Here is a 41,716-nt window from a genome sequence, read left to right on the forward strand (position 1 = left end):
TGTCTTTGACAATCTTGGGAAATGAATTTATAATCATGATCAAATCAATATTTTGATATAGCTTGCTCAAATTTTAATATATTTTGGGCTATTTTTATCACAGATTTCTTAACATTCAACACTTCTGATAATAAGGTTATGACTTTGGTTTAGAAAAGAGTAAATTTTTAAGATTTGTTAAGTATACTATACCAATACCTAAAAATCAGATTAATGGTATATAATGGGATCTGAGATAGTTAAAATGATTGCCTTAATATTTCATGAGGGTATAACTATGAATGCTTTAACTGTCAATTTTAAATCAGTAATAGAAATGACTGATGAGCAGTTTTTTGAGCTATGTCAAAACAACCGCGACTTGAGATTTGAAAGAAATGCAAATGGAGATTTAATTATTATGCCACCAACTGGAGGAGAAACGGGAAATCGTAATGGTAGGGTAAATCAACAGTTATTTAATTGGACTGATGTTGATGGTACTGGGATAGCTTTTGATTCTTCTACCTGTTTTAAATTGCCTAATGGTGCGGATCGTTCTCCTGATGCTTCTTGGATAAAGTTAGAAAGATGGGATGCTTTAAGTGATGAAGAAAAACAAAAGTTTCCTCCTATTTGTCCTGATTTTGTGATTGAGTTACTTTCTCCTAGTGATAGTTTGAAGACTACACAAGAAAAGATGAGGGAATATATAGATAATGGTGTGCGTTTGGGTATATTAATTAATCGTAAATCTCGTCAGGTGGAAATTTATAGACCAGGTCAGGAGGTTGAGGTTTTAGATTCTCCTGCTACGGTTTCGGGGGAAGATGTGTTAAAGGGTTTTGTTTTGAACTTGGGGATGATTTGGTAATATGGAAGAAGAACAATATACTCCAATTAAACTAATCAACACCAGCTTAGAAGATTCTGAACAACATCTTTACTCTTTTATTGCTGTAGTAGTTAAAAAAAACTGGCTTGGTTATTCAGCTACTGGAGGGAGTTATACTATTCATTTAACAAATAAGAGATTAATAGTAGAGAGTGATGTAAATGCCGAGTTTCTAGAAAACTTTTATAGCTTAATACAGTTTATCCCTTTAGAGGGAACATATTACGCAAAAGGTAAAGCAAAAGAGGCAAAAAAGAAAATGGATTATTTAAAATACACTTCTATCTCTATAAACTATAATGATATTGAAAAGTTTGAATTTCTAACCGGAAATTTCAAACTTAGTTTTGTTCATATTGTATTGAAAGTAAATTTAGATAATAGAAATATAGAATTTTTTAATGATTTAGGGTTAGAGTATTTTAAGCCTTCTCCTGTAAAAGAACTGGATTTTAATAGCCTGTGGGAAAAATTAGGTCAAACTGACTTCAAAAATCTAGGAATACAGTGGTCTGAACATATCAAGAAAATGAAATCTATAGATTCAACTTCTGACTTTATAGATAGGGCTAATAATTTATTACACACATGGATGTAAAAGTAAATATTGCTAAAATTTTTTAATAACTTTCAGCATTCTGAACCACAACAGATGATTTCACTAAATGTATAATTACGGAGATTTAATCAAATTATGTATAATCAAATCAGTCTTTGGGATTATTTACCAGATACCAATAATCTGACTTTAGAAAATCAGATTCACAAAAAAACAATTATTTCTAGTGATGGAGAAGTAATATTATATCCGATTTTTTTTAGCAATCAAGAAAGCAATCAGCTTTTTTCAGATTTATATTCTAGTGTGAACTGGAAACAAGAAATAATCCAATTTTTTGGTAAACAAATGCCTATACCAAGATTGACAGCATGGTATGGAGATGAAGGAAAATCTTATACTTATTCTGGTATAGAACAACATCCAGAACCTTGGAACACAACATTAAAATTAATTAAATCCAAGATTGAAGAAATCGCTCAAGTTAATTTTAATAGTGTTCTTCTCAATTTATATCGTGATGGTAAAGACAGTGTTTCGTGGCATAGTGATGATGAACCAGAATTAGGTAAAAATCCCATCATTGCTTCTGTTAGTTTTGGTGCAACTCGTCGTTTTTCTTTACGACATAAGCATTCAAAAAATCACAAAATCTCCAGATTTTTATGCTCCTAATCTTCATCACACATTTGAGAGTTATCTTGCATCTCTACAAGATTCTGCAAAATACCTATGGAAATCCTAGATTTTGATGAATTTTATCGGTTGTATTTTCACAGTGAGGACATTTTCCCTCTTTTTGCTTATTTTCGATTTCTATAACTATTTCATCATCAGTAATAAAATCATAATTAACAACCTTGATATCTTCAAGATTAATAACTTTCGTAATCAAGTGAAGTAAGGGATTAGATGGCATATTTATTAAATCACTAATTTTTATTTCAATCTTTTTGAACTTTCTTAATCTTAATTAATTCCAAGACTCTTTTGTGATAATCACTTCAGACTGTTAATTAGTATAACATTATCGTCCGCTATCCGGTTTATTTATATTATTTTACCATAACCACTCTAGTAGAGCCGAGATTTTATCTAGTATTATTAATGGGAAAAGAAAAACGTTCAGAACAACGTTTAAAAAATTCAAAAGTGCAAATAATAAATGGCTTTTTAGGTACAATGTATACCCTAGCTATAATTAGTTTTATCCTGGGTAGCCTCTACATCATACAGAAAGAATTGAAAATAAATTCTTTTCCATATCACCAAATTGAAAAATTTAGAGAATCTTTAAAATAAAATTCTAAAATTTAGAATACAGCAAATTGGCAGGAAATAGCTCCCAGACTTCTCAAAAAAGTTGCGTATATGGATATGATATGACGTTCTTGAGAGTCTGAGTTGAGAGTCTGAGCAAGACTCCTGTACTAATAAAGCTTACCAAAAGTAACACTTAGTATTTTAATAGACGAATTTAAACAGATATTGGAAAATTTCTCTATCTAATGGAGGAATAAAGATACAAACAATAAATACTAAATAATTAAATATTCCGATCACCTGACGAACTTTAATACAATATTCCCCCGTTGATATCTGATAGCGGGGGCTTTTTTTATCAATTTTTTATCTAATTATACCAACAAATAATTTTATCTAAAAATTTATCTCTCTAAAGGAGGACTTGATAAATAGCGAATAATTATTAAATATTAAATAGCCCGATTACCCTACCGGACTTTAGCTCCAAACCCCCTCTTGTTATTAACCGTTCAAGAGGGGGCTTTATTCAGATATCAATTGATAATTGACAATTGAAAATTGATAATTGTTTGATTGCAGTTTAAAACCTATCCTTTCCATGAAAATGTGGCTGTCTATTTTCAATATTGGAATTTTTGAACATTTATCATTTATCATTTATGAGTTGTGATTAAGGATTACAATATTCACATAATCCCGGATCTGCAAACTGTTTACCATCAGGATATAATTTTTTCTCTATGAAATTACATTTGCAACATTGATAAATTACCGCCATAGTTAATAAAGTTGGTTGATGGCAACTTTCACAAGGTAAACCTTTAATTTTTTGAGTTATACTAAATCCAGGGGTAGAACATTGAGGACAACAACTATTAATTTTATTCAGCAAATCTTGGGTAGCTTTTTCGATATTCTTCATCCGCATTGGATTATAAAGTGCCCGCATATCAGTTTCTATATGTAAATTACCATCGGGGGAATTATTGAAAGCGAAATTCACAGCTTCCTGTAATTTTTCTGTGGTAGTTATACCTTTAATAATTTCAAGATTTTCAGGATTTGATTTTTCAAACCAAACCACTAAACCATGTTCAGGGAAACCGACTTTTTCAGCAAATTCTTCTGCTTCTGCTAAACTGCTAATAACTCGATGATTAAAGTTAGTATCAGTAGAAAAAACTTCCCCAACAATTTCTAATTTTTTTTCTTGATCTAAAAAAACAATAATTTCTCTGTTAGCATAAATATAAGGAAAACTGGGATGAGGTGCAAAACTCCCTTCACTAGCAATAGCTATCTTTTCCCCTGTCATCTCCATAGCTTTTTGTGCTTTTAATTTTGCAGTGGCAATTTGTGTATCTGGGCGTTTTATTTCTCTAGTAAATGTGCCAAAAACATCGGTGTTAAAATCCTGTGGTACAATAACCTTAATTCCTAATTCTTGTTGTAATAATGGGGCAATTACTTTTTCTTTATGGTGCATAGTTGCGATCACAGCCACACGGTTATTAAAGAGATTTTTCAATAATTGCTTTGTCATTACGGTTGAGACTCCCTGATAAATAATATTACAGAAGATTGCAGATCAATCAGGTACAGAATCAAAGGTAAAACCTAGATATAAAGAGAGAGGGCAACCACAGGGGGTTTGCCCCTACTGACTCCTGACTCCTGAATCTTACATTTTTATGGTGGGCAATGCCCACCTCAAAACTTAACTTTGCGCTTGGGGAACTTGATTATTTTGATTAACTTGATTCATTTCTGCCAACATTTTTTCTTTATTGCGTCTGCGAATTTTGGCATACATTTGAATACTAGCAGCCATGAAAATCACTAAACCAAAAATTAACCAAGCAGTGATATCTGTGGGTAGATTATTCTTGAAAATAGCCAACATGACAATGACAACTAATAACAAAGTCGGTGCTTCATTTAAAGCCCTTAATTGTTGTCCACTCCACTTACATTCATCGGCGGCTAACTGTTTCATTAATCTACCACAATAATGATGATAGATTAATAAAATACCCACAAAGCCTAATTTAAAATGTAACCAAGTTTCTTTTAACAAGTCTGGGTTAGTGGAAAGAATACCAATGGCCATCGCTACCGTGACGATCATTCCGGGGATGGTAATAATATGGTAAAGACGTTTTTCCATCAGTTGATACTGGTTTTTGAGTATCGTTTTTGCGGGTTCTGGTTCTTGGTTCGCTTCTGTGTGGTAAATAAATAAACGCACCAGGTAGAATAACCCTGCAAACCAAACTACAAAACCAATAATGTGAAAGGCTTTAAACCATGAATAAGCCATGAATTGTCACCTACCTTAGTCAATTTACAGATGATTGCATTTACTCTTATTATCAGGTTACGGCAATTATTGACAAGGTTGCAGATTATCGCGGTAATTAGTAATTGATAATTGGTAATCAATTATTTCTGTCACCTGTCACCTGTCACCTGTCACCTGTCACCTGCTATGACGACGCACAAAGGGTAACAGGTCTTGTAAAATCACTTCATGATAATGTTCTTGGGGATAATGTCCCACCTTATGTAACTTAATTATGTCTCCATCGGGTACAGATTTCACAAAACTTTCAGCCATATCTAAAGATAACCAAGGGTCAATGATTCCCCATTGTACTAAAATCGGTTTTTGCCATTCTTTAAAACCTGTTTCAATTTCTGACATGGCTTGATCCAGTTGCAAATTTCTAATTGTTGATAGTAAACTGCGACCAGATGCTGAAGTTTTCAAGAACGGTTTTCTATAAACATCTAAATCTTGATCTTCGATGCGATAACGACATCCACCTTCTAAGGTTCTATCCACTAGTAAGGGATCTTGTGTCATCATTTCCCCTGCTAATGGTAAACCCATTTGTTGAATTTTCCAAGGTAGTTTAGCAGATGTAGAAATGGGAGCATTTAAAATAGCAATGTTGGCGATTTTTTCAGGATTTTTCAAGGCATATTGTAAACCAACTGAACCTAAAAATCCCTGCACAACTAAGGAAAAACGTTCTAATTCTATAGCTTGAATAAAGTCATCTAAAGCTTTGATAAATGCGTCGGGAGTGTAAGCAAAATCGCGTTTTTCTGGTTTGGCAGAAAAGCCGTATCCAATCCAATCTGGTGCGATCGCTCTTGTTCCCTGTGCTGCCAAAGCTGGTATAATATTTCTCCAGCTATAACTTTGGGAAACTATGCCGTGTAGTAATACCACTGGTAATAAATCACTTCGTCCAATGGGTTGGGCTTCCCGATAATACCATTCTAAGGAATTTACTGTTATCTTATGTTCTTTTATTGACACTTTATGTTCCGATCCTGAAAATACAATGATATAGATCCCCGACTTCTAACATTAATTTATCATTTATTGTCAAGACTAAAAAACAAGTAGGGTATTATTGACTTTTATTTGACAACCTGATAAAATAAGCAGCTATTGAGAGATATCATAAAACAGTTAAATATTTTTTGTCAGAATAATGAATTAATAAAAATTAATACTTGTTCCTGTTGTGCAGCTGTTAAATTGTCTAGTTTTTCTAAAATAGATTTTTTGTTTTCCAGTGCTGGATTCATCATGAAAATCCTCATCATTTGTAAAAAAAATCTTCTTTAATCATATAGGCATCCGCTTTTATTTGTGAAAATATCCTAATTTTTTAATTGATTCTATCCTGTAAATCCTTTAATCCTGGATATCTTGATTCTGAAAATCTGCGTTTATCCGCGTTTATGTATTTATCCTGCAAACAAAGATTCTAAATCTTGACGACCATTGACAATTCTGAGAATTTCTACATGATCATCAACAAGTTGATAAAGAATGATGTAACCATTAAGAGGTATTCCCCGCATTCCTTTTCTGATGTGTTCGTAACTACGCCCCATTTGGGGAAATTGCAGCAAGTTTTCACACTTTCTCGTAAATTCTTGAAAAATCTTTTCTCCTGTTTCAATATTTCTAGTTAAAAAATATTCGGAAATGCTATCTAAATCTTTTATTGCTTGAGGTGAAATTAAACATTGATTCATTTTTTCGCCTCACGCGCATGGCGAAATTTGGCTTGCATTTGTTCAATGACTGTTTCTAAAGGAACTCCTTCACCTCGTTCTAATTCTGCTGCGGCTTCGTTGACTTTAATTCTCACATCTTCTACCCATTCTTCATATTCTTTTTGTGTTTCTTGTAACAATTGTAATGCTTGATTAATTACTGCTTGAGCATCAGGAAATTTACCTTGTGCTAGTTGGGTTTTAATAAACTGTTCTTGTTCTGGGTTTAGGGTAATATTCATGGTTTGTCTTCTGTGATTGATAATTTTTATTATAAACAATATGTAACTTGGGTTAGTTCCACCACGACAAGCATATTCCCATTCAGCCTCTAGTCTCTAGTTCCCATGCTCTGAGTGAGCAAGTCCTAAGTTGACAATTTCATAGACAAAACTATACTTATATTTATTGACAAAAATCAATATATTTTTAGGAAAAAATCAACTACTTGATATATAATACGGTGATATCAAGTATTGAATTGAGACTATTGCCGACGCGAAAACCAAGCAATGATGGTGGTAGTCTTTTTCAGAAACTTAATTGGAACACAATCGCGTCTGGCTAAGGCGTGAAAGTCTACTGAGGGATAACTGCTCCCATGCTCCCGTTGAAGTAGAAAGTAAAGTCTAGTTTTGTCTAGGTTTTATATAGCAGAACACAGTTAGGGGTTATGCCTCAATGATAACTGGAGGTAGAACCTCCTAGATCGCATTACCAGTCTCTGACTGAGAACGAGAAAACGAGAAACAAAAATAGTTTTACTCCTGACTCCTGTACGGGCGTTCGCGAAGCGTGCTGGAAGCATCAGCATGCGGACGACCAATTATCAATTTTTGTCCAAAACTAAGCTGTTGTGCATTTAATTTGTATAAGTGGAACAGGCATCTTGCCTGTTAAACAAGAGTTCAGAATATTAGGATTATACAATTTAGCTGTGTAACAGCTTATTTTCCGAATGCTTCGCCCCTACGACTCCTGCTGTAAAAGAAGATTGTTCTAGAATTACAATTAACTGTGTTCTCTAATTTAACCGAATCTGTGACTACTACTCCCCTTTCCCCCAACTTCTCACAAACCGCTGCTGTTCCCGATAGCTTAGGACGTTTTGGACGCTTTGGTGGTAAATATGTTCCTGAAACTTTAATGCCGGCTTTAGCTGAACTGGAAACAGCTTATCACCAATACCGTAATGATCCTGATTTTCAAGCAGAATTACAAGGTTTACTGCGAGATTACGTAGGACGCGCTACCCCTTTATACTTTGCTGAAAGACTCACCGCCCATTATGCCCGTCCTGATGGCACAGGAGCGCAAATTTACTTAAAACGCGAAGATTTAAATCATACAGGCGCTCATAAAATTAATAATGCCCTTGGTCAAGTATTATTAGCAAAGCGCATGGGTAAGCAGCGCATTATTGCTGAAACAGGTGCAGGACAACATGGGGTAGCTACAGCTACCGTTTGCGCTCGTTTTGGTTTGCAATGTATTATTTACATGGGTGTTCACGACATGGAACGCCAATCCTTAAATGTGTTTAGAATGCGCTTGATGGGGGCGGAAGTTCGTGGTGTGGCAGCAGGTACGGGAACTCTTAAAGATGCCACTTCTGAAGCCATCCGCGACTGGGTAACGAATGTAGAAACTACTCATTATATCCTGGGTTCTGTAGCTGGTCCCCATCCTTACCCGATGATAGTCCGGGATTTTCACGCGGTTATTGGCCAGGAAACTCGCGCTCAAGCAATGGAAAAATGGGGTGGTTTACCTGATATTCTCATGGCCTGTGTGGGTGGTGGTTCTAATGCAATGGGACTTTTTTATGAGTTTGTTAAAGAACCATCGGTGCGGTTAATAGGTGTGGAAGCTGCTGGTGAAGGTGTGAATACTGGTAAACACGCCGCTACCTTGACAAAAGGACAAGTTGGTGTATTGCATGGGGCAATGAGTTATCTGTTACAAGATAATGATGGACAGGTGATTGAACCCCATTCCATTAGTGCAGGTTTGGATTATCCTGGTGTTGGTCCAGAACACAGCTATATGAAGGATATTGGCAGGGCTGAATATTATAGTGTGACAGATGCTGAAGCTTTAGAGGCATTTCAACGCTTATCCCGGTTAGAGGGAATTATACCTGCTTTGGAAACATCTCATGCGATCGCCTATTTAGAAACTTTATGTCCTCAACTTACAGGCAGTCCCCGGATTGTGATTAACTGCTCTGGTAGAGGTGATAAGGATGTGCAAACAGCTGCTAAATTCTTAATTCAAGGCTGATAATTAATCATGTTGAGAAATACTATTTCAGCTATTGGTGCAGGTTTCTTAGTTTTAGTCAGTGGTGGGATGGCTAGTTCTGCTCCCAGTCCATCTTTTATATCCAATGACAGCTACAAAGTAGCACAAACTAATGTTAATACTGCTGCTATAGAAGCCTCTGTTTTCCAACAAATAAACCAGTACCGATCCTCCCAAAATTTACCCCCATTGACTCGTAATTCTCGTATTGATCAGCAAGCAAAAATTCACAGTCAAAACATGGCTAGTGGTAAAGTTACCTTTAGTCATGATGGATTTCAAGCACGAGTCAGAGCGATTGGTATTCCTTTCAGTAGAGTTGCGGAAAATGTGGCTTACAACAAAGGTTCTACAGATCCTGCAACCACCGCTGTACAAGGCTGGTTAAAGAGTTCAGGACATCTAGCTAACATTAGAGGTAATTATAACCTCACAGGAATTGGTGTGGCGAGTAACAGGAAAGGACAAATTTTTTTCACACAAATTTTCCTCACATCAAGATAAATTTTAGTACCTGATTGGTGATTGGTGATTGGTGATTGGTAATTATTTGGTTTCGTAATCCCAATAATTTCAATTGTCAATTATCAATTATTTTTGCATCTGTCAATGGATACTATTTTTTATATATTTTTTTGACTAAAAATGTAGTGACAATAACACTTTGTGAGGTGAAGCATCTACCATAGGCATATACTGGATACTGGATTTTTTTAAAGTTATGAAATTGGCAGACTTTTAGCAAAATAAAATGTCATTTTCAGGAAAGTGAACTCAAAAATATGAATTATAGAAGGTGACAGGTAATGGGTCATAGGTAATGGGTAATAGGTAATAGGTAAGATTTCTCCTGACTCCTGTACGGGCGAAGCATTCGGAAAATAGGCTTGGACAAAATTTATAATTAGTCGCCCGAATGCTTCGCCCCTACGACTCCTGACACCTACTGTAATTCTTCAGTTCACCAATACTTGACAGTATCCTGGTACTTATTCTGTACATCAGAAGATAGAGTATATGTCTGATAAATCCATACACTACCTAATTCTCTATGTTCCGACAAACTGCTTTTGGCATGGCTTTAAGTACGCTTGTCCTTGCTAGTGGATTGATGACTGATCCTGTTCCCAGCAATAATTCTGCTAAAAAAATCACTCACACTCAGTCATTTAATACTTCTAGTCAGGCGGCTATTTTGAATCTTGGTTCTGAAAATGCTACTTTAGAAAAATTAGTTTTTGAGCAAATTAATCAATATCGTGTTTCTCAAGGATTATCAAAGCTCACCTTAAATGCAAGTATCACTCAGCAAGCAAGAATTCACAGTCAGAACATGGCTAATGGTATAGTGAAATTTAGTCATCATGGATTGGAACAACGAGTTAAAGCCATTCCTCTTAAATATGACAATGCAGCCGAAAATGTGGCTTTCAACGTGGGATATAGTGATCCAGCAAAGCAAGCTGTGATTGGTTGGCTCAACAGTCCTGGACATTTGCATAATATTCAAGGAAATTTTAAATTGACAGGGGTGGGAGTGGCGACTAATGCCAAAGGTGAAGTTTATCTCACACAAATATTTGTCAATACCAAATAGATTGTCTTACTGATTTTTTGCACAATTTGCATAATAATAAATTAGTGTCTGATCCAGTAATTTTTTAACTGATAGACACTATCATTCATTTGGGAACGATTGATGAGATTAGATGATTTTAGGGTTAGTGACGGTGATATAGATGCTGCTACCCTCGCGGAGTATTTAAAATCTGAAGCTCTGGCTGTAGACACGGAAACAATGGGATTATTACCACAACGCGATCGCTTGTGTCTTGTTCAGTTGTGCAACCCAGAAGGAAAAGTCACCGCTATCCGCATCGCTAAAGGACAAACAGAAGCTCCAAATTTAAAACAACTTTTGGAAGCAACCCACATCCTCAAAGTATTTCACTTTGCACGGTTTGATATTGCTACCTTACGCCACAATCTTAATATTCAGGTTCAACCTGTTTTTTGTACTAAAATTGCTAGTAAGTTAGCCCGCACCTACACTAACCGTCATGGTTTGAAAGATGTAGTACAGGAATTAGAACAAGTAGAACTAGACAAAAGCTCTCAAAGTTCTGATTGGGGGAATGCTGCTAATTTATCGGAGGCTCAATTAAGTTACGCTGCTAATGATGTCCGCTACTTATTGAGCATTCAAGAAAAACTAACGCAAATGCTACAACGAGAAGAACGTTGGCAACTAGCGCAAGAGTGCTTTCAAGTTCTACCAACATTGGTTTCTTTGGATTTATTACAATTCAAAGATTTATTTGAACATTAATTGGTAATTGGTAATTGGTAGTTGGTAATTGGAATTATTATTATTATTGATTTTCTTATCTGCCCAATGCCCAATGCCCAATGCCTAATGCCCTATTTACTTCTGTTGATTTTCCATAATCTTTTGGATGCGAGAGACAACATTGTAATCATCTGCACCTGCGGGAGTTCTTGATTCGATAATACCTTCTGTTTGTCCACCAATTGCTTTCCATGCTCCCAAACCACCTTTTAATTCTGATACGTGTACAAATCCCGCAGCACGCAATCTTTGGGCAGCTTGAGCAGTTTGTCCCTCATCAGTGCCGTAAACATAAATATCACGGCTTTTTTGTAAAGAAATTTCTGCACGATCTGTTAGTTCATCTATAGGCATAGGCATTGCGCCCATAATATGACCTTGGTTGTAGGTTGAGCGATCGCGGACATCCAAAATTGTAAATGCTGGTTCGCCCCATTCTAGACGAGATTTAACTACATGAACATCCGATTCTACTTCTATGGGTGGCTGTTGAGGAATAATCCCACCCATCAAATTATTAGTCATAAGTTTTATCCGTTTTAACCTATTCAATTTCAACTTCAATCAACTTAGTCAACAATAAATTAACAAACAAAGTCTAGTTAATTTGTCTGGCTTGAGTATGAAAATATAAAAATTTTCCTGAATAAATCCTGAATAAATCCTGAATAAATCTTGTAAAAATCTATCTTTAGATATATTCGATTCCTCATATCGTCATCAGTAAAATTTCAGTACAGATACTTCGGTATAACACCACAATTGATTTATATTTTATACATTTTTTTTTTCAAAAAATACCAAAATCATACATTACCGATACATTTTATAAGGATTATTATAAAGTTTGCATAAACTTCAGGAAAAATTCAGTGTATACAAGGACTAAAGCATTTTTCCTACTTATTTATTTAGCCAGGAGCTAAGATACTCCTTAAACACAACATCTCAAAGCATCTGTCACCACAGAAAATCGCCAAATCAATCAATAAACTGCATTGGACTATGGATAAGCTTGCCACGAATATTCCCAAGATTATGATTGTAGATGACGATTTCAGTGTGAGAAATCTCGTCTACCGTTTTCTGAGTCGAAAATACCAAATAGAATCGGCCTCAGATGGTAAAAGTGCTATGGCATTATTTGATCAATTCAATCCAGCCTTGGTAATTCTGGATTGGAATTTGCCAGATGCCAATGGCTATAAACTTTGTCAAGAAATGCAAAGTCGCACCAATGTTTTAGTTTTGATACTCACTAGCCGGAATGATGAAGCTGATAAAATTAAAATTCTGGCCGCAGGTGCAGATGATTTCATGACTAAGCCATTTAGCCTAGCAGAAGTGGAAGTCAGAGTTGAAGCACTTTTAAGACGCATTCGTTATATCCATCCTCATCAATCACAACGTCTTGTTTTTCAACAATTAGCAATTAACCCAGAAGGTAGAGAGGTAAAATTGAATGATAAACCTTTAGCTTTAACGGCTTTAGAGTTTAATATTTTACATTTTTTAGCTAGTCATCCAGGACAAGCTTGGAGTCGTCCCCAACTAATTCAGAAAATTTGGGGTTGTGACTATGTAGGAGATGGAAGGGTTGTAGATGTGCATATTGGTCAATTACGTAAAAAAATGGAAGTTGATTCGAGTACACCAGAGTTTATCAAAACGGTACGCGGCTATGGTTATAAGTTTGAACCACCAGAAGGTAACAAAGTTTAACCTCTCCGTAAGTATTCAGCTATCAGTAATCAGCCAATAGCCAGTATTCAGACGTTTTAATTTTAGGAATGTTATCTGCATCTGCTTTTTTTCATTCTTTGTATTTCAATCTTTTAGGTACTGAGGGAAACCGATGACTGAATGCTAAATGCTTACACTCCAGAGCAAAAACAAATCATTAAAATATTGGTGCGTTTATCAATTAACAATCTGGTTGTACATCTGAATTTACCAAGGATTTTTATTGGGGCTTGATCACAGATTTAGCATGAGTTGGAATTATTAAGGCTAAAGTCGGTCAGGGAATTTGTATCTACTCAAGCCTCAGAGCAATTTTAGATTTTGGATTTTGGATTTTGGATTTTAGATTTTGAAGATTTTTAAAATTTCCGCTAATAAGTTATTATAGAACTATAAAATCTAAATTGACTATATACTATATATTCTTATCAATATAGATGCCATTAAAGAAAGTAATGAAAATCACAGTTATGACTTTTAACCTCCGCTGCGACAAACCAGATCCGGGGGTACGTCAGTGGGAAAAGCGTGTAGGTGCGATCGCTGCTGTTATTCAACACTATCAACCAGATGTAGTGGGTACACAGGAAGGTAAACCCCATCAACTGAAGGATTTACAAGCACTTTTACCAGAATATAAATTTGTTGGTGGCGATCGCTCTGGTACAGGAGAAGATGAACACTGTGCAATTTTCTATCAACCTGAACTTTTAAAACTGCAAGAAACTCAAGATTTTTACCTCAGCGATACTCCAGAAATTCCTGGTAGTATTACTTGGGGAACTCGTTTACCACGCATGGCAACTTGGGCTAATTTTCAGGTGGGTGATCCTAGTATTTCTCTAACTATTGTTAATACTCATTTAGATCATGAAATTGCTAAAGCGAGGGAGTTGGGTGCAGGTTTGCTGAGTCTGCGTTTAATGGGTTTTCCTGCTGAAAATTATTTACTGTTAACAGGAGATTTTAACGCTCATTCCAGAACTTTAGAACGAATAATTTTAGCTGATAATTTTAGAATACAAGATACTTTAGCAAATCTGCCGTTAGCAGAACAAAAAACTTTTCATAATTTTACTGGTGAACCCGTGGATGCTAGGGATACAATTTATGGCGATCGCCGTTTTCACATCGAACAAGTAATCATTGACAATAAACAATGGGAAAGTATTTGGCCTTCTGATCATTTTCCGGTGATTGTGAAGTTAAGCATCAGGAATAGGGAATAGTAGTCAAAAATTAAGCAGACTTAACGGATACTGCTAACTGTAACCCTAAAGCATCTAATAAGGTACGTAAACAATAAAATTCAATTTCTCCTTGCTCAGATAATTTCTGGGCTAGGTTCTCATAACATTGCTGTACTGTTTTTGATAGTTTCTCAATTCCACCTTGAGCTTCAATAACATTTTTAAGTGCCTTATTTAACATTTTAGGATCGCCTTCTTCTAGAACAACTTCAATATAAGTAGCTGCTTCCAGTGGATCTTTTAAGTCTTGGATTAGTTTTTCATGGTAGCTAGTGCTTTTAGACATCCTTTTCCTCTCCGCGTCTCTGCGCCTCTGCGTGAGGTAAACTTTGCCTTTGCTTCACTAACTCCACCGCTAATTGTATCGCAGCTTTCATACTGGTTGCATCAGCAATACCTTTTCCGGCAATATCAAAAGCTGTTCCATGATCTGGGGAAGTTCTCACAAACGGTAAACCAATGGTAGTATTTACCGCCCGATCAAAAGCCATTAATTTTACCGGAATTAAACCTTGATCATGATAAAGTGCTAAATAAGCATGAGCAACATTTTTAGAAACATTTTTAAGATCAGAATTACCATACCAAGCTTGACCCGGTTTCACCCACATTGTATCCGGTGGTATGGGTCCTTCTAGTTGTAAATGCGGTCGTTTTTGTCTTTCTGCTTTTAACCAAGGGATTAACCAATCTATTTCTTCTGTTCCTAATTGTCCCATTTCTCCACTGTGGGGATTTAAACCAGCGATCGCAATTTTCCCATTTTTAATCCCAAAATCTCTTTCTAAACATTCTGCTAATAAATCTAATTTTTTTGTTAATAATTCCGGTGTTAAGACTTGAGATACTTGACATAATGGAATATGTGTGGTAGCAAGTAAAGCCCGTAAAGTCCAACCTGTCAAAGGCGATCGCCCGACAAACAACATTCCAAAACGTTCTACACCTGCTTTCTCGGCTAAAAGTTCGGTTTGTCCCGGATAATCAAAACCAGCGGCTTTCCAAGCTGATTTAGCGATAGGTGCTGTGACAATACCATCAAAATCACCTGCTAAAGTTTGAGATATGGCATATTCCATATAAGCAAAACTGGCCGCACCACTAGCAGCATTACCCACCCCAGTAATAATTTCACCTGAGTTTGGTACATCAACATCAATCACATTTAACTCATCAGGATTTGCCAAAGCTAGTAAATCATCAGTATTAGCTGTCAAATTTTTATAAGCTTTACTAAGTAAATTACGGCTACCAACAACGACAAAATAACAGTTTTGGCTAACTTCTGAATCAGCCAAAGCCTTTAAAGTTACCTCTGCTCCAATACCGGCAGGATCTCCTAGTGTGATTGCTAAACGTGGACGTTGATTAGTCATTGGTGATTGGTGATTGGTCATTGGTGATTGGTGACTGGGAAAATAGTTTATAACCTCGTAGCTACCCAGTCCCGATTTCAATTAGCTGCTAAACTATTTTAGAATTATTTAGACAGGTCTAATCCTCAAGACAGTTGAAGACCTGGTTTACCTAAGTTACCAGACTAGCAAAAATGAGATTTGAGCGATCAAGTTAAGTTAAGCAGTCTCATAAACGGTAAACATCTACAAACCATTCAGTTCACAAAGGAGAAACACAGCAAATGGGCGGCGAAATCTTAAATGCAGCTATGCTATCTTTCGGCTTAATCTTCGTAGGTTGGGGTCTCGGCGCTTTATTGCTGAAAATTCAAGGCGCTGAAGAATAAGCAAGGGGCAGGGGGCAGAAGGCAGGAGTTTTTTATTTTGGATTTTGGATTTTGGATTGTTTTTGTGATCTCCAATCTAAAATCTAAAATCTAAAATTTTCTTCCCCAGTCCCCAGCGATGCACTGAGCTTGTCGAAGTGTCCCCAGTCCCCAATCCCCAGCCTCCTTAAAAAAAATGTAAACTTTTATTTCTATAACTAAACTCTGTTAAGATTTTTATCATAAAACATTAAAATATATAACGACCCTCATGACATTATTAATTGTCGGTGCTACTGGCACATTAGGAAGACAAGTAGCTCGTCGTGCTATTGACGAGGGGTACAAAGTACGCTGCTTAGTTCGCAGTACCAAAAAAGCTGCATTTCTCAAAGAGTGGGGTGCAGAACTGGTGAAAGGCGACTTGTGCTATCCCGAAACCCTGGTAGGAGCATTAGAAGGTGTAAACGAAGTCATTGATGCTTCCACATCTCGCGCTACAGATTCATTAACAATTAAACAGGTAGATTGGGAAGGTAAGGTAGCATTAATTCAAGCTGCAAAAGCTGCGGGTGTAGAGCATTTTATCTTTTTCTCTATTCTTGATGCTGATAAATATCCCAATGTACCGCTAATGGAAATCAAGCGATGTACAGAATTATTTTTAGCTGAATCTGGCTTAAATTACACTATTTTAAGATTAGCTGGGTTTATGCAAGGCTTAATTGGTCAATATGGCATACCCATTTTGGAAAATCAGCCGGTGTGGGTGACAGGTTCATCTTCCCCGGTGGCTTATATGGATACTCAAGATATTGCTAAATTTGCGATTCGGGCATTGAGTGTACCAGAAACCCAAAAACAAACTTTCCCTGTGGTGGGTACTCGTGCTTGGAGTGCAGAAGAAATAATAAATATTTGTGAACGTTTATCAGGAAAAGATGCGAGAGTAACACGGATGCCTATTGGCTTGTTGCGTGGTGTTCAAAGCTTACTGCGGTTTTTCCAATGGGGATGGAATGTAGCTGATAGATTGGCTTTTTCCGAAGTTTTAGCCAGTGGTAAACCATTAAATGCGCCAATGGATGAAGTATATACAGTGTTTGGCTTGGAGCAACAACAGACAGCCACAGTAGAAACTTACTTGCAAGAGTATTTCAGCCGGATTATGAAAAAGCTGAAAGAGCTAGACTACGAGAAAACCAAGAGCAAAAAGAAAAAAGATAAAAAAACGCCTTTTAAACAGTCATCAAAAGCTAATAGTCAATAAAATCCCAGATGTTGATTACAATATCCCAAAATATGTAACCATTACTAAAGAAAAAGCATAGCCTACTTGGATATTTGAATGTGCCGAAAGCTGGCATTATCTACAACGACGTTAAACCGATAGCAACTAGAACCGCTATCGAACTCAAAGACCAGTTAACCGCAGCTGGTTGGGATGTGTGTGTGACAACAAGCATCGGTGGTATACTGGGCTACTCTAATCCTGATGGTCCTGTATGCCACACCCCAGTGGAAGCTCTCACACCTCCCGGTTTTGATCCCAGTATGGAGTTTGCAGTGGTATTAGGGGGAGATGGAACTGTTTTAGCAGCTTCCCGTCAAGTTGCCCCCTGTAGGATACCATTGTTAACTGTGAATACTGGTCACATGGGATTTTTGACAGAAGCTTACCTTAACCAGCTTCCCCAAGCTATAGAACAGGTAATGACAGGTAAGTATGAAATCGAAGAACGAACCATGCTCAATGTCAAAGTGCTACGGGGGGAAACTGTCTTATGGGAAGCTTTATGTTTAAATGAAATGGTGTTACATCGAGAACCATTAACTTCGATGTGCCATTTTGAAATTGAAATTGGTCATCATGCAGCAGTGGATATTGCGGCCGATGGTGTAATTGTTTCCACGCCAACGGGTTCAACTGCGTATTCATTAAGTGCTGGCGGACCAGTGATTACTCCTGGTGTGCCAGTGTTACAGTTAGTACCAATTTGTCCCCACTCTCTGGCTTCCAGGGCTTTGGTATTTCCTAACAATGAACCTGTGAACATCTATCCAGTCAATGTACCCCGGATGGTGATGGTGGTAGATGGTAACGGTGGGTGTTATGTATTTCCAGATGATCGGGTATATTTAGAGCGATCGCAACATAAGGCTAGGTTTATTCGCTTACAATCACCAGAGTTTTTCCGCGTTTTACGGGAAAAATTAGGTTGGGGACTACCACATATTGCTAAACCCAATTCTGTAGAATTGCCATAATTATCAGTAGTCAGTTGTCAGTTGTCAATACAGGTTTTCTTCGACAATTGGTAGTTAAGCAATTGTATTGGGTTGTATTGGGAATGAGTAATTAAAATTGCATCTTGGGACGGTCGAGGTTTGATAATGGAACGTGCTAAAACATCTACAATATCATTTTTAGCAACAGGCTATTTTCCGAATGCTTCGCCCCTACTTCGCCCCTACTTCGCCCGTACAGGAGTCAGGAGTAAAACCCTATTGTAGTAGGAGTTTCATGATAAATTGATGTCCTAACTACTCTGTCTACGGAAGCACAGGAAAAAAATACCAACAATGCAACCAAGCTAATATTTCTTTATGGTAATATTCCCAATACATTCAAATCTTTGATTTTGCCGGAATTTTATTTATTGATTTTTGTTTAGTTAAATATAGTTGACAATTTTTTAATTTTATAATGTAGTCATGGTTAATCATCCTAGAGGAACTCTCTGAGCGTGTTAGCTTTTTTTTCTGCCTTGTTGTTTTTACCAGAATCAATAGTTATTAGGGATGTAGAATGAAAAGATTAACTTTTTATATAGTTGTGTTACATAGTTTATTTTTAGGTATGGGAACTGCTTGCGCCCAGTCATTAGAGACAAAGGCAAAGGAAAATCTGGCAACTTCAGATCAAATAACTTTACCAGCATCGCAACTATGGGTAATTAATCAAAATAAACAGGTACAAAAACAACCGTTTATGTGGGTGGTAGAAGATCCAAAAAAAGCCAGACAACAACCATTTTTACAACTTGCGAAAAATGCCAATAAACCAACTAAAAAACCTGGAGATATCACTAAACCATATAAAAATGAGAATTTAGAAGAATTTGATGATGTTGTCAAAGACACTCAAAAATTAGAGGGTATATTTACTCTTTATCGCCAAAAAGAAAATAATAAAATATATTTAGAAATTAAACCAGAACAACTAAATAAAAACTTCTTAGCTACAGCTACTTTGGAATCTGGTATTGGTGAAAAAGGTATTTATAGTGGTTTACCGTTGCAAGATTTTCTATTTTATTTTCAACGCATAGATAATACTTTGCAATTTGTGGTGCGGAATGTGAATTTTCGGACTCGTGAAGGAGATCCACAAGCTCGTTCTTTGCGCCGTTCTTTTAGTGATTCTGTTCTCTATAATTTGCCGATTAAAAGTATTCATCCCCAACGGAAAACAATACTCATTGATTTAGGTGATTTACTCTTAACAGATTTAGCAGGATTATCTGCGAGTTTGGAATTATCAGCAAGTCCAGAACAAGCCTATTTTGGTAATGCTAAAGTTTTTCCCCATAATCTAGAAGTGCAATCAATTTTCAATTTTACAGGCGCTGGCGGAAATCTGAGTGTACTGGCTGATAGTCGTGGCTTTACTCTCAAGCTGCACTATAGTATTTCTCAACTGCCTAATAATAATTATCAACCGCGTTTAGCAGATGAGCGTGTGGGATATTTTATCACTGCATATCAAGATTTATCTAGGGATGATCGTCATGATAATTTTGTCCGTTATATTAATCGCTGGAATTTAGAAAAACAAGACCCCAAAGCGGAAATTTCTCCCCCAAAAAAACCGATAGTTTTCTGGATTGATAACGCTGTTCCTTTGGAATATCGTGATGCGATTAGAGCAGGGGTATTAATGTGGAATCAAGCTTTTTTGCAGGCGGGTTTTAAGGATGCGATTGAAGTTAAACAAATGCCAGATAATGCTACCTGGGATGCGGCTGATATTAGGTATAATACAATTCGCTGGATTAATACGGTAGATGGCTATTTTGCCCTTGGTCCCTCCCGTGTTAATCCTTTGACGGGAGAAATTTTGGATGCTGATATTCTGGTAGATGCTAGTTTTGTGAGGGCTTTAAAAAATGAATATCGGCAAATTATTCTACCCAAGCAAACACAAAAACAAACACAAACGCCAACTACTTTATCTACATTGATGCAAAATCGCCTTCTTTGTGGTAAAAATGATCAAAAAAATAAAGGGTTAATTGGCAATTTATCTAAACTAGCGGGAGAGTATGATTTATGCTATGGGATAGAATCTGCTAATCAATTTGCTTTTGGTGCTTTGGCTATGTCACTATTAGCAAATACTGTTCCTAGTCGGGATCAGATGCAAGATTATATTCATCAATATTTACGTTTAATTATTGCCCATGAAGTAGGCCATACTTTAGGTTTGCGGCATAATTTTCGCGGTAGCAATCTTTTACCTCCAGAGGAGATGAATAATCGAGAAATTACTAGCACTAAGGGTTTAACTGCTTCAGTGATGGATTATATTCCTCCTAATATTGCCCCTCGTGGTACAGTTCAGGGGGATTATTTTCCTGATAAAGTGGGAAGTTATGATATTTGGGCAATACAGTATGGTTATACTCCTTCTGGGGCAAAAAGTACCATTGCAGAAAAATCATTTTTGGCAGAAATAGCGAAATTATCAGAAAACCCAGAGTTGAGTTATTCTCCTGATGAAGATACATCGGAAATTGATCCTACATCTGCACCTTGGGATAATAGCGGTAATGTGCTAGTTTATTCTCGCTGGCAGTTGGATAATTCCCGTGTGATGTGGGATCGTTTAAATCAGGGTTATTTAATGTATGGTGATAGTTACAGCGATTTAACTGATCAGTTTAGTACCATTTTTGGTAATTATTTACAGCAGTTAAGTTACACTATTAAATACATTGGTGGTCAGTCTTTTTACAGAGTTAATCCGGTTGATAATAAAGGCAGATTACCATTTGTGGCGGTTCCTGTGGAAAAACAAAGACAGGCATTAGCAACTTTGCAAGAGTATGTTTTTGATGAAGAGGCGCTGAAATTTTCACCGAAACTACTGAATAAATTAGTACCTTCTCGTTGGTATCACTGGGGAAGTACACCTGTCACGGGGCGTTTAGATTTCCCGGTTCATGATTTGGTGTTGTTTGTACAGAGTGCGGTTTTGAGTGATTTACTTTCAAGCGATCGCCTGACTCGCATTAAGGATATCGAACTTAAAAGCAAACCCGGTGAAGCACTGACTTTACCTGAAGTATTTAATACTTTGCAAATGGGAATTTGGACGGAGGTTTTACAACCAAAAGGAAAATTAGAAATTTCTAGTTTACGACGGGGTTTACAACGGCAATATGTCAACTTTTTGACAGCGATGGTATTACGGAAAGTAGATGTACCAGAAGATGCTCGCACTTTAGCATGGTATAAGCTCAAACAATTAGATCACCAACTCAAACGGGTGAGGTCTGATGATGAGTATACAAAAGCGCATTTACTGGAAACCCGCGATCGCATTGAAAAAGCTTTAAATGCTCCATTGCAGGGGAACTAGGGGACTGGGGACACTTCGACAAGCTCAGTGCATCCCTGGGGACTGGGGACAGAAAGAAGTTTAGCAATAACCAATTACCCATTACCAATTACCTATCACCAGCCTAAACAAATAATATATTTATTTAAACAGACATGATTTCACCCATTAATTTATTTGAGTATGAAGAGTTAGCAAAAACCCATCTACCCAAAATGGCGTTTGATTATTACAGTAGTGGTGCATGGGATGAAATCACTTTAAAAGATAATCGCGCTGCTTTTACACGGGTGAAACTGCGTCCTAAAATGCTCGTTGATGTCAGTGAAATTAACTTGACAACTGAAGTTTTAGGTGCATCGTTGCAGTTACCTCTGATGATTGCACCTATGGCTTTTCAGTGTTTAGCCCATCCAGATGGGGAAATTGCTACAGCAAAAGCCGCAGTTTCCGCAGGTGTGGTTATGGTGCTGAGTACCTTATCTACTAAGAGTTTAGAAGATGTGGCAATGGTTGATGATGGTTTGCGCTGGTTTCAACTTTACATTCACAAAGATCGGGGTTTAACTCATGCTTTGGTAGAAAGAGCTTATGCAGCAGGTTACAAGGCACTTTGTTTAACTGTGGATGCGCCAGTGTTGGGAAAAAGAGAGCGAGATCAACGCAATGAATTTACCTTACCCCCTGGTTTACATCCTGCTAATTTAACCAAAATGTCAGGTTTAGACATTCCCCAAGAAAAAGGCGAGTCTGGTTTATTAACTTATTTTGCCCAGCAGATTAATCCGGCTTTGACTTGGAAGGATTTAGAATGGTTAAAATCTTTAAGTCCTTTACCGTTAGTTTTGAAAGGAATTTTACGGGGTGATGATGCGGTGAGGGCGGTGGAATATGGCGCACAGGGGATTGTGGTTTCTAATCATGGTGGTAGACAATTAGATGGGGCGATCGCTTCCTTGGATGCTTTACCGGAAATAGTCGCCGCAGTGGATGGTAAAGCGGAAGTCTTGTTAGATGGGGGTATTCGTCGGGGTACTGATATTCTTAAAGCTTTAGCGTTAGGGGCGAAAGCGGTTTTGATCGGTCGTCCGGTATTATGGGGATTATCGGTATCTGGAGAAACGGGAGTAGCTGATATTATCAACCTACTCAAAGAGGAACTAACTACAGCAATGGCTCTCAGTGGTTGTGCTAGACTAGAGGATATAGATTCTAGTTTGGTGATTTGTCGTTAGTGGTTGTGGAAAAAAAAGGCAAAAAATTTTTTTCCAAACCCCTTGCCAAATTAGAAGAATAGGTTATAATAGAAAAGTTGCTACCAAGGGCGAGTGGCGAAACTGGTAGACGCACCACACTCAAAATGTGGCGACCTTGCGGTCATAGGAGTTCGATTCTCCTCTTGCCCATTGCTTACTAGATAAGGGTTTTAGGGTTTTTGGGTTAGAAAATTTAAAGTTCTAAAAACTAAGTTTCTACCAAAATTACCCCAAAAAAAATTACATCAGTGTCAGTAAGTAGAAAATACTAACTAACATAGTTATACCAGATAATTGAAACCTTTACTATGTATACATTGTAGGTATTTTGGCTACAAGCTAGGATAACTACCTGATCAGTGTATATCAAGGTATTATAGAAAATACATGATGCGGTTAATTTTAATAGGAATTTTGATTTTATTAACAGCTTGTAGTAGTATTGCATTGCAACCGACTTATGAATTAGTTGAAAAAGCCATTGCTATTCAACTAGAACAAACTCAACAGCAACTTACACAAAAGCTAGATTTAGACTTTCAAAAATTTGAGATTAAGCAAGTAGTAATTACGCAAGAAGAACCTTTAACCATTGAATATTTACCAGCTTATCATGTCCAGGGAACTTATGATTTAACTGTTAAATTACCCAAAAAACAAATCACTCAACCACAAAAACCTTTTGATATTTATTTACAAATTCAACGAGAAGGTAAAAGTTGGCGTTTGCTACTTCCTGAAAAAACTAATAACGATAAACCATCAATTTGGCATAGTTATCAATTGATGATTGATGATTGACAATTGATAATTTCTCGTTTGTAGTCTGAGACTGGGAACGAGATAAAAAGAGAGAGATAAAATTCTGACTCCTTGAACTCCTGACTCCTGACTTTTTAATAATTCTAATTTTGATAAACTCTACCTTTCCAAGCACCTCCTTTTCCTTGCCAATGTCGGTTAGCAGAATCTAATGTCATTAAAGTATATAAAAAGGCAATGATAGGTAAACAAAAAGCTAACCAAAGAGGACATTTATAAAAGGCGATTATGGGAAAATATGCGAATGTCATTAATAGCGATATGAGTAGACCTGTAATGATTATTAGCAGATTACCCATAATTAAACCTAAGATAATTCCTAAAATTGGCAGCATATAAACTATAAACATTCCTAAGACACTTCCCACTAACAACAAAGGAGAATAATTTAGTTGTGTGTAGGCGCTACGGGCTACCATATTCCAAATAGTTTCTAGGGAATCATAAGGACGCAAACTATAAGTTAAAGCATCTAATCCCACCCAAATTTTACCTTGATGAGATTTCACGACTTTGGCTAAAGAACAATCATCAATTAATGCGTGACGAATTATTTGTAGTCCGCCTATTTTTTCTAGGGTTTCTCGACGAATTAAAATACAACCACCAGCAGCAGCAGCAATAGATTTTTTCGGGTTATTTACCCAACGAAAAGGGTAAAGTTTTTGAAAGAAAAAGACAAAGGCAGGTATTAATAATTGTTCCCAAAAACTTTGACAGCGCAGTTTTACCATGAGAGATACTAAGTCTAAATTCTCTGTTTCTGCTTTGGCAACTAATCGCCGTAAATTACTAATATCATGTTCTATATCTGCATCTGTTAGTAATAAATAGTCAGGTAGTTGTAAAGATGTTTCATGAAACGTCTCTACAGCAACTTTTACACCTTGTTCCATTGCCCAAAGTTTACCACTCCAACCATGAGGTAAATCTGCACTATAAATAATATGTAATTGTTCGAGTTTATCAACTGCGTAAGCTACTCCTTGGGCAAAATTCGCTGTACCATCGGTACTTTGATCATCTACTAAAAATACATGAAAATTACCAGGATAGTCTTGTAAAAGGAGCGATCGCAAACTTACAGGAATTACATCAGCTTCATTCCTAGCTGGAACTACTACACACACTGTAGGTAAAGATTGTAATTTATTTGCTGTGGTTTTTAACTGTTGATCTACCCGCCAAAACTGCCCCCAAAACAACAGTAAAAATAACCAAATTGCTAAAGATAAAACCATCAAACCCGCTAAAATTTCTACCATAACTTCTACCATAACTGCTGAGGTCAGGATTTTATGCAAACACAAGACAGGGTAAAAGTCAAGGAAATTACAGAAGCGATCGCCGCTAGTCAAAAACATCTGCTGTCAATTCAAAAACCCGATGGTTATTGGTGGGCGGAATTAGAATCAAATGTTACCATCACTGCGGAAACTGTACTGTTACATAAAATTTGGGGAACAGATAAAACTCGACCTTTGCATAAGGTTGAAAACTATTTGCGATCGCAACAAAAAGAGCATGGAGGATGGGAACTATTTTATGGTGATGGGGGAGAACTCAGTACCACTGTAGAAGCTTACATGGCCTTGCGGTTATTAGGAGTACCTGCAACCGATCCCGCACTCATAAAAGCAAAGTCTTTAATTTTGCAAAAAGGTGGAATTAGCAAAACCCGCATTTTTACTAAATTACATTTAGCATTAATAGGTTGTTATAATTGGCGTGGACTGCCATCATTACCACCTTGGGTAATGCTATTACCTGAAAATTTTCCCTTCAATATTTATGAACTTTCAAGCTGGGCGCGTTCTAGTACCGTGCCATTATTAATAGTCTTTGACCAGAAACCTGTCTTTGAAATTGACAACCCCATCAACCTAGATGAATTATATACCGAAGGTGTGAATAATGTCAAATGGGAATTACCAAAAAATAATGATTGGTCGGATATATTTACCATTTTGGATGACGGGTTTAAATTAGCAGAAAGTTTAAATTTTGTACCTTTTCGAGAAGAAGGAATCCAAGCTGCTGAAAAATGGATTTTAGAACGTCAAGAAGCTACAGGAGACTGGGGGGGAATTATTCCCGCTATGTTAAATTCTCTGTTAGCTTTAAAATGTCTAGATTACGACGCTAACAATCCGATTATTTACCGGGGTTTAAAAGCAGTTGATAATTTCGCCATGGAAACAGAAAATAATTACTGCATTCAACCTTGTGTTTCTCCCGTATGGGATACAGCCTGGGCAATTCGCGCCTTAATTGATTCAGGTTTTGAGGCAGATCATCCAGTAATAGTAAAAGCTGGAGAATGGTTAATAGACAAACAAATACTTGATTATGGTGATTGGTTTGTCAAAAATAAACAAGGAAAACCCGGTGCTTGGGCGTTTGAATTTGATAACCGCTTTTATCCCGATGTGGATGATTCTGCTGTAGTTGTCATGGCTTTGCATCAGGCAAAATTACCCAATGAAAACCTCAAAAAACAAGCTATAAAAAGAGCTTTAAATTGGATAGCATCAATGCAATGTCAACCGGGAGGATGGGCAGCTTTTGATATTGATAATCATCAAGAATGGCTAAATTCTATTCCCTATGGTGACTTGAAAGCTATGATAGATCCAAATACTGCCGATGTCACCGCTAGAGTAATAGAAATGTTGGGTGCTTGTAACTTATCAATTCCCGCAGATAAGTTAGAAAAGGCGTTGAATTATCTTCTCAATGAACAAGAAACAGAAGGTTGTTGGTTTGGACGTTGGGGAGTAAATTATATTTATGGAACAAGTGGAGTTTTATCAGCATTAGCATTAATAAACCCCCAAAAATATTGCAGTGAAATAGAACGAGGTGCAGCTTGGTTAGTGAAAGTGCAAAACTCTGATGGTGGTTGGGGAGAAACTTGTTTTAGTTACAATGATCCGAGTTTAAAAGGTAAAGGAGACAGTACCGCATCTCAAACAGCTTGGGCGATAATTGGATTAATTGCAGCAGGTAAAGTTACCGGAAAATTTGATTTTCAGAGTCTTAAAAAAGGGGTTAATTATTTGTTAGAAACTCAAAGTTCACATGGTACTTGGGATGAATCTTACTTTACAGGCACAGGTTTTCCTTGTCATTTTTATCTCAAGTATCACCTTTATCAACAGTATTTTCCCTTAATTGCTTTGGGAAGATACAGCAGAATTTAGTAGTCAGGAAGAAGCACTGCGTTGAAGAGTAAAAATTTCTTGCTGTATAAGTTAGATCCTGTACCTGATTGAACTGCAATTTGCTGTATCATTGAATTAATAGGTGTATTAACACTCTGTTAACCTAAGCATGAGAGTAATCCCTCATGCTCGGTTTCAAAACCGTGGGTGATGTTTTCAGATCACATGGATTTTTTCTAAGTTAACCTTAACTAAGCACAAATGTGTTTATATTTAGCCTTTTGTAACTCGATTTTCAAATTCTTTGCAAGTATTTTCGACTATAGCAAGAGCAGATGGATAAATACTATCATGCTCTTCTTTCAGCCAGGCTAGAAGTCTAGCAAGCTGGGCGTTCCGTAGATCTAAGTCTGTCTGAAAAATTATTGATGTTGCCATTGCTTGAGCATATTGAGGTGGATGACCTTGCTGTACTAAAGCATCAATCAGAGCGGCTAAGGCTTGCTGTGACACAGAAGCAGAAGCATTTTCTATAGACATAATTTAGGGAGAAATAATTGAATTTGACTAATTATAATAATAGATTTCACCCAATATTTCCATTCCTATTGTTCAGTAATTTTAAATTACTCAGTACCTACATCAATAATTCCTCGTAATTTACTTAAATAACAATACTGATTATATAAGTTAAAATCTCAGTATATATTCGTCAACCAAGTATTTAAGCACAAATAAATAATTTTTAAATTGATTAGTCTGAATTGATTATACTTAAATAATTTTTGCTCACGAAACCAACTGCAACGCATACAGATCAAGGTGAATAGAATAAATACTTAAACTCAATGTCTTTTTATTATACAAAAGTTTGGCTATTTACAGATCACAGATACTGGTATGTGTAGATTAAGGTAAGTTACAAAAAATCTAGTTTACTCCTAATATATTTATTTTTGTAACATTGTTGTTAACACGGGTTATAATTAAAACATTTTTTCATAATAAAATTTACGTAAATATTTGCGATCAATGTAATTTAAGAGTAAAAATTATAACTGAAAGGCAATTACACGTAAGGACAAAAACATAATTTCCTTAGCCATAAATTTCTTGATTTTTAGTTTTTTAGCCGGGTTGGCATTAAAAATTGTCATTGTCACAGTCAAGAAGGATCAGGGAAGAGACTCAAGAGAAAGGTTTTGGGTAAATTTAATTTTTGTTATAATCCGTTACATATTGAGTTATAACTTAGTAATAATGACTGACTTTATTCTCTACTACTGATTTTTTTGCCAGGCTCTTTACAAATAGTAAAACTAGTGATATTAGTATAAAGAGTTCAAGCGAGTGTATAACTTACTATCTTGTAAATGTTAAATGACTCCAGTAAGTTAGGTTAACATCAGAAAATTCTGGGACTAAACAAACTGGAATTTCCTAGTGAGACTAACTATATAGTGGTTTAACCACATACATAAAGTTGTCTCTATATAACCTAGTAAATAAAAGATCAACCTTTATAAACCTTACTGTAGTCATGTTTACAATGAAACTATTACAAGATATAAGTAAATACTCAAATCAACAACAATGAATTAAGGTACAAAACAATGGCAGTTGAAAAAACTAATTCTTCCTCCAGCTTGGCAGAAGTTATTGATAGAATCCTAGACAAAGGTATCGTTGTAGATGCTTGGGTTCGTGTTTCCTTAGTTGGTATTGAATTACTAGCAGTAGAAGCTAGAATCGTAATCGCATCTGTAGAAACCTACCTGAAATATGCAGAAGCTGTAGGTTTGACTCAGTCTGCTGCGGTACCTGCTTAATTTTGAAGTAGATATGCAATGAGTAGAATAATTATCCAATTAAAGGTAATTATTCTGCTAAACTTAGCTTGGCAATGCCAGAAAAATCAGCAACAATAAATTAAGGTGCAAAACAATGGCAGTTGAAAAAACTAATTCTTCCTCCAGCTTGGCAGAAGTTATTGATAGAATCCTAGACAAAGGTATCGTTGTAGATGCTTGGGTTCGTGTTTCCTTAGTTGGTATTGAATTACTAGCAGTAGAAGCTAGAATCGTAATCGCATCTGTAGAAACCTACCTGAAATATGCAGAAGCTGTAGGTTTGACTCAGTCTGCTGCGGTACCTGCTTAATTTTGAAGTAGATATGCGATGAGTAGAATAATTATCCAATTAAAGGTAATTATTCTGCTAAACTTGACCTGGCAATGCCAGAAAAATCAACAACAATGAATTAAGGTGCAAAACAATGGCAGTTGAAAAAACTAATTCTTCCTCCAGCTTGGCAGAAGTTATTGATAGAATCCTAGACAAAGGTATCGTTGTAGATGCTTGGGTTCGTGTTTCCTTGGTTGGTATTGAATTACTAGCAGTAGAAGCTAGAATCGTAATCGCATCTGTAGAAACCTACCTGAAATATGCAGAAGCTGTAGGTTTGACTCAATCTGCTGCGGTACCTGCTTAATTTTTAAGTAGATATGCAATGAGTAGAATAATTATCCAATTAAAGGTAATTATTCTGCTAAACTTAGCTTGGCAATGCCAAAAAATAAACAACAATAAAAAATTAAGGTGCAAAACAATGGCAGTTGAAAAAACTAATTCTTCCTCCAGCTTGGCAGAAGTTATTGATAGAATCCTAGACAAAGGTATCGTTGTAGATGCTTGGGTTCGTGTTTCCTTGGTTGGTATTGAATTACTAGCAGTAGAAGCTAGAATCGTAATCGCATCTGTAGAAACCTACCTGAAATATGCAGAAGCTGTAGGTTTGACTCAATCTGCTGCGGTACCTGCTTAATTTTTAAGTAGATATGCAATGAGTAGAATAATTATCCAATTAAAGGTAATTATTCTGCTAAACTTAGCTTGGCAATGCCAAAAAATAAACAACAATAAAAAATTAAGGTGCAAAACAATGGCAGTTGAAAAAACTAATTCTTCCTCCAGCTTGGCAGAAGTTATTGATAGAATCCTAGACAAAGGTATCGTTGTAGATGCTTGGGTTCGTGTTTCCTTGGTTGGTATTGAATTACTAGCAGTAGAAGCTAGAATCGTAATCGCATCTGTAGAAACCTACCTGAAATATGCAGAAGCTGTAGGTTTGACTCAATCTGCTGCGGTACCTGCTTAATTTTTAAGTAGATATGCAATGAGTAGAATAATTATCCAATTAAAGGTAATTATTCTGCTAAACTTAGCTTGGCAATGCCAAAAAATAAACAACAATAAAAAATTAAGGTGCAAAACAATGGCAGTTGAAAAAACTAATTCTTCCTCCAGCTTGGCAGAAGTTATTGATAGAATCCTAGACAAAGGTATCGTTGTAGATGCTTGGGTTCGTGTTTCCTTGGTTGGTATTGAATTACTAGCAGTAGAAGCTAGAATCGTAATCGCATCTGTAGAAACCTACCTGAAATATGCAGAAGCTGTAGGTTTGACTCAGTCTGCTGCGGTACCTGCTTAATTTTTAAGTAAATGTCCGAGATTAAGAATTTAATTAGGATTAAATTCTAGTACCATCACTGCTTTTTTAATGACTTTGATATGCGGAAATATAGTTTTCATGAAAGCATATCTATTAAAAAAGCAGAAACACCTGCAACTACATTCACTGAGTAAAAAACTCCGGTGAATGTAGTTGATACCAGCTTCTAATTTCTAGGAGAACTTCATGGCGGCTTTAATGGAAAGAATCCGGCAGGAGAATAACTCAATATTTGAGGAAGTAAATTTATTCCTGTCTGAGACAAAAAGCAAGCGGTTTACTCAAGCCAAAAAACAAGCGGAAGAACTGCGTCAATTCCAGCAGCAACTCAAGCAAACAACTGATGAGTTTTTGACAAATGCTGCTAAAGAACGTATTGCTCAAACTAACCAGCAAGCAAAAGAGTTGGACGAGTTCTATCAGCAACTCAAGCAAACAACCGATGAGTTTTTAGCAAATGCTGCCAAAAAACGCATTGCTCAAACTAACCAGCAAGCAAAAGAGTTGGACGAGTTCTATCAGCAACTCAAGCAAGCAACCGATGAGTTTCTAGCAAATGCTGCTAAAGAGCGTATCGCTAAAGCTGAGGCACAAGCGAAAGAGTTGAGTGAGTTCCATCAGCAACTTGAGCAAACAACCGATGAATTTTTAGCAAATACGGCTAAAGAACGTATTGCTAAATCTGAGGCACAAGCGAAAGAGTTGAGTGAGTTCCATCAGCAACTTGAGCAAACAACCGATGAATTTTTAGCAAATACGGCTAAAGAACGTATTGCTAAAGCTAAGGAACAAAAGCAGAATCTGCGTCAATTCCGTCAGGATTTATTTGCGAGTGTTATTGGCAATTACCGTCGTAATTAATACTCACAATCCTGCTGACTGTTAGATAATTGGGCTATATAGTAATTCCCCCTAATCCAATAGTTGTAAAACTGTGAAGATCAGGGGGTGAATAATAAAAATCAACAATGAGTTTTGGCGTTAAACAATGATAGTCTCAGTTTATACCTGGTTCAAGCTAAAAACAACAGCTATTTGAAAAATAACTTGACTACAGTTATATAACTAAGCTCTCTGCTGGAAACTATATAGATTAAACATAGCACATTCCAATTAGAAAAGATAGCAATCTTTTTCCCTTTTTTCCAAGTTATTTTGCAACTATCGTGAATTTATGACTATCATGAATATGAATCAGAAAAGAGCAGTTCTTCGTGTTCGCCCAGGGCAGTTTGTGGTGACACCTGCTATTGAAAAAGTAGCATCTCGGGCTTTACTTTATCTCAAGTCAGGGTTTCCCATTCACTTACGGGGTCCAGCTGGAACAGGTAAAACTACTTTAGCTCTGCATTTGGCTCATTGTTTAGACAGGCCAGTAATGTTATTGTTTGGAGATGACGAATTTAAGAGTTCAGATCTGATTGGTAGTGAATCGGGATACACTCACAAAAAGTTACTCGATAATTATATTCACAGTGTTGTAAAAATTGAAGACGAATTCAGACAGAATTGGGTAGATTCTCGACTAACTTTAGCTTGTCGGGAAGGATTTACATTGGTATATGATGAATTTAATCGTTCACGTCCTGAAGTTAATAACGTATTGCTTTCAGCCTTAGAAGAAAAAATTCTCAGTCTTCCCCCTAGCAGTAATCAACCAGAATATTTAAATGTTAATCCCCAGTTTCGGGTAATTTTTACCTCTAATCCAGAAGAGTATTGCGGCGTTCACTCTACACAAGATGCTTTAATGGATAGATTGGTAACTATTAATATGCCAGAACCAGACGAGTTAACTCAAACTGAGATATTAATTCAAAAAACAAATCTAGATAGAGAATCTGCTTATTTTATCGTGCATTTAGTTAAATCATTTCGTCAGGCTACAGGGGCTGAAAAAACTTCTGGCTTGCGGTCTTGTTTAATGATTGGTAAAGTTTGTGCAGATAACGGTATTGTAGCAACACCAGAAAATGCGGACTTTCGGGATATTGCTATGGATATTTTATTCAACCGCACAAATTTATCTATCAGCGAGTGTACATCTATTTTGGCGGATTTGCTGAGTCAAGCTTCTACAAGCGTAGCCCAGGCTTTAGAGATGATGAATGTTGATGAAGAGTTTAATAACGGTCATTCTCTAAAGGAAGTTTCCCAGCCTCAGACTGATTTAGAAACATTAGAAAATATAGTTCCTTTTGAGAAGGAAGTTTATTATTACCTAACTGAGCATAAAAGTGAAGGAATAAATGGATTGCAAAAAGCTTTGAATCTAGACAAGAATGTAATATTCAATGCTCTTCATTCTTTAAAGCAAAAGTCTTTGGTTAACAAAGTTAATGGTCTTTATACTATTCAAGAGTTGAATCACTCGTGACTTCTACCCCAATATTGCCAACACGTCAAACAAACCCAAGTCGAACTATTACCACATCTACCCAAGGTTCGACTTTGGCGGACATTCTCGAAAGAGTTTTAGATAAAGGTATTGTCATTGCCGGTGATATATCTGTATCTATTGCTTCTACCGAACTTCTACATATTCGTATTCGCTTGTTAATTTCCTCCGTTGATAAAGCTAAAGAGATGGGTATCAATTGGTGGGAAAATGACCCTTATCTCAGCACTAAGGCGCAAAGTCTGGTTGACGAAAACCAACGACTCCAACAGCGCCTAGAAAGCTTAGAAGCCCAAATGAACGTAATGAAATCAGCAATAGAAGAAGGGCAACTAACCTTAGCTAATACGGAAGCTAGTTTTGAGGAAGAGAACCAAGAAGTGATCCCATTATCCATAGATAGCAACATACAAGAAGAAGAGGAATCTGTCATAGAAGAGGAGCAATTTACTTTAGCTAATACGGAAAATATTTCTGGGGAAATAGACCAAGAAAGTATACCATTGTTATCCATAGATCCCCCCGTTGATGTCTAATTGCAATTTAGGAGTTATCCAAATTTAGATTAATCAAAACTGGAACTCCTGAAATTTTAATCATTGTGAAAAAAAACTTAGTGGAAAAAACTTAAAGTTTTAGATGACATCATGGACATGGTTGACACTCCAATTAATAATTCTCAAGATTTACTAACTACTGGTTCTAAATCCAAGAATGAAGCGGGTTTAGCTCCTTTATTGTTGACGTTACTAGAATTGGTGCGTCAACTGATGGAAGCTCAAGTAATTCGGCGGATGGAACAAGAATGCTTGAGCGAATTAGAGTTGGAGCGAGCAGCAGAAAGTTTACAAAAGTTGGAAGAGCAAATTTTACATTTGTGTGAAATATTTGAAATTAATCCAGAGGAGTTAAATGTAAATTTAGGAGATTTTGGTACTCTTTTGCCTCATCCAGGCTCTTATTATCCAGGAGAACCTAGCAACAATCCTTCTATATTGGAATTACTGGATCGCCTGTTAAATACGGGAATTGTTGTAGAGGGTGAAATAGATATAGGTATAGCTCAGTTGGATCTGATTCATGCTAAATTGCAGTTAGTTCTGACCTCTAAACCAATTGGATCAATTAAACCAGAAGCGACATATCCTGCGTAAAATAAAGTTTAAGTTTAAATACATTTTAATTAATTTGCAGATTATGAATTTTGGTCTTTATTTGTACGGTATTTTCCCTGAATCAATTTCTAATTCTCTCGAACTTAAAGGATTAGATGGACAAACTGTTCTGAGTCAAGTAATTGATGGATTTACTTTTTTATACTCAGAAGCTTGTCAAGAAAAATATTTAGCTTCTCGCCGAAATTTATTGGCTCATGAAAGAGTTTTAGAAGAAGCAATGAAGGCGGGATTTCATACGCTTCTACCTTTGCGCTTTGGATTAGTTGTTAAAGATTGGGAAGAAATTAATAGACAACTGATCCAACTATATAAGCAGCAGTTAGAAGAATTATTTAACAAGTTAGCAGGACAAAGAGGAGTAAGTATTAAGATTCTTTGGAATACTAAGTCTGAAGTCCAAGCAATGATGGAATCTAATCCAGATTTAAAACAGCAGCGGGACAAGATGGAGGGTAAAAACTTAAGCATGGAAGAGATTATTGGTATTGGGCAGTTAATTGAAAGTAATTTGCAGGCTCGTAAAGAAGCTGTAATTCAAGCTTTCTCGGAGGAATTAAATCCTTTAGCAACAGAGGTGATTGAAAGTGAACCGATGAATGAAGAAATGATATACAATGCCGCATTTCTCATTCCTTGGGAAAGCGAATCTGTATTTAGCGAGCGCGTGGAGACTATTGATCAGAAATTTGGCGATCGCCTACGTATTCGTTACAATAATTTTACTGCGCCCTACACATTCGCGCAGCTTGTTTCTGAGTAGTCTACCTAATTTCTTGCAGCCCCAAACTGTGATGTTAACAAGTTGGTTTTTGCTGAAAATAACTTAAAAACTCAATAGGATTTATCAATATGTTAATGAAAATTTTACTAGCTCCGATAACTGGACCAATTGGTGGAGTTGTCTGGATTGCAGAGAAAATCCAAGAGCGTACAAATACAGAGTTTGATGCTCAAGAAAATTTGCATAAACGATTATTAAGTTTACAGCTTGCCTTCGATCTCGGTGAACTTGGTGAAGAAGAATTTGAGGCTCAAGAAGAGGAAATTCTTTTAAAAATTCAAGCATTGGAAGAGGAAGCCAACAGAGATGCTGAAGCTGAAGAATTACAGCTTGTCTAAATTATCAGTACAATCCTGGCGGTGTCTAGATTGCATAGATTATTGTTTACCTGCTATAATCTCTGAAATCTGGAAACCATTTACTGGTAATGACAACGTCTGCACACAAAGTAGTGCTTCCTAGCAAAAACTTATCTGGTAATTATCTTGAGGATAAGAGTAGAAAACCCGCTCATGCGGGTTAAAGTTTAAACAAAAATTAATATTCAATCTCAAAAGTGTGGTAATTATGCGGTTCACTAGTTTCCTTTTTCTGAGATATATTTTGAACAGTTGTTGAGTGAGGTTGACGTAATCTATGAATGGTTTTTTCCGTTTCTTCGATCTGATGATTTAGAACGTCTAACCTTTGTTGGAGTACAAACATTCTTTCTTTAATTCCATATAACTCTCGTTGGATACGTTGCTTTTCAGTCACCATTTTATAAAGCTCTAATTGACTTGAAGCATCTGATTTATTTCTAGGCATCGTACTAACTTTAGCCCTAATCAAACCGCGGTTGCGAATATTTTTCATGAAAAGTACCTAAATATTTTCAACATTATAACTAGTTTTATTCAATTGTAAACGCCTAAATACTCAAATAATAGATTTTTTTTATAAATTCAGAAAATATCAAGTTGTAGTTTTAATGATTATAAAAAATTTGTCAGTCATTGGTTGTATGTCTCTATGGAAAAAAGATGGAATTAGAAAACTTCTACACTTATGCTTTTTTAGAAACTCCTAGCTTTCCCCTAACCTTGCCCCAAGGAATTGCTAGTCAAGTAGTTTTGATTAATGGTACTCAACTTTCTGCTATTGTCGAGCCTGGAATATCTTTAGAATCGTGCCAAAAAAATGATGCAGAAATTATCCAGATGGCTTTATGTCATGATCGAGTTATTTGTGAAATTTTTGAGCAAATTACAATTTTACCATTAAGATTTGGCACTTGTTTTAAGTCTCAAACAAAACTACTTGACTATCTAGAATTGCATAGCCAAGAATATCGCAAACAGCTAGAAAAAATCAAAGGTAAAGTCGAATTTTGTTTAAAACTAATTCCTCATTCCTTACCTGAAACAGAAACATTTACGGAAAAGGGGAGGAATTACTTTTTAGCTAAAAAGCAACAATATCAAAATAGACAAAACTTTACTATTGCTCAAGATACAGAAAAACAAAACTTAATTGATGTCATCAGAAATGTACATCAATTGCCAATAGTTATTCAAGACAAGCAAGAAGAAGTAAGAATTTACATTTTGGTTGGCTCTCAAGATAAAATTTTAATTTTAGAACAATTTTTAAGTTGGCAAAAAGCTTGCCCACGCTGGGATTTATCTTTGGGAGATGTTCTTCCACCTTACCATTTTATTTAATGCTTATTAACTATTATTTGATTGATTTTGAAAATTATGAACCAGTACGATTCACTTAATTTACTTCTGTTTAGCGGCAAAGGCGGAGTCGGTAAAACCACCATGTCTTGCTGTTTTGCTCGTTATTGGGCGACAAAGTTCCCGGAAGAAAAAATCTTATTATTGTCCACAGATCCGGCACATTCTTTAGGAGATGTATTACTTGCAAAAGTGACAGATGATGCTGCACCAATAGCAGATTTACCCAATTTGAGTATTCAGGCTTTAGATGCTCAAAAACTGCTATTAGAATTTAGGGCAAAATATAGTCAATTTTTAGAACTATTAGTGGAAAGAGGAAGTTTAGCTGATGGAGAAGATTTAGCCCCAGTTTGGGATTTAAACTGGCCTGGCTTAAACGAACTGATGGGATTACTAGAAATACAAAGGTTACTATCAGACAAAAGCGTTGATCGCATAGTAGTTGATATGGCACCTTCTGGACATACCTTGAATTTATTGCGCTTAAAGGATTTTCTAGATGTAATTTTAAATTCATTAGAATTATTCCAAAAGAAGCATCAAGTGATCACAGAAACTTTCACAGGTAGTTATACCCGTGATGAAGTTGACAACTTTTTAGCTGATCTCAAATTTCAATTATCAGAAGGTAGAAGACTACTACAAGATAATCACTTTACAGGTTGTTTAGTAATTGCCATTGCTGAACCGATGTGTTTGGCAGAAACAGAGAGATTTTTAGAACAGTTAAAAACCTTAGATGTTCCCTACTCAGGAATATTAATCAATCGCATTTTGACAGATGCCAATATAGATCCAGATCGTTATGCAGAGCAGGAAAAATACCTACAAAAGTTCTTAAATATTTCCCAAAATCAACCAGTTTTTATTGTCCCACAACAGCCATCAGCCCCGTTAGGTAATTTAGAATTAGATCATCTAGCCGCACAAATTCAAAAAATTGAGCAAGTTGAACTGGTATCTGCTCCAGTCATTACATGGCCAGTGAGAATACCACCCAGCTTTAGTGATTTTTTAGCAGCAGGATGTCAACTAATTATTGTCGGCGGCAAAGGCGGAGTCGGTAAAACTACAGTATCAGCAGCAATGGGTTGGGCTTTTGCCAATCATTATCCTGAGCAAAAAATTCGTGTTATTTCCATAGATCCTGCTCATTCTTTGGGAGATGCATTTGGAGAAAAATTAGGGCATCAGGCCAAATTATTAGCTCCTAATTTAAGCGGACAAGAAATTGATGCTGACAAAATATTAGATCAGTTTCGTACTGATTATCTTTGGGAATTGGCGGATATGATTAGTGGTGAAGGAACAGCAACAGACACAAATGTCAATATGGCTTATCTGCCAGAGGCTTGGAGACAAATCATGTCTCAAGCTTTACCAGGAATTGATGAAATGCTATCCCTAATTACCATTATAAATTTATTAGAAAGTAACCAGCAAGATTTGATTATTTTAGATACTGCTCCTACAGGTCATCTGCTACAATTCTTAGCAATGCCCTCAGCTTTAGGAGATTGGTTATCTTGGATATTTAAGCTATGGATGAAATATCAAGACGTTTTGGGTCGAGTTGATTTCATTGGACGGCTACGTAATCTGCGCCAACAAGTTATCCAAGCTCAAAAGAAATTGAAAGACCCCAAACACACCCAATTTATAGGAGTAATTCAGGCAGAGGAAGCAATTATAGCTGAACATATCCGCTTAACAGAATCTCTGAAAAAAATGGGAATTCAACAACGCTATGTGGTGCAAAATCGCTACAATCAAAATTCAGAAATCAATCAGGGCTTATTTTCAGAACAAACGATTATTCGCTTGCCTCAATTACCCAGGTCGGTAGAACCAATAGACCGAATTAAAGGCGCGGCTGATCTTTTATTTGCATTTGAGGAACTAACCTCCAATTAAAGAACAATTTAGCCGCAACAATATTTTTGTAAGTTCATTTTAGAAAGGGATGTCATGAGTGATTTATTTAAAGGATTTGAGCAGTTCATAGAATTGGTCGAGACGTTACAAGAAAAAATTGACAGTGGAGAAGTGAAAACTGATGTGCAGTTTAACACAAGATCCGTCAGTAGTATTCCCAGAACAGGCAATATTCCCCGTGGGAGTAGTAGCAATATAGGGACTAGTCGGATCCGCACTCCTTCCTCTCCTTCTGCTTCCCCTTCTCCTTCCTCTCCAGCCGCTAATGCAGGTTCATCAGAGCCGATCATACCACCGGATTCTAATTCGGGTATGACCCTCAAAGATATCGGCGGACTGAGTGAAGTTCTCAAAGAACTCAAAGAACTAATTGCTGTTCCCTTAAAACGCCCTGATTTGCTGGTTAAATTGGGACTAGAACCCACACATGGCGTACTGTTGGTAGGACCTCCGGGTACTGGTAAAACTCTGACAGCCAGGGCCTTGGCTGAGGAATTAGGAGTTAACTATATTGCCCTAGTCGGACCAGAAGTAATCAGCAAATATTACGGAGAAGCAGAACAAAGACTGCGAGGTATCTTTGAAAAAGCAGCCAAAAATGCTCCCTGTATTATTTTTATTGATGAAATTGATAGCCTCGCCCCAGATCGCAGTGCAGTGGAAGGGGAAGTAGAAAAACGTTTAGTTGCTCAGTTATTAAGCTTGATGGATGGTTTTACCCAAACTCAAGGGGTGATTGTTTTAGCAGCTACTAACCGCCCTGACCATCTTGATCCAGCCCTACGTCGTCCAGGAAGATTTGACCGGGAAATTCAGTTTCGCATTCCAGACAACAACGGACGCAAAGAAATATTACAAGTTCTGACTCGTAATATGCCTGTGGATGATACGGTCAATTTGGAATTTATCAGCGATCGCACTGTGGGATTTGTAGGTGCTGACTTAAAAGCCGTATGTCAAAAAGCAGCTTACATCGCCTTACGCCGTCAAGTTCCTTCGATTGATGTGCAAGCTCCTGACACTATGACGGTGAATCAATCGGATTTTATACAAGCACTCAAAGAAATCAAACCAGCAGTGCTTCGTAGCATGGAAGTTGAAGTCCCCCATGTGGAATGGGAAGATATTGGTGGTTTGGAGACAATTAAGCGAACCCTACAGGAATCTGTCGAAGGAGCTTTACTGTATCCAGAACTTTACCGCCAAACCAAGGCCGTAGCACCCAGGGGCATCTTGCTTTGGGGTCCTCCGGGAACTGGTAAAACTTTATTAGCTAAGGCCGTAGCTTCCCAAGCCAGAGCTAATTTTATTGGTGTCAATGGTCCAGAGTTACTTACTCGTTGGGTGGGAGCTAGTGAACAAGCTGTGCGAGAATTATTTGCTAAAGCCAGGCAAGCTGATCCCTGTGTCATATTTATTGATGAAATTGATACCTTAGCTCCAGCACGGGGAACTTACACTGGTGATTCGGGAGTTAGTAACCGCGTAGTCGGGCAATTACTCACTGAATTGGATGGTTTAGAGACGGGAACTAATATTTTAGTCATTGGGGCTACTAATCGTCCTGATGCCCTTGATCCTGCTTTATTACGGGCAGGAAGATTAGACTTGCAATTCAAGGTCGATTTACCTGATTTAGCCAGCCGTCTAGAAATTTTGCGAGTCTACACTGAGGGCAGACCTTTGTTAGATGTGGATTTGGCATATTGGGCTGAGTCCACCGAAGGCTGGAACGGAGCAGATTTAGTTTTGCTGTGTAATCAGGCTGCTGTGAAAGCAATTCGCCGTTTTCGAGACCAAGGGGAAACAGACCCGGCTGCTATTAGGATTACTCTTGATGATTTCCAGTATTCTTATCAAATTCTAATGGAGCAGCGAACCGTTAGCTAGAGGCAAATCGGGGCAACCACGGGGGATTGCCCCTACTTTTTTTGTTAACCTCCGGGAGTCAGAAGTAAGGTGTGTTTATGTTCCTGGACGTGAGCGAATATGATCAGGTATATGGTAGCGATCGCCTAATATCTCCAACAATGGACCATTAACATCAAATTTCACCTTACTGACTGAGGCTACTAAAATATTGACTCGATAGCGATAACATCCCAAATCAATTCCTAGTAAGCTACAAAGTATAATCCGAATTGTGGCTTTATGGGAAACTACTAAAACATTACCTTCTGGGTGTTTCTCTATAATTTCAGTAATCACAGGTATTGCCCGGTTAGCAATTTCTACGGCTGTTTCTCCTCCTAGAGGTGCATTCCAAGCAGGTTCTGACAACCATTTGATATAGTTTTCTGTGTAGTTCTCTTGTACAAAGGATTTACTTTTGGTTTCCCACACACCATAACTACCTTCTCTGAGTCCTTCTGCTATATAAAACCTAGACAAAACTAGACTTTACTTTCTACTTCAACGGGAGCATGGGAGCAGTTATCCCTCAGTAGACTTTCACGCCTTAGCCAGACGCGATTGTGTTCCAATTAAGTTTCTGAAAAAGACTACCACCATCATTGCTTGGTTTTCGCGTCGGCAATAGTCTCAATTCAATACTTGATATCACCGTATTATATATCAAGTAGTTGATTTTTTCCTAAAAATATATTGATTTTTGTCAATACAAGTATAGTTTTGTCTATGAAATTGTCAACTTAGGACTTGCTCTTACCTGCATATCTATTCCCAGAGCATCACAAAATGGCTTGGCAGTGGCAATGGTGCGTTTCATGGGACTAACATAAACCCCTTCCCATTGCAATTGTTTATAAACATCGGCAAAACTTTCTGCCATCTGTATTCCTGCGGTTGTCAATTCTGCATCGGTTTCACCACAGAAATTGCCATTTTGACTAAATGTTGTTTCCCCATGTCGCAGTAAATATAAATTGAGTGCCATAGGTTTGATTGCAATTGGTAATCAGGTTTATAGTCAGCGAAGTCGAACTGAATTTGTGCAAAAATAAATTACCATCAATCTTGCAATTGAATATGTGACACCAGCACAAAGTGATTAGTTAGGGGTTGCTGAATAAACCTAAAACCTTGATATATCAAAGGTTAGAGGCTGATAAACACAGAAATTAGTGCAAGGGTTTTGAAGGGTATACCGGAAAAAGTGTGCATTTTTGGGGATTTCAAGAGATGGCAAAGAAATTTTCAAATCTCCTCCTGACTC

44 protein-coding genes, 1 tRNA gene and 1 pseudogene are annotated in these 41,716 nt (G+C 36.9%); 32 read left to right on the forward strand and 14 right to left on the reverse strand.

What is annotated here, in order from left to right; translation table 11 throughout:
* The first annotated feature begins 277 nt into the window (after positions 1–277).
* The 3 genes from H5968_RS15935 to H5968_RS15945 all read left to right on the forward strand — a co-directional run bounded on the left by H5968_RS15935 (position 278) and on the right by H5968_RS15945 (position 2,108).
* Positions 278–853 carry a Uma2 family endonuclease gene (locus H5968_RS15935; RefSeq protein ID WP_187040757.1) on the forward strand — a complete coding sequence of 192 codons (576 nt, stop codon included), beginning with the start codon at positions 278–280 and terminating at the stop codon, positions 851–853.
* 1 nt (position 854) lies between these two features.
* Complete coding sequence (locus tag H5968_RS15940; RefSeq protein WP_187040735.1) at positions 855–1,472, forward strand: hypothetical protein; 618 nt, start codon at positions 855–857, stop codon at positions 1,470–1,472.
* Between the two features lie 96 nt (positions 1,473–1,568).
* Entirely contained in the window at positions 1,569–2,108 is a 540-nt protein-coding gene (locus H5968_RS15945; RefSeq protein WP_187040736.1) for an alpha-ketoglutarate-dependent dioxygenase AlkB, read from the forward strand.
* A gap of 55 nt (positions 2,109–2,163) precedes the next feature.
* Here the strand turns inward: H5968_RS15945 and H5968_RS15950 are convergent, their stop codons facing one another.
* The 6 genes from H5968_RS15950 to H5968_RS15975 form a co-directional block, all read right to left on the reverse strand.
* The gene (locus H5968_RS15950) at positions 2,164–2,352 is read right to left on the reverse strand and encodes a hypothetical protein (protein ID WP_255427156.1); all 189 of its coding nucleotides are present in this window, start codon (positions 2,350–2,352) and stop codon (positions 2,164–2,166) included.
* A gap of 1,017 nt (positions 2,353–3,369) precedes the next feature.
* The gene (locus H5968_RS15955; protein WP_187040737.1) at positions 3,370–4,242 is read right to left on the reverse strand and encodes a DUF6671 family protein; all 873 of its coding nucleotides are present in this window, start codon (positions 4,240–4,242) and stop codon (positions 3,370–3,372) included.
* Positions 4,243–4,416: 174 nt separating this feature from the next.
* Complete coding sequence (gene hemJ / locus H5968_RS15960) at positions 4,417–5,019, reverse strand: protoporphyrinogen oxidase HemJ (RefSeq protein ID WP_187040738.1); 603 nt, start codon at positions 5,017–5,019, stop codon at positions 4,417–4,419.
* Positions 5,020–5,178: 159 nt separating this feature from the next.
* Positions 5,179–6,027, reverse strand: a complete 849-nt coding sequence (locus H5968_RS15965; RefSeq protein ID WP_187040739.1) for an alpha/beta fold hydrolase — start codon at positions 6,025–6,027, stop codon at positions 5,179–5,181.
* A gap of 437 nt (positions 6,028–6,464) precedes the next feature.
* Complete coding sequence (locus H5968_RS15970) at positions 6,465–6,758, reverse strand: type II toxin-antitoxin system RelE/ParE family toxin (RefSeq protein ID WP_096567188.1); 294 nt, start codon at positions 6,756–6,758, stop codon at positions 6,465–6,467.
* The gene (locus tag H5968_RS15975) at positions 6,755–7,021 is read right to left on the reverse strand and encodes a type II toxin-antitoxin system ParD family antitoxin (RefSeq protein WP_096567186.1); all 267 of its coding nucleotides are present in this window, start codon (positions 7,019–7,021) and stop codon (positions 6,755–6,757) included. The genes H5968_RS15970 and H5968_RS15975 overlap by 4 nt, the downstream gene beginning before the upstream one ends.
* Positions 7,022–7,820: 799 nt before the next feature.
* On the opposite strand from H5968_RS15975, the gene trpB reads away from it, so the two are divergent.
* The 4 genes from trpB to H5968_RS15995 all read left to right on the forward strand — a co-directional run bounded on the left by trpB (position 7,821) and on the right by H5968_RS15995 (position 11,412).
* Positions 7,821–9,062 (forward strand): tryptophan synthase subunit beta, encoded by a 1,242-nt coding sequence (gene trpB / locus H5968_RS15980; RefSeq protein ID WP_187040740.1) that lies wholly within the window; start codon positions 7,821–7,823, stop codon positions 9,060–9,062.
* A 9-nt stretch (positions 9,063–9,071) separates the two neighbouring features.
* A complete protein-coding gene (locus H5968_RS15985; RefSeq protein ID WP_187040741.1) occupies positions 9,072–9,587 on the forward strand; it encodes a CAP domain-containing protein in 516 nt (171 codons plus the stop codon).
* A gap of 547 nt (positions 9,588–10,134) precedes the next feature.
* The gene (locus H5968_RS15990) at positions 10,135–10,680 is read left to right on the forward strand and encodes a CAP domain-containing protein (RefSeq protein ID WP_096567182.1); all 546 of its coding nucleotides are present in this window, start codon (positions 10,135–10,137) and stop codon (positions 10,678–10,680) included.
* A 102-nt stretch (positions 10,681–10,782) separates the two neighbouring features.
* On the forward strand, positions 10,783–11,412 hold the full coding sequence (locus tag H5968_RS15995) for a ribonuclease H-like domain-containing protein (RefSeq protein ID WP_187040758.1): 630 nt from the start codon (positions 10,783–10,785) through the stop codon (positions 11,410–11,412).
* A 96-nt stretch (positions 11,413–11,508) separates the two neighbouring features.
* Here the strand turns inward: H5968_RS15995 and H5968_RS16000 are convergent, their stop codons facing one another.
* Positions 11,509–11,958: a rhodanese-like domain-containing protein gene (locus H5968_RS16000; protein ID WP_187040742.1), complete on the reverse strand. Its 450-nt coding sequence runs from the start codon at positions 11,956–11,958 to the stop codon at positions 11,509–11,511.
* Between the two features lie 480 nt (positions 11,959–12,438).
* On the opposite strand from H5968_RS16000, the gene H5968_RS16005 reads away from it, so the two are divergent.
* Both H5968_RS16005 and H5968_RS16010 read left to right on the forward strand, forming a co-directional pair.
* A complete protein-coding gene (locus tag H5968_RS16005; protein ID WP_096567177.1) occupies positions 12,439–13,155 on the forward strand; it encodes a response regulator transcription factor in 717 nt (238 codons plus the stop codon).
* A gap of 491 nt (positions 13,156–13,646) precedes the next feature.
* Positions 13,647–14,405 carry an endonuclease/exonuclease/phosphatase family protein gene (locus H5968_RS16010; protein WP_255427157.1) on the forward strand — a complete coding sequence of 253 codons (759 nt, stop codon included), beginning with the start codon at positions 13,647–13,649 and terminating at the stop codon, positions 14,403–14,405.
* A gap of 10 nt (positions 14,406–14,415) precedes the next feature.
* On the opposite strand, the gene H5968_RS16015 is transcribed toward H5968_RS16010, so the two are convergent.
* The gene (locus H5968_RS16015) at positions 14,416–14,712 is read right to left on the reverse strand and encodes a DNA-binding protein (protein WP_187040744.1); all 297 of its coding nucleotides are present in this window, start codon (positions 14,710–14,712) and stop codon (positions 14,416–14,418) included.
* Complete coding sequence (pdxA, locus tag H5968_RS16020) at positions 14,705–15,823, reverse strand: 4-hydroxythreonine-4-phosphate dehydrogenase PdxA (protein WP_255427158.1); 1,119 nt, start codon at positions 15,821–15,823, stop codon at positions 14,705–14,707. Before pdxA ends, H5968_RS16015 begins: the two co-directional genes overlap by 8 nt.
* Before the next feature lie 242 nt (positions 15,824–16,065).
* On the opposite strand from pdxA, the gene H5968_RS16025 reads away from it, so the two are divergent.
* The 7 genes from H5968_RS16025 (at position 16,066) to H5968_RS16055 (ending at position 23,829) form a co-directional block, all read left to right on the forward strand.
* On the forward strand, positions 16,066–16,170 hold the full coding sequence (locus H5968_RS16025; protein WP_096567167.1) for a PetM family cytochrome b6-f complex subunit 7: 105 nt from the start codon (positions 16,066–16,068) through the stop codon (positions 16,168–16,170).
* A gap of 250 nt (positions 16,171–16,420) precedes the next feature.
* A complete protein-coding gene (locus H5968_RS16030; protein WP_096567165.1) occupies positions 16,421–17,419 on the forward strand; it encodes an SDR family oxidoreductase in 999 nt (332 codons plus the stop codon).
* Between the two features lie 80 nt (positions 17,420–17,499).
* The gene (locus tag H5968_RS16035) at positions 17,500–18,417 is read left to right on the forward strand and encodes an NAD(+) kinase (RefSeq protein ID WP_187040745.1); all 918 of its coding nucleotides are present in this window, start codon (positions 17,500–17,502) and stop codon (positions 18,415–18,417) included.
* Positions 18,418–18,958: 541 nt separating this feature from the next.
* Positions 18,959–21,793, forward strand: coding sequence for a zinc-dependent metalloprotease (locus H5968_RS16040; RefSeq protein ID WP_187040746.1), 2,835 nt, complete (start codon positions 18,959–18,961; stop codon positions 21,791–21,793).
* 134 nt (positions 21,794–21,927) lie between these two features.
* Complete coding sequence (locus H5968_RS16045) at positions 21,928–23,007, forward strand: alpha-hydroxy acid oxidase (protein WP_187040747.1); 1,080 nt, start codon at positions 21,928–21,930, stop codon at positions 23,005–23,007.
* 87 nt (positions 23,008–23,094) lie between these two features.
* Positions 23,095–23,178 (forward strand) — tRNA-Leu (locus tag H5968_RS16050).
* A 237-nt stretch (positions 23,179–23,415) separates the two neighbouring features.
* Positions 23,416–23,829: a hypothetical protein gene (locus H5968_RS16055; protein WP_187040748.1), complete on the forward strand. Its 414-nt coding sequence runs from the start codon at positions 23,416–23,418 to the stop codon at positions 23,827–23,829.
* A 104-nt stretch (positions 23,830–23,933) separates the two neighbouring features.
* Here H5968_RS16055 and H5968_RS16060 read toward each other — a convergent pair whose 3' ends face one another.
* Entirely contained in the window at positions 23,934–25,115 is a 1,182-nt protein-coding gene (locus tag H5968_RS16060) for a glycosyltransferase (RefSeq protein ID WP_096572632.1), read from the reverse strand.
* Positions 25,116–25,148: 33 nt separating this feature from the next.
* Here H5968_RS16060 and shc point away from each other — a divergent pair, with 33 nt between their 5' ends.
* Entirely contained in the window at positions 25,149–27,053 is a 1,905-nt protein-coding gene (shc, locus tag H5968_RS16065; protein WP_187040749.1) for a squalene--hopene cyclase, read from the forward strand.
* Between the two features lie 234 nt (positions 27,054–27,287).
* On the opposite strand, the gene H5968_RS16070 is transcribed toward shc, so the two are convergent.
* On the reverse strand, positions 27,288–27,527 hold the full coding sequence (locus H5968_RS16070; protein WP_370569780.1) for a hypothetical protein: 240 nt from the start codon (positions 27,525–27,527) through the stop codon (positions 27,288–27,290).
* A 1,100-nt stretch (positions 27,528–28,627) separates the two neighbouring features.
* Between H5968_RS16070 and gvpA (H5968_RS16075) the strand changes: the two genes are divergently transcribed.
* From gvpA (H5968_RS16075) to H5968_RS16130, 12 genes are all read left to right on the forward strand, one after another.
* Positions 28,628–28,843, forward strand: a complete 216-nt coding sequence (gene gvpA, locus H5968_RS16075; RefSeq protein WP_057178839.1) for a gas vesicle structural protein GvpA — start codon at positions 28,628–28,630, stop codon at positions 28,841–28,843.
* Positions 28,844–28,958: 115 nt separating this feature from the next.
* Complete coding sequence (gvpA, locus tag H5968_RS16080; RefSeq protein WP_057178839.1) at positions 28,959–29,174, forward strand: gas vesicle structural protein GvpA; 216 nt, start codon at positions 28,959–28,961, stop codon at positions 29,172–29,174.
* A 115-nt stretch (positions 29,175–29,289) separates the two neighbouring features.
* Positions 29,290–29,505 carry a gas vesicle structural protein GvpA gene (gene gvpA, locus H5968_RS16085; protein ID WP_057178839.1) on the forward strand — a complete coding sequence of 72 codons (216 nt, stop codon included), beginning with the start codon at positions 29,290–29,292 and terminating at the stop codon, positions 29,503–29,505.
* A 117-nt stretch (positions 29,506–29,622) separates the two neighbouring features.
* Positions 29,623–29,838: a gas vesicle structural protein GvpA gene (gene gvpA, locus H5968_RS16090; RefSeq protein WP_057178839.1), complete on the forward strand. Its 216-nt coding sequence runs from the start codon at positions 29,623–29,625 to the stop codon at positions 29,836–29,838.
* A 117-nt stretch (positions 29,839–29,955) separates the two neighbouring features.
* Entirely contained in the window at positions 29,956–30,171 is a 216-nt protein-coding gene (gene gvpA, locus H5968_RS16095; protein WP_057178839.1) for a gas vesicle structural protein GvpA, read from the forward strand.
* A gap of 117 nt (positions 30,172–30,288) precedes the next feature.
* Positions 30,289–30,504, forward strand: coding sequence for a gas vesicle structural protein GvpA (gvpA, locus tag H5968_RS16100; RefSeq protein WP_057178839.1), 216 nt, complete (start codon positions 30,289–30,291; stop codon positions 30,502–30,504).
* A gap of 207 nt (positions 30,505–30,711) precedes the next feature.
* Positions 30,712–31,386: a gas vesicle protein GvpC gene (gene gvpC, locus H5968_RS16105; protein WP_187040750.1), complete on the forward strand. Its 675-nt coding sequence runs from the start codon at positions 30,712–30,714 to the stop codon at positions 31,384–31,386.
* A 313-nt stretch (positions 31,387–31,699) separates the two neighbouring features.
* On the forward strand, positions 31,700–32,902 hold the full coding sequence (gvpN, locus tag H5968_RS16110) for a gas vesicle protein GvpN (protein WP_187040751.1): 1,203 nt from the start codon (positions 31,700–31,702) through the stop codon (positions 32,900–32,902).
* Positions 32,899–33,459, forward strand: coding sequence for a gas vesicle protein (locus tag H5968_RS16115; protein WP_187040752.1), 561 nt, complete (start codon positions 32,899–32,901; stop codon positions 33,457–33,459). Before gvpN ends, H5968_RS16115 begins: the two co-directional genes overlap by 4 nt.
* A gap of 111 nt (positions 33,460–33,570) precedes the next feature.
* Positions 33,571–34,077: a gas vesicle protein K gene (locus H5968_RS16120; RefSeq protein WP_187040753.1), complete on the forward strand. Its 507-nt coding sequence runs from the start codon at positions 33,571–33,573 to the stop codon at positions 34,075–34,077.
* Positions 34,078–34,120: 43 nt separating this feature from the next.
* Positions 34,121–34,861 (forward strand): GvpL/GvpF family gas vesicle protein, encoded by a 741-nt coding sequence (locus tag H5968_RS16125; protein ID WP_187040754.1) that lies wholly within the window; start codon positions 34,121–34,123, stop codon positions 34,859–34,861.
* 89 nt (positions 34,862–34,950) lie between these two features.
* Positions 34,951–35,220, forward strand: a complete 270-nt coding sequence (locus tag H5968_RS16130; RefSeq protein WP_096567126.1) for a gas vesicle protein GvpG — start codon at positions 34,951–34,953, stop codon at positions 35,218–35,220.
* 199 nt (positions 35,221–35,419) lie between these two features.
* Here H5968_RS16130 and H5968_RS16135 read toward each other — a convergent pair whose 3' ends face one another.
* Positions 35,420–35,737, reverse strand: a complete 318-nt coding sequence (locus H5968_RS16135) for a gas vesicle protein (protein WP_137668580.1) — start codon at positions 35,735–35,737, stop codon at positions 35,420–35,422.
* A 167-nt stretch (positions 35,738–35,904) separates the two neighbouring features.
* On the opposite strand from H5968_RS16135, the gene H5968_RS16140 reads away from it, so the two are divergent.
* From H5968_RS16140 to H5968_RS16150, 3 genes are read left to right on the forward strand one after another with little or no spacing between them, the layout of a single operon-like run.
* Positions 35,905–36,585, forward strand: a complete 681-nt coding sequence (locus H5968_RS16140) for a GvpL/GvpF family gas vesicle protein (protein WP_187040755.1) — start codon at positions 35,905–35,907, stop codon at positions 36,583–36,585.
* Positions 36,586–36,621: 36 nt separating this feature from the next.
* Positions 36,622–38,520, forward strand: coding sequence for an ArsA family ATPase (locus H5968_RS16145; protein WP_187040756.1), 1,899 nt, complete (start codon positions 36,622–36,624; stop codon positions 38,518–38,520).
* A gap of 54 nt (positions 38,521–38,574) precedes the next feature.
* Positions 38,575–40,431 carry an AAA family ATPase gene (locus tag H5968_RS16150; protein WP_096567120.1) on the forward strand — a complete coding sequence of 619 codons (1,857 nt, stop codon included), beginning with the start codon at positions 38,575–38,577 and terminating at the stop codon, positions 40,429–40,431.
* Positions 40,432–40,506: 75 nt separating this feature from the next.
* On the opposite strand, the pseudogene H5968_RS16155 reads toward H5968_RS16150, so the two are convergent.
* Positions 40,507–40,917: pseudogene (locus H5968_RS16155) on the reverse strand (histidine phosphatase family protein); the annotation flags it as partial.
* Positions 40,918–41,176: 259 nt separating this feature from the next.
* Positions 41,177–41,437, reverse strand: a complete 261-nt coding sequence (locus H5968_RS16160; protein WP_370569781.1) for a histidine phosphatase family protein — start codon at positions 41,435–41,437, stop codon at positions 41,177–41,179.
* Between the last annotated feature and the right edge of the window lie 279 nt (positions 41,438–41,716).

The sequence above is a fragment of the Sphaerospermopsis sp. LEGE 00249 genome (assembly GCF_014299995.1).
Taxonomy (GTDB): Bacteria; Cyanobacteriota; Cyanobacteriia; order Cyanobacteriales; family Nostocaceae; genus Sphaerospermopsis; species Sphaerospermopsis kisseleviana.

What these genes read in the sequence shown, in the direction of transcription:
- H5968_RS15935 (WP_187040757.1), top strand. Translation starts at nt 278, where the DNA reads ATGAATGCTTTAACTGTCAATTTTAAATCAGTAATAGAAATGACTGAT.
- H5968_RS15940 (WP_187040735.1), top strand. Translation starts at nt 855, where the DNA reads ATGGAAGAAGAACAATATACTCCAATTAAACTAATCAACACCAGCTTA.
- H5968_RS15945 (WP_187040736.1), top strand. Translation starts at nt 1,569, where the DNA reads ATGTATAATCAAATCAGTCTTTGGGATTATTTACCAGATACCAATAAT.
- H5968_RS15950 (WP_255427156.1), bottom strand. Translation starts at nt 2,352, where the DNA reads ATGCCATCTAATCCCTTACTTCACTTGATTACGAAAGTTATTAATCTT.
- H5968_RS15955 (WP_187040737.1), bottom strand. Translation starts at nt 4,242, where the DNA reads ATGACAAAGCAATTATTGAAAAATCTCTTTAATAACCGTGTGGCTGTG.
- hemJ (WP_187040738.1), bottom strand. Translation starts at nt 5,019, where the DNA reads ATGGCTTATTCATGGTTTAAAGCCTTTCACATTATTGGTTTTGTAGTT.
- H5968_RS15970 (WP_096567188.1), bottom strand. Translation starts at nt 6,758, where the DNA reads ATGAATCAATGTTTAATTTCACCTCAAGCAATAAAAGATTTAGATAGC.
- H5968_RS15975 (WP_096567186.1), bottom strand. Translation starts at nt 7,021, where the DNA reads ATGAATATTACCCTAAACCCAGAACAAGAACAGTTTATTAAAACCCAA.
- H5968_RS15985 (WP_187040741.1), top strand. Translation starts at nt 9,072, where the DNA reads ATGTTGAGAAATACTATTTCAGCTATTGGTGCAGGTTTCTTAGTTTTA.
- H5968_RS15990 (WP_096567182.1), top strand. Translation starts at nt 10,135, where the DNA reads ATGTTCCGACAAACTGCTTTTGGCATGGCTTTAAGTACGCTTGTCCTT.
- H5968_RS15995 (WP_187040758.1), top strand. Translation starts at nt 10,783, where the DNA reads ATGAGATTAGATGATTTTAGGGTTAGTGACGGTGATATAGATGCTGCT.
- H5968_RS16000 (WP_187040742.1), bottom strand. Translation starts at nt 11,958, where the DNA reads ATGACTAATAATTTGATGGGTGGGATTATTCCTCAACAGCCACCCATA.
- H5968_RS16005 (WP_096567177.1), top strand. Translation starts at nt 12,439, where the DNA reads ATGGATAAGCTTGCCACGAATATTCCCAAGATTATGATTGTAGATGAC.
- H5968_RS16010 (WP_255427157.1), top strand. Translation starts at nt 13,647, where the DNA reads ATGACTTTTAACCTCCGCTGCGACAAACCAGATCCGGGGGTACGTCAG.
- H5968_RS16015 (WP_187040744.1), bottom strand. Translation starts at nt 14,712, where the DNA reads ATGTCTAAAAGCACTAGCTACCATGAAAAACTAATCCAAGACTTAAAA.
- pdxA (WP_255427158.1), bottom strand. Translation starts at nt 15,823, where the DNA reads ATGACCAATCACCAATCACCAATGACTAATCAACGTCCACGTTTAGCA.
- H5968_RS16025 (WP_096567167.1), top strand. Translation starts at nt 16,066, where the DNA reads ATGGGCGGCGAAATCTTAAATGCAGCTATGCTATCTTTCGGCTTAATC.
- H5968_RS16030 (WP_096567165.1), top strand. Translation starts at nt 16,421, where the DNA reads ATGACATTATTAATTGTCGGTGCTACTGGCACATTAGGAAGACAAGTA.
- H5968_RS16040 (WP_187040746.1), top strand. Translation starts at nt 18,959, where the DNA reads ATGAAAAGATTAACTTTTTATATAGTTGTGTTACATAGTTTATTTTTA.
- H5968_RS16045 (WP_187040747.1), top strand. Translation starts at nt 21,928, where the DNA reads ATGATTTCACCCATTAATTTATTTGAGTATGAAGAGTTAGCAAAAACC.
- H5968_RS16055 (WP_187040748.1), top strand. Translation starts at nt 23,416, where the DNA reads ATGATGCGGTTAATTTTAATAGGAATTTTGATTTTATTAACAGCTTGT.
- H5968_RS16060 (WP_096572632.1), bottom strand. Translation starts at nt 25,115, where the DNA reads ATGGTAGAAATTTTAGCGGGTTTGATGGTTTTATCTTTAGCAATTTGG.
- shc (WP_187040749.1), top strand. Translation starts at nt 25,149, where the DNA reads ATGCAAACACAAGACAGGGTAAAAGTCAAGGAAATTACAGAAGCGATC.
- gvpA (WP_057178839.1), top strand. Translation starts at nt 28,628, where the DNA reads ATGGCAGTTGAAAAAACTAATTCTTCCTCCAGCTTGGCAGAAGTTATT.
- gvpA (WP_057178839.1), top strand. Translation starts at nt 28,959, where the DNA reads ATGGCAGTTGAAAAAACTAATTCTTCCTCCAGCTTGGCAGAAGTTATT.
- gvpA (WP_057178839.1), top strand. Translation starts at nt 29,290, where the DNA reads ATGGCAGTTGAAAAAACTAATTCTTCCTCCAGCTTGGCAGAAGTTATT.
- gvpA (WP_057178839.1), top strand. Translation starts at nt 29,623, where the DNA reads ATGGCAGTTGAAAAAACTAATTCTTCCTCCAGCTTGGCAGAAGTTATT.
- gvpA (WP_057178839.1), top strand. Translation starts at nt 29,956, where the DNA reads ATGGCAGTTGAAAAAACTAATTCTTCCTCCAGCTTGGCAGAAGTTATT.
- gvpA (WP_057178839.1), top strand. Translation starts at nt 30,289, where the DNA reads ATGGCAGTTGAAAAAACTAATTCTTCCTCCAGCTTGGCAGAAGTTATT.
- gvpC (WP_187040750.1), top strand. Translation starts at nt 30,712, where the DNA reads ATGGCGGCTTTAATGGAAAGAATCCGGCAGGAGAATAACTCAATATTT.
- gvpN (WP_187040751.1), top strand. Translation starts at nt 31,700, where the DNA reads ATGACTATCATGAATATGAATCAGAAAAGAGCAGTTCTTCGTGTTCGC.
- H5968_RS16120 (WP_187040753.1), top strand. Translation starts at nt 33,571, where the DNA reads ATGGACATGGTTGACACTCCAATTAATAATTCTCAAGATTTACTAACT.
- H5968_RS16125 (WP_187040754.1), top strand. Translation starts at nt 34,121, where the DNA reads ATGAATTTTGGTCTTTATTTGTACGGTATTTTCCCTGAATCAATTTCT.
- H5968_RS16130 (WP_096567126.1), top strand. Translation starts at nt 34,951, where the DNA reads ATGTTAATGAAAATTTTACTAGCTCCGATAACTGGACCAATTGGTGGA.
- H5968_RS16135 (WP_137668580.1), bottom strand. Translation starts at nt 35,737, where the DNA reads ATGAAAAATATTCGCAACCGCGGTTTGATTAGGGCTAAAGTTAGTACG.
- H5968_RS16140 (WP_187040755.1), top strand. Translation starts at nt 35,905, where the DNA reads ATGGAATTAGAAAACTTCTACACTTATGCTTTTTTAGAAACTCCTAGC.
- H5968_RS16145 (WP_187040756.1), top strand. Translation starts at nt 36,622, where the DNA reads ATGAACCAGTACGATTCACTTAATTTACTTCTGTTTAGCGGCAAAGGC.
- H5968_RS16150 (WP_096567120.1), top strand. Translation starts at nt 38,575, where the DNA reads ATGAGTGATTTATTTAAAGGATTTGAGCAGTTCATAGAATTGGTCGAG.
- H5968_RS16160 (WP_370569781.1), bottom strand. Translation starts at nt 41,437, where the DNA reads ATGGCACTCAATTTATATTTACTGCGACATGGGGAAACAACATTTAGT.